The sequence below is a fragment of the Wandonia sp. genome, from assembly GCF_984588085.1.
The window spans coordinates 27,471-85,141 of the sequence record NZ_CFIGVI010000007.1; the positions used below are offsets into that span (position 1 = coordinate 27,471).

The 57,671-nt window shown below is 39.0% G+C and carries 39 protein-coding genes (1 of these 39 only partly in view); 24 read left to right on the forward strand and 15 right to left on the reverse strand.

All coding sequences use genetic code 11. From position 1 onward, the window contains the following. Nucleotides 1-40 precede the first annotated feature (40 nt). From AC4PL9_RS04370 to AC4PL9_RS04380, 3 genes are all read left to right on the forward strand, one after another. A complete protein-coding gene (locus AC4PL9_RS04370) occupies nt 41-1,345 on the forward strand; it encodes a lysophospholipid acyltransferase family protein (protein WP_491603557.1) in 1,305 nt (434 codons plus the stop codon). Between the two features lie 479 nt (nt 1,346-1,824). Then, nucleotides 1,825-4,098, forward strand: coding sequence for a sensor histidine kinase (locus AC4PL9_RS04375; protein WP_491603558.1), 2,274 nt, complete (start codon nt 1,825-1,827; stop codon nt 4,096-4,098). Continuing rightward, on the forward strand, nt 4,085-4,450 hold the full coding sequence (locus AC4PL9_RS04380; protein ID WP_491603559.1) for a response regulator: 366 nt from the start codon (nt 4,085-4,087) through the stop codon (nt 4,448-4,450). The genes AC4PL9_RS04375 and AC4PL9_RS04380 overlap by 14 nt, the downstream gene beginning before the upstream one ends. Here the strand turns inward: AC4PL9_RS04380 and AC4PL9_RS04385 are convergent. Together AC4PL9_RS04385 and pnuC are read right to left on the reverse strand one after the other, a co-directional pair. Beyond that, the gene (locus AC4PL9_RS04385) at nt 4,416-4,940 is read right to left on the reverse strand and encodes an AAA family ATPase (RefSeq protein WP_491603560.1); all 525 of its coding nucleotides are present in this window, start codon (nt 4,938-4,940) and stop codon (nt 4,416-4,418) included. The genes AC4PL9_RS04380 and AC4PL9_RS04385 overlap by 35 nt on opposite strands. Continuing rightward, the gene (gene pnuC / locus AC4PL9_RS04390; protein ID WP_491603561.1) at nt 4,937-5,533 is read right to left on the reverse strand and encodes a nicotinamide riboside transporter PnuC; all 597 of its coding nucleotides are present in this window, start codon (nt 5,531-5,533) and stop codon (nt 4,937-4,939) included. The genes AC4PL9_RS04385 and pnuC overlap by 4 nt, the downstream gene beginning before the upstream one ends. Nucleotides 5,534-5,787: 254 nt before the next feature. On the opposite strand from pnuC, the gene AC4PL9_RS04395 reads away from it, so the two are divergent. From AC4PL9_RS04395 to AC4PL9_RS04410, 4 genes are all read left to right on the forward strand, one after another. Further along, entirely contained in the window at nt 5,788-8,376 is a 2,589-nt protein-coding gene (locus AC4PL9_RS04395; protein WP_491603562.1) for a PAS domain S-box protein, read from the forward strand. Beyond that, the gene (locus AC4PL9_RS04400) at nt 8,373-9,758 is read left to right on the forward strand and encodes a PAS domain-containing sensor histidine kinase (RefSeq protein ID WP_491603563.1); all 1,386 of its coding nucleotides are present in this window, start codon (nt 8,373-8,375) and stop codon (nt 9,756-9,758) included. The genes AC4PL9_RS04395 and AC4PL9_RS04400 overlap by 4 nt, the downstream gene beginning before the upstream one ends. A gap of 260 nt (nt 9,759-10,018) precedes the next feature. Next, a complete protein-coding gene (locus AC4PL9_RS04405) occupies nt 10,019-11,401 on the forward strand; it encodes a PAS domain-containing protein (RefSeq protein ID WP_491603564.1) in 1,383 nt (460 codons plus the stop codon). Between the two features lie 6 nt (nt 11,402-11,407). Next, nucleotides 11,408-14,335, forward strand: coding sequence for a PAS domain-containing protein (locus AC4PL9_RS04410; RefSeq protein ID WP_491603565.1), 2,928 nt, complete (start codon nt 11,408-11,410; stop codon nt 14,333-14,335). A gap of 34 nt (nt 14,336-14,369) precedes the next feature. Here the strand turns inward: AC4PL9_RS04410 and AC4PL9_RS04415 are convergent, their stop codons facing one another. Then, on the reverse strand, nt 14,370-14,594 hold the full coding sequence (locus AC4PL9_RS04415) for a hypothetical protein (protein ID WP_491603566.1): 225 nt from the start codon (nt 14,592-14,594) through the stop codon (nt 14,370-14,372). A 411-nt stretch (nt 14,595-15,005) separates the two neighbouring features. Continuing rightward, entirely contained in the window at nt 15,006-16,445 is a 1,440-nt protein-coding gene (locus AC4PL9_RS04420) for an oligosaccharide flippase family protein (RefSeq protein WP_491603567.1), read from the reverse strand. 151 nt (nt 16,446-16,596) lie between these two features. On the opposite strand from AC4PL9_RS04420, the gene AC4PL9_RS04425 reads away from it, so the two are divergent. The 13 genes from AC4PL9_RS04425 (at nt 16,597) to AC4PL9_RS04485 (ending at nt 31,014) form a co-directional block, all read left to right on the forward strand. After that, entirely contained in the window at nt 16,597-16,959 is a 363-nt protein-coding gene (locus AC4PL9_RS04425) for a hypothetical protein (RefSeq protein WP_491603568.1), read from the forward strand. Further along, complete coding sequence (locus AC4PL9_RS04430; RefSeq protein WP_491603569.1) at nt 16,940-17,458, forward strand: hypothetical protein; 519 nt, start codon at nt 16,940-16,942, stop codon at nt 17,456-17,458. The genes AC4PL9_RS04425 and AC4PL9_RS04430 overlap by 20 nt, the downstream gene beginning before the upstream one ends. After that, nucleotides 17,442-18,530, forward strand: a complete 1,089-nt coding sequence (locus tag AC4PL9_RS04435; RefSeq protein WP_491603570.1) for a type II secretion system F family protein — start codon at nt 17,442-17,444, stop codon at nt 18,528-18,530. Before AC4PL9_RS04430 ends, AC4PL9_RS04435 begins: the two co-directional genes overlap by 17 nt. Next, the gene (locus tag AC4PL9_RS04440) at nt 18,530-18,958 is read left to right on the forward strand and encodes a type IV pilin protein (protein WP_343786268.1); all 429 of its coding nucleotides are present in this window, start codon (nt 18,530-18,532) and stop codon (nt 18,956-18,958) included. The genes AC4PL9_RS04435 and AC4PL9_RS04440 overlap by 1 nt, the downstream gene beginning before the upstream one ends. A gap of 1 nt (nt 18,959) precedes the next feature. After that, the gene (locus AC4PL9_RS04445) at nt 18,960-19,445 is read left to right on the forward strand and encodes a hypothetical protein (RefSeq protein WP_491603571.1); all 486 of its coding nucleotides are present in this window, start codon (nt 18,960-18,962) and stop codon (nt 19,443-19,445) included. Next, the gene (locus AC4PL9_RS04450) at nt 19,438-20,859 is read left to right on the forward strand and encodes a GspE/PulE family protein (protein ID WP_491603572.1); all 1,422 of its coding nucleotides are present in this window, start codon (nt 19,438-19,440) and stop codon (nt 20,857-20,859) included. The genes AC4PL9_RS04445 and AC4PL9_RS04450 overlap by 8 nt, the downstream gene beginning before the upstream one ends. Before the next feature lie 8 nt (nt 20,860-20,867). Next, complete coding sequence (locus AC4PL9_RS04455) at nt 20,868-22,799, forward strand: secretin GspD/PilQ domain-containing protein (RefSeq protein ID WP_491603573.1); 1,932 nt, start codon at nt 20,868-20,870, stop codon at nt 22,797-22,799. Further along, nucleotides 22,799-23,956, forward strand: coding sequence for a hypothetical protein (locus tag AC4PL9_RS04460; RefSeq protein ID WP_491603574.1), 1,158 nt, complete (start codon nt 22,799-22,801; stop codon nt 23,954-23,956). The genes AC4PL9_RS04455 and AC4PL9_RS04460 overlap by 1 nt, the downstream gene beginning before the upstream one ends. Next, entirely contained in the window at nt 23,953-24,489 is a 537-nt protein-coding gene (locus AC4PL9_RS04465) for a hypothetical protein (protein WP_491603575.1), read from the forward strand. Before AC4PL9_RS04460 ends, AC4PL9_RS04465 begins: the two co-directional genes overlap by 4 nt. Before the next feature lie 109 nt (nt 24,490-24,598). Next, nucleotides 24,599-25,033, forward strand: coding sequence for a hypothetical protein (locus AC4PL9_RS04470; protein ID WP_491603576.1), 435 nt, complete (start codon nt 24,599-24,601; stop codon nt 25,031-25,033). A 218-nt stretch (nt 25,034-25,251) separates the two neighbouring features. Next, complete coding sequence (locus AC4PL9_RS04475) at nt 25,252-26,337, forward strand: efflux RND transporter periplasmic adaptor subunit (RefSeq protein ID WP_491603577.1); 1,086 nt, start codon at nt 25,252-25,254, stop codon at nt 26,335-26,337. A 29-nt stretch (nt 26,338-26,366) separates the two neighbouring features. Continuing rightward, nucleotides 26,367-29,606: an efflux RND transporter permease subunit gene (locus AC4PL9_RS04480; protein WP_491603578.1), complete on the forward strand. Its 3,240-nt coding sequence runs from the start codon at nt 26,367-26,369 to the stop codon at nt 29,604-29,606. Next, nucleotides 29,584-31,014: a TolC family protein gene (locus tag AC4PL9_RS04485; RefSeq protein WP_491603579.1), complete on the forward strand. Its 1,431-nt coding sequence runs from the start codon at nt 29,584-29,586 to the stop codon at nt 31,012-31,014. Before AC4PL9_RS04480 ends, AC4PL9_RS04485 begins: the two co-directional genes overlap by 23 nt. A gap of 70 nt (nt 31,015-31,084) precedes the next feature. Here the strand turns inward: AC4PL9_RS04485 and AC4PL9_RS04490 are convergent, their stop codons facing one another. The 5 genes from AC4PL9_RS04490 to AC4PL9_RS04510 form a co-directional block, all read right to left on the reverse strand. Further along, the gene (locus tag AC4PL9_RS04490; protein ID WP_491603580.1) at nt 31,085-32,449 is read right to left on the reverse strand and encodes a UDP-N-acetylmuramate--L-alanine ligase; all 1,365 of its coding nucleotides are present in this window, start codon (nt 32,447-32,449) and stop codon (nt 31,085-31,087) included. A 100-nt stretch (nt 32,450-32,549) separates the two neighbouring features. After that, entirely contained in the window at nt 32,550-33,287 is a 738-nt protein-coding gene (locus AC4PL9_RS04495) for a hypothetical protein (protein ID WP_491603581.1), read from the reverse strand. A 124-nt stretch (nt 33,288-33,411) separates the two neighbouring features. Continuing rightward, complete coding sequence (locus AC4PL9_RS04500; protein ID WP_491603582.1) at nt 33,412-34,932, reverse strand: S41 family peptidase; 1,521 nt, start codon at nt 34,930-34,932, stop codon at nt 33,412-33,414. Nucleotides 34,933-34,968: 36 nt separating this feature from the next. Further along, nucleotides 34,969-36,366: a hypothetical protein gene (locus AC4PL9_RS04505; RefSeq protein WP_491603583.1), complete on the reverse strand. Its 1,398-nt coding sequence runs from the start codon at nt 36,364-36,366 to the stop codon at nt 34,969-34,971. Nucleotides 36,367-36,400: 34 nt separating this feature from the next. Next, nucleotides 36,401-37,381 (reverse strand): alpha/beta hydrolase family protein, encoded by a 981-nt coding sequence (locus AC4PL9_RS04510; protein ID WP_491603584.1) that lies wholly within the window; start codon nt 37,379-37,381, stop codon nt 36,401-36,403. Nucleotides 37,382-37,765: 384 nt separating this feature from the next. Here AC4PL9_RS04510 and AC4PL9_RS04515 point away from each other — a divergent pair, with 384 nt between their 5' ends. The 4 genes from AC4PL9_RS04515 (at nt 37,766) to dnaB (ending at nt 42,922) form a co-directional block, all read left to right on the forward strand. Further along, nucleotides 37,766-40,036 (forward strand): T9SS type A sorting domain-containing protein, encoded by a 2,271-nt coding sequence (locus AC4PL9_RS04515; protein ID WP_491603585.1) that lies wholly within the window; start codon nt 37,766-37,768, stop codon nt 40,034-40,036. Nucleotides 40,037-40,190: 154 nt separating this feature from the next. Then, nucleotides 40,191-40,505, forward strand: a complete 315-nt coding sequence (locus AC4PL9_RS04520) for an HPF/RaiA family ribosome-associated protein (protein ID WP_343786234.1) — start codon at nt 40,191-40,193, stop codon at nt 40,503-40,505. Nucleotides 40,506-40,531: 26 nt separating this feature from the next. After that, nucleotides 40,532-41,272, forward strand: a complete 741-nt coding sequence (locus tag AC4PL9_RS04525; RefSeq protein WP_491603586.1) for a TerC family protein — start codon at nt 40,532-40,534, stop codon at nt 41,270-41,272. A 69-nt stretch (nt 41,273-41,341) separates the two neighbouring features. Continuing rightward, a complete protein-coding gene (dnaB, locus tag AC4PL9_RS04530; protein ID WP_343786230.1) occupies nt 41,342-42,922 on the forward strand; it encodes a replicative DNA helicase in 1,581 nt (526 codons plus the stop codon). Between the two features lie 41 nt (nt 42,923-42,963). Here the strand turns inward: dnaB and AC4PL9_RS04535 are convergent, their stop codons facing one another. The 6 genes from AC4PL9_RS04535 to AC4PL9_RS04560 form a co-directional block, all read right to left on the reverse strand. Further along, nucleotides 42,964-50,082: a hypothetical protein gene (locus AC4PL9_RS04535; protein WP_491603587.1), complete on the reverse strand. Its 7,119-nt coding sequence runs from the start codon at nt 50,080-50,082 to the stop codon at nt 42,964-42,966. A 108-nt stretch (nt 50,083-50,190) separates the two neighbouring features. Then, nucleotides 50,191-50,805, reverse strand: coding sequence for a glycerol-3-phosphate 1-O-acyltransferase PlsY (gene plsY, locus AC4PL9_RS04540; protein ID WP_491603588.1), 615 nt, complete (start codon nt 50,803-50,805; stop codon nt 50,191-50,193). Between the two features lie 5 nt (nt 50,806-50,810). Then, nucleotides 50,811-55,415 (reverse strand): hypothetical protein, encoded by a 4,605-nt coding sequence (locus AC4PL9_RS04545; protein ID WP_491603589.1) that lies wholly within the window; start codon nt 55,413-55,415, stop codon nt 50,811-50,813. Nucleotides 55,416-55,470: 55 nt separating this feature from the next. After that, nucleotides 55,471-56,307, reverse strand: coding sequence for a 50S ribosomal protein L11 methyltransferase (gene prmA / locus AC4PL9_RS04550; RefSeq protein WP_491603590.1), 837 nt, complete (start codon nt 56,305-56,307; stop codon nt 55,471-55,473). An 8-nt stretch (nt 56,308-56,315) separates the two neighbouring features. Next, nucleotides 56,316-57,074 carry a triose-phosphate isomerase gene (tpiA, locus tag AC4PL9_RS04555; protein ID WP_491603591.1) on the reverse strand — a complete coding sequence of 253 codons (759 nt, stop codon included), beginning with the start codon at nt 57,072-57,074 and terminating at the stop codon, nt 56,316-56,318. A 2-nt stretch (nt 57,075-57,076) separates the two neighbouring features. Beyond that, nucleotides 57,077-57,671 carry the 3' portion of a DoxX family protein gene (locus AC4PL9_RS04560; protein ID WP_491603592.1) on the reverse strand. The gene runs 1,289 nt beyond the window's last position, so the window shows 595 of its 1,884 coding nt (coding positions 1,290-1,884); its start codon lies off the right edge, out of view; the stop codon is at nt 57,077-57,079.

Genomic DNA, 57,671 nt, shown 5'->3' on the forward strand with positions numbered 1-57,671 from the left:
TGCAACGTTACAAATTCCAAATTTATATTAACTTCACGCGATGCTTTATCGAATTCTGAAATTTATAGTTGGCATCGGCATACGAATTTACTATAAGGAAATTCGTATGATAGGGCGTGAAAATCTTCCTGAGAAGGGACCGTTATTAATCATTGCAAATCACCCGAACACATTAATGGACGCATGGGTAGTTGGATTTGTGTGCAGACAACCCATTTATTTCATGGCAAAATCGGCATTTTTCAGTTCGGGATTCCGGTTGAAAATTCTCCGTAAGCTTAATATGATTCCAATAAACAGGGCAGGAGAAGGCAAGGCTAAGGGAGTTAGTAACGATCAGTCATTTGAGGAGTGTTATCAGTTGCTGGAAGCAGGTAAAACGATTGTGATTTTTCCGGAAGGGACGAGCTATCAAGAGCGTATTCTAAGGAAATTAAAAACAGGAGCAGCCAGAATCGCATTGGAAGCAGAGAAGAGGAACGGTGGAAAATTAGGGGTCAAAATAGTTCCGTTAGGATTAAACTATTCTCGTCCCGAACGCTTCCGAAGCTCCGTATTAGTTGCAGCTGATGAACCTATAGTTGCGGCAGAGTATTTGGAAGATTATACGAGTGATTTTATTGCGACATCCAGAAGTTTAACAGCTCTTTTCAGAGAGAGAATGGAGCGTGTTTTGGTAACGACGGAGGATAAATTGCATGATTATTTGTTAGAAGAGGTACGGGACATCCTGACATCAAAGTACCTGAAAAGCGAGAAAGATGAATTTGAATTGCTGAAAAAGATCAGGGATGGATTATATGGGGTTTCTATTTATAATCCGGAAAGAATGTTGGAGATAAGACAGTTAGTGGAAGAGATAAAATGGCAGACGGATCATCTTGCCCTGAAGGCAGACTTTTTAGATAGAAGATTTCGGTCAGTGATGTTTTTACGACAATTGTTGTTTTCATTTTTCGGTCTGGTTATCATGGCTCCGGTATTTGCATACGGGGTAATTCATAATGGACTTCAGTTTAAACTAACAGATAAGATAATTCCATTAATGACAAAAGAAGTTGAGTATTATGCTCCTTTGGCTGTTTTGATCGGTTTTATTCTGTATCCACTTTTTTATATAGGGTATATTGCGATTTGGGATCACTTCTTTTTATTTCCCTGGTGGGGAAAACTGATTTATTTTGTTTCATTGCCTGTTTCCGGAATTCTGGCATATTCAATCCATAAGTATTATCGTCATGTAACATTGAAGCTTAGGTTTACAATATTGATGAGAGACAGAAAAGATATGGTACAGGATCTTAGAGAGCAAAAAAAACGGTTACGTTATCTTATAGGAATGTAAGAAAGGATGCTTTTTTTCTATTGGATTCCTGATTAAAGTCATTTTTTTTATTGTAAGATTAATGGATGTTTGTTCGAACAAGCCGGACTTTGATAAAGTTAGTAGACTACAAAAATTACCAGAGTTGATTACGATGCTTCAATTGCTTTCAGTAAACTTGCAATCTAAAAAACGAATTGCATACTGTATTGAAGTAGTCGCAATACAACAATTGTTGGTGTTTTTTGCTACCGGAAATTACTTCTTAAACTACTGGTATTCCTATAAACTAAACAATAGGAGTACGTTTTTTTTCGATGCTGTGTTGCTATGCTGAACTTAAGGAGTTGTAGAGCTGAAACAGAAGTTGTTGATGGTTACAGGAAATACCTGTTAAAAATGAGATGGGGTGAGGCGAGTTCTGATTCGGATCTGTAGAAGATATGGTGCGTGTGACAAAAAAATAGTGAAAGGTAATATGGTTAAGAAAAATGTAGTACATGTCTGTTAGTGGCGAGGAGTTAAAAAGGCTTGTTCAGGAGCATTGTAACTGCTTTTTTGTAAATGGGTTTAGTGGAGAAAATTTTGATTTTCTTCAGGAAGATATTCAACCTGTTTTGCAAAAGAATTTTAGCAAAATTTGCGAACAGAAGAGTCCGTTTAGCTGGCTGGATTACATCCCGGAAGGATATCGGGTAATACGGGACGGAGAGTTACGGGTTGCTCAATCGTTTGGTGAATCCTGGAAAGGTAGTTATCCTGTGTACATTCCTAAAATCGGAGAAGTGGGAGTGTTGGAATTCCATGATTTTAGTAAAGTGAACAGAGGAGGAAATCATCTGGGGTTTTTAATTTTTGAAGAAACCATTGGAGGAAGACACTATTCCGTATCCAGCTTGTTTACGTCACTTCAGAACGCGTTGAATAAATCGGCAATTGTAACGATAACAAATTACACCGGGCAGATTCTGTATGCTAATAATTTATTTTGTGAATTTTCCGGGTATCCTCTGGAGGAACTTTTGGGAAAAACACATTCAATTATTAATTCAGGCTATCACCCTAAGGCTTTCTTTGTTGATTTGTGGAAGACAATTTTAGGAGGAGGGGTTTGGAGAGGTGAAATATGTAATCGGAAAAAGAGCGGAGAACTATATTGGGTGGACACAACAATATCTCCGATTTATAATAGTGAAGGAGGTGTTGAACGTTTTTTATCGGTTCGTTTTGATATAACGGAGAAGAAAAAACAAGAGGAGGAATTAAAAAATAGCGTGAAATTTAATCAGTCCATTTTGTCTACAATGACATCAAGGATTGCTGTGTTGAATCCACAGGGAGTAATCTTGTTTACAAATTCAGCTTGGGACAGTTTGCTTATTATACACGATGGTGAAGAGTTACGGTGTCCGAAAGTAGGAGAGGATTATCTGGAGTGTGTAGGGGAAAAGTGTTTTTCAGGGTTCTTACCGAATGAATTATTGGTTGGGTTAAAGAAAGTGATGGCACACGAAGAACCCTGGTTTGAGACGGAGTACATGATTGTAGATAAAGGAATAACGAATTGGTATAATTTTACAGCTTCATTACTGGATGATGGGTCGAATCGGGTTCTAATAAAACATAATGATACGACGAGAAGGAAGGTTACGGAGAATGAGTTGGCGAAGAGTCGAAGGAAATATTTGGATTTGCTGGATAATATTCAGGATGCTATTTGCACTGATAATAAGAAGGGGGTAATTACGTTCGCTAACAAGAAGTTTTTGGAGTATTTTTCCGTTTCCAGATCTCAGATCGGGAAGATTTCAGTGATGGATATTGTCAGAGAAGATTACCGAAACTATGTAAAAGAAATTTATTCAAGATGTATTGAGGGAGTTAGTATTCCGGAATACATAGAGTTCCCTGCAACCAGTTTTGGCGAAGAAAGGTGGTTTGAATGTCGTACCCGAGGGTTGCAGGAAGATGGAGAAGTGACGGGTACACAGTCTATTATACGAGATATTACAGAGCGAAAGAAGTTATTCGAAGAGATTGAAAGTAAAGAACATCTGCTACGTCTGAAAATTGAAGAATTGCAGGCGAAGAATGAGGAACTGTTGCAGTTTAGTTATATCATTTCTCATCATTTACGCTCTCCTCTGGCTAATGTAATTGGCTTGTCCCGACTTTTGGATAGTGTGGAAGAACGTTCAGAAAAAAGCCGTGATATAACTAAACTTATTGCCACTTCATCAGAACAATTGGATGAAGTAGTGAAGGATTTAACAAAAATATTATCTTTGAATATAAGTCCTGAACTGCTTAAAGATCAGGTAGACCCATTTTCTGCTATAGAAAAAGTTGCAGGTGAAATAGGTGTGAGAAAAGAAGAACTTTCTGTGAGGGATGAACGAGTAAAAAAAGCATGTATAAGGACGAATGAGGCGTACTTTCTGAGTATTATTCAAAATGTATTGTCAAATTCATTTAAGTTTAGGTCAGAAATCCGCCCTTTAAAAGTAAGCGCTGTACTTAAAGACAGACCGGAAGAATCATCATGGGAAGTCCTGATTGAGGATAATGGTATTGGTTTGGATACTAATAAATATAGACAGGATATATTCGGTATGTACAAAAGGTTTCATCCTAGTGTAAGTCAGGGGAAAGGACTTGGGTTGTATATAACGAAAAAGCAAGTTGAATTATTAGGAGGGTCGGTAGAAATAACCGGTATACCTGACTTGGGAACGAATGTAAAACTAACCTTCAGAGAATATGAAAGCGAATAGACCTATAATAATTATAGACGATGATCCGGTATCAATTTTTCTGACCCGGGAAATATTAAATAGTTTAGAAATAGAAATGGAGGTTCTGGCGTTTGAAGATGCTAATCGGGCACTACACTTTTTAAATGAAAAAGGAGATAACTATACGATTCTTCTGGATTTGAATATGCCTCTGATGTCAGGATGGGAGTTTGTCAATTCGTGCGTGGAACAGAAGCTTTCTCCGGAAGTTTATATTTTATCTTCTTCTGTAAACCCTCGGGATATAGAACGTATTGATCAGTATGATTTTGTTCGTTCTTTTTTATCAAAGCCACTCAACCTAGAGATGTTGGAGATTGAACAATCATAGCAACCGCATCAATTGCTTTTTGTAGCCTGATTTCCCCCTCTCCGTCTATTATGCGGACTTTGTTTTTGTGAGGGGCAAGTAAACTCTCGTAAAGTGAAAATAATTCATCCCGCTCATTAGGGTTCTCCCGTAAAGGATCTTCCTCGTACGAAATGTCCGGTTTGCACAAGAGAAAAAGGTCTGTTTTTTGTTGCGAAAATGCCAAATCAATGACCGGATTATTCGTGCCGTACTTGAACTCGTGCCAAATCTTCAACACGCTTGTATCAGTATCGTAAATAACAAGAGGTACTTCTTTTACTTCTTCCCAGGATTTCAGTTGACCTTCCAGAATGATCTCCAGATCTTCCCGAACATATTTTCCATTTTTCTTTAACAAAAACGCACGTGCATACTCAGGAATCCAGGGGCAATTAAAATGCCGGGAAAGTTGTGTCGCAAGAGTCGTTTTTCCTGAAGACTCAGGACCGGTTACCACAATTCGTATCATATGCTTTGTAATTGGTACTGCTTGTACCACCGGAAGAGGCCAAAAGCAGCGAGTATTGTATAGATAAACATTAACATTCCGCTAATCTCCAGTCCTTTTGAGAAATAAAGGTAAGTAGATACGGCATCAATGATGATCCAGTAAATCCAGTTTTCAAGCACTCTTTGAGCTACCATAAAAGTTGCGGCAAGACTAAATGTAGTTGTAAAGGCATCAATATAAGGTGATGACTGATCGGTTAGAGAAGAGAATAAGTAGCCGAGAAATATGGTCGCCAGAAGACTCAAACCGGCATTAATAAGATGGTATTTTGCAGGCCATTTTTTTATTTTCCCGGAAGACTTGTTTGTATTCCAGGATAGGAAACCATATACAGCCATGACAACATAAAAAAGTTGTAAAATGGATTCCAGATACAACTGAACACCAAAGAATAAACTCATATAAATAGCAGAAGATGCAAAGGCAAAGTACCAGCAAAGCCGACTGCCTCTTGCTGCAAGTATTACATAAGTGAGACTCGTAAATACTGCGGTTAATTCGAGAGGAGAAGTTGTTTTTATATACCCGATAAACAATTCCAATAATGCCATGCTGCAAATGTGCTAATAAATTGAATAGTATCGGAAAGCGGTAGGATGTAATTTTCTGGAGAGATAGTGTTTTATAAATTTTCGTACAAAAATGAGAAGTGAAAAATGATAGAAAAAGGGTTTGTGGATTAGGAATTTGATAAAACAGTATCATAATTATCTATAGATAAAGAAGGAGATTTTAAGCATGAAATAGTTTGCAAACAATGAATCAAAGTTGTACTTTCAGCCAGGAAATAGATTCGAAAAAATAAATGAAATTAGCCGAGAAAATAGCTCTGGGATATTTAGTTACAGGTTTGATATGGATATATTTCAGTGATTCTTTGGCTCAAGTTATTTTTGGAGATGAGGATGTCGAGAGTATTACGTATTTCCAAAACATAAAGGGCTTTTTCTTTATTTCTGCGACTACACTTATTTTATATGCAATCATAAAAGGTCAGATACGAAAACAGGAAAGTAAAGATTCTGGTAAAGGAAGGAGAAAGAAAAACAGGAAAATAGAAGAAAATCCAAGTTTTTATCAGGCGCTTCTCAGCAATTCTCATGATGGAATACTTATATATGATGAGCGTAGAATTGTAGAATATGCAAGCCCTTCGGCGGGCAGGGTACTGGGGTATCCGAGAGAAGTTCTGGAAGGACTGGATATCCGGTCGATTATTTTTTATGAAGATGTTACAGAGGGAGACGAGCTGATAAAAAGTATTATCAGGGGAGAAGACGATGCGGCAGTATTTCATATCCGGATGAATTATGGGAAAGGTGGAATAATTTGGGTAGAGGCTCTGATAACAACTTTTCATGATAATCAGGGTAGGTTGTTGTTTATCGCAAATTTCAGAGATGTAACGATTCAACATGAAGCTAAGAAGGAGCTGGAAGAAACTAATAAAAAGCTGAATAGTGAACTTGTTTTCAAGCAAACTGTTTTAGATCAGTCAGTGGATATTATTTGTACCATCTCAAAAGATGGAGATTTTGTCCAGGTGAATAATGCATTCGAGTTTATAGCGGGATATAAACCGGAAGAACTACACGGAAAGTCCTGTTTTTCTATTGTGTATTTGGATGATGTTACCATAACACAGAATCAGTTTGGTGAAACATCAGGAGGTGCGATATATAACTTTGTAAATCGCATTGTAGCAAAGTCGGGAGATCTTATTCATATCGAATGGTCAGGCAGGTGGGTTGAAAGTGAGCAATTGATTTTTGCAATAGGTCGTGATGTGACCCAGGAGGTCGAAAGACAACGTTTAGTTGTGTTTAAGTCGAAAGTATTGGATATGCTTAGAAGTACAGGTACATCTTATGCCTATTCCAGTATATTGAAAATCATTGCGGAAGAGACGAATTCAGAGGCAGCGGAACTTTGGATTCCAACTTTAACTAAAGAGTCTTTTTATCTGAAAAACTACTATACCAGCGGAGAGGTAGACCAGGAATGCTTCAAATCGTTGAAAAAAACGTTTATATCCTCTTCGGACTCTTTTTTCCAGAATATTGGGAATGGTAATACCGAATACGTCCTGGAAGATATTTCGGAGGAAGAAAACTTCGTGAGAAAAGAGGTATTGATGATGTGTGGCATAAGACGTTTGGTTGCCATACCGCTGGTGCATAATGGGGAGTTGGTAGGTATTCTGAACCTTTTGGTAAAAAATGTTACCATGCGGGATAAGAAACTGAAATCCATTCACGAAGTAATTCCTTTGTGGGCCGGAGATATAAAGCGGCGAAATGAAGAGGAAATGTACCAGACGATTTTCTCTATTTCAAAAGATATTTTTTGTGTCATTAAAGAAGATGGTAAACCAATCTGGTTTAACCCGGCATTGGGCAGGGTGCTTAAATATATGCCGGATCAATTGGTGGAAATGAGTATTGTTGATTTTGCGATTGACCAGGATAGGGAGAATACGGAGTTATTCTTGCAATCTCTTAAAGAAGGGTATGGAGGTAATCACTTGATACACCGTGTGAAAACAGCAGAAGGAAGAGTCGTCTGGTTATCCTGGACGGGAGTTAATTTTACGAAAGAGAATGTTATTGTTTTATCCGCCAGAGATATCTCTGAGAGAAAAAGGACAGAGCTTGAATTACAGCAACTGAACAGAAAATTGAAGGATCGTGCAGAAGAATTGGAATTGTCCAATAATGTATTGGAAAAATTTGCCCATATTGTATCCCATGATTTACAGGAACCGCTGAGGATGATTTCAGGGTTCCTGACTTTGTTGGAGAGTAACTATGCAGAAAAGTTGGATGAGAAAGGGGGAAAGTATATCAAGTTTTCTACAGATGCAGCAAAGCGAATGTCCGGATTGTTAAATGATTTATTGGCTTACTCAAGAATTGACAGCAGAGGACTAATAGGAGAGGAAGTTGATCTGAATGAAATTGTGGAGAATGTCAAAGTGTTACTAAGAAATGAAATTCAAACCTCCGGAGCAATAATTATAAATGAACCACTTCCAAAGGTAAAAGGTGGACGTATGTTGCTAAATCAACTGATGCAAAATTTGATTAGTAATTCCATTAAATATAATGATTCGGAGAACCCGGTGATTGAAATAGGCGCTATACAGAAAAAGAAAGAAGGTAAGGTTCAGGTCTACGTGAAAGACAATGGATTAGGAATTAAGGAAAAGGATTTTGAGCGAATTTTTCTGGTTTTCCAGAGGGGTGAAAATGCAATGGGAATTGAGGGGACAGGAATGGGACTTGCAATTTGTAAACGAATTGTTGATATTCACAAAGGTAAAATCTGGGTAGAATCAGATCTGACCGGTACAACAATATGGGCAGAGTTAAATGATAAAAGAGTATTGGAATGATGACGCGGAATAATGAACTGATAACAGTTTGGATTATTGAGGATAATCCGGGAGATGCTTTTCTCTTGCAGGAACTTCTCGTTTTTTCAGGTTTCTCAAGTCGTAATATTGTCGTGTTTGAAAGTTTGCAGAAGGCAGTAGACGGGCTTGCTGATAGTGTTCCCGATATTGTACTATTAGACTTGTTTTTACCGGATTTTTCAGGGTTGGAAACATTTGAGTTTGCATCCGAGAAATTTCACTCGGTTCCCATTATTGTTATGTCAGGGATGAGTGATACGGATGTTGCTTTGCAAACCGTTAAAAAGGGTGCACAGGATTTTATTCTGAAAGGGAATAGTGACACTAATATTTTGGTGAAGTCCATTCATTATTCTATAGAACGAAAAAGAAATGTTCAGCAACTAATCCAGTCCGAAGAAGAATTTCGTTTATTGTTTGAAGCGAGTCCGTTGCCTATTTTATTGGTGAATGATACGCTACAGGTGCTTCGAACGAATAATGCCTTTCTTGACTTGTACAGGTGTTCATTACCAGATGTCAGACAGATGAAGCTGACTGATTTTCTTGCTGATGACGAATCTGATCGAAAAGTAGAATATTCCGTTAAAAATCAGAGGGAAAGTCAATTCAGGCACATCACAGCCGATGGAAGTGTATTGTATGTTTCTCAGTTGGCAGCGCGAACTACATTCAGAGGTGAGGAAGTTTATACGATCATTATAAAAAATGAAACAGAGAAGTATTTATTTGAGCAGGAGAAACTGAAGATCGTTGAAGAAACGCTGGAAGGAGAACGGGAACGATTTTCGCGGGAACTTCACGACGGACTGGCTCAACACCTTGTCGCATTGAATTTTTATGTTTCTCAGCTTTCAGGAATTTCAGAGGGAAGTGATGAGGTAGTAGCCAATGCTCAAGCGATGATCAAAACCAGTCTTGATATGACACGTGCTATGTGTTATAATCTGACACCTCCTGAATTGGAAAAAGGTTTGGTAGCAGGCTTAAAAGCAATGTTTGATCGTTTGGGATCTGTCACGGAAGTAGAAATGAAATTGAATGTTAATGATTTGATTACTGATAAAGCCTGGGAGCAGGTTGACCACTATAGCGTATACAGAATGGTTCAGGAATTCGTAAATAATTCTGTCAAACATAGTGAATGTAAACAGATCGAGTGTAATTTTGATTTGTTAGACGATGACCTTGTTATTTTAGTGGAAGATAACGGCAAAGGATTTCAAAGAGATGAAATTAAACCGGGATTAGGATTGAAAAATCTGGAGCAGCGAGCAATTGCAGCAGAAATCAATCTGGAATTGAAATCCAATCCGGGAGAAGGAACAAAATTGATCATGAGAAAAAAAGTTCGTAATTAGTAGCTGAAAATAAAAATAGCGATACAACAGGAGTTGTTTCGCTATTTTTCCAACACTACTACTATGAAAACACGATATTTATGTGTTTGCACTACCAAAAATACGGGGAGTTTTACGACTTTTTGATTGGAATAACGTTTAATTCCTTAAATTAGGTACTAGTACCTAGTTGATTGGTTATAGTATTTTACAACGCCTAAATTTCTAAAAGTTAGAACCGAAGAGATAAATTTTGTAATTTTCAGGCAACTAAAAATGTGATGGAGAGTAATTTAGAAGCTATTTTAGAACAAATAGAACAGATTGCCGATATCGGATATTGGGAGTTTGATTTGAAAACCGATAATTATTATTGGTCGGATGGCATATATAAAATACTGGGGTATTCGAAAGAAGACTTTGTTCTTGATCATCAGAAAGTTGTGAGTTTAATTCATCCGGATGATAAAGAACAGGGTGAGCAGCACCTGCTTGGAGTTTATTCGGATGAGAGTAGCTCTGGAATCAGAGCTAAATTCATTCATAAATCCGGAAGACTGGTAATTATTGAAAGTAAAGCCCGGTTAGAAGAAGATTCAGAAGGAAAACCGATAAAGGTGTCAGGTGTATTTAGAAATATTACTCCATCAGTAGAAGCGGGTTTGCACTTGACTAATTTGCAGTTGAAATTAAGCGATTTGCTTGATTCGGTAGGAGGATGTTTATGGGAGGCAGATGGAAAAACATTAGAGTTTTCATATATCAGTCCGCAATTGGAAAAACTTTTGGGGTATTCCGCTGATGAATGGATGGCAAATGTGAAATTTTGGGAGAGTATTCTCCATCCGGAAGACAGAGAGTTCGCTGTTAGTTTTTGTCAAAGTGAGATCCGGCAGGACCGGAACCATGTGTTTGACTATAGAATTAGACATAAAGACGGGCACTATTTGTGGGTTCAGGATCGGGTTTCTGTTTTAAGAAATGGAGACAAAATAGACCTGAAAGGAATGTTGATTGATATTACAGAGCAAAAAAATGTAGAGCAAAATCTCCGGGATCAAAAAAATCTGACCAATCAATTGATTCAACAGTTACCGAATGTTTTTTTTCTTTTTAATCAGTCCGGAGAATTTTTGCTGTGGAACCAACGGTTAACAGAAGTGACTGAATACAATGATTCGGAGATGAGTAATCTTTCTCCTCTGGACTTTTTTGAAGGGAAATCAAGGGAGGTTGTGGAAAAAGAAATTAGCCGCGTGTTGGAAAAAGGAAATACTGAAATTGATGTGGAGTTCACTTCTAAATCAGGCGTTCAAAAACCGATTCATTTTATTGCTTCCCGATTTACATTCAATGGAGAGAACTGTATCTATGGATTGGGAATAGATATGTCAGAGAAAAAGGAAATGATTGAGACCCAGAAAAAACTACTGCACACTATAGAGAATATTCTTGAATTTGCTCCGGAAGGTATGCTGGTATTGACGGAAAAACTGGAGTTGTTTAAACAGAATAATTCATTTGATAGGCTGATTAAGGAATACTCGTCTAAATTAAATTATACCGAGAATGAGTTAAGAACCCTTATCATTGATAAAATATTAAATCAATCTGAAACAGCTGAGTCTTTTGAAATAGAAATAGAATCTAACCCTAAAAAATAGTTCGGGATGAATAACACTGAACCAGACAATAATACTGAAAAGCTAATTCTTAAAATAGCAAAATCAAAAATCCCTTTTTTTGATAGTAATCTAGGGGATTCTAGTCATATTTTGTCTGTAAAGGATGTTACTGATTCCTATAAGAAACAACAAATTATTGAGCGGAACCGAAAAGAGATTCAGCGTATTCTGGACTCATCTCTTGACGTAATATGTACCATAAATGGAGATGGTGTTTTTGATCGGGTGAGTAATGCTTCTGTGGATGTTTTTGGCTATCAACCTGATGAATTGTCGGGAAGAAAGTTTATAGAGTTTGTATTCGAAGATGACAGAGAGAAAACAGAAGGTATTACTAAACTTATCCGTGAAGGTCTGGTAGTAAAAAACTTTGAAAACCGATACGTACATCGAAAAGGTCATTTAGTTTCGGTTATATGGTCGGCTCAGTGGGATGATGAAGAACAACGGATGTATTGTGTAGCCCGTGACGGGAAGGAATTAAAGGAAACGCAGGAAAAAATAAAGGAAAGCGAGAAAAGGTTTAAATCAATGGTCCAGGAAGGATCTGATATGATTGCTATTCTTGATCTTAGTGGGGTTTACACATATGTATCTCCGAATTTTAAAACCTTTTTAGGGTATAGGGAGGATGAGTTACTGGGCAAAAAAGTAAAAGAATTTATTCATCCAAGAGATCAGGAGGTATTGTCAGCGGAGTTTGCAAAATTAGAGACAAGTCGCCGTCTGAATGCCACACCGTATCGGTTTAGGAGAAAAGATGGTACATGGTGTTGGGTGCAATCGGTCGGAACGAATTTATCCGAAGACAATGCTATCCGTGGTGTTGTGGTAAATAGTGTGGAAATAACAGATCTTATAGAAACACAAAGAGCACTCAATAAAAGTAATGAGCGCTTCTCTATGCTAATGAGGGCAGGTTCTGAAAGCATTTGGGATTATGACCTGATCAAAGAAGAATTATTTCTGGGAGATGGATTCATACGATTCTTTAACATTGAACCATTGGATTTACGAAATAATAACGACTTGATTAACTCTAAGATTCATCCGGACGATCTGGATAGGGTATTAGATTCTTTTCATTCTGCAATTCGTGAAGAGGGGAAAAAAGAATGGGCAGCTGAATACCGAATCTTTAATGGTAACAGCTATTCTTATGTGAAAGACAAAGCAATCATACTTAGGAATGATCAGGATAAAGCATATCGCGTTATTGGAGCAATTAAAGATGTAACTTCTGAGCGACTGGTTTCGGAAGTGGAACAGTTGGAAAAAGAGGTGATGGAGCTGGGTATGGGGATGTCCGGTTATGTTCCCCTCGAACAGGTACTCCATTATTATATGTCAGGATTGGAACGATTATTTCCGGGAATGAAAACTTCAATACTTAGGGTTGAGTCGGGGCATTTATATAATCTGGCTTCTCCTTCGCTAGATAAAGAATATCTTGAGAAGATCCACGGGTTAAAGATAGGACCTAATGTCGGATCGTGTGGATCGGCAGCTTACACTAGAAAACGGGTAATCGTGAGTGATGCATTTGCTGATGAAAGATGGGCCAACTATTTGGATCTGGCAACCAGGTTTTCGATTGGTGCCTGTTGGTCACAACCCGTTTTTGATGGAGAATCTAATGTTATTGCCACTTTTGCCAACTATTACGAAGAACCCAAGCACCCAACGGATGAAGAAACCCGAATATTTGAACGTTCGAGCAGGTTTTCTGCTTTGATTATCACACGTTTTCAACATATCGATTCTATTCAGCGAAGTAATGACCTCTACCAGTCGGTAAATCTGGTTACAAATGACGCGATATACGAATGGGACGTAGAGCGGGATGTTTTTTACTGGGGAGAGGGATTCTATCGGATATTTGGTCACGAAAGCTCAGATCAGGATCCGGATATTCGGCTTTGGATAGAAAATGTTCATGAGGATGACAGGGAGAGAATTCTCAATGACAGAAAGCGAATAATAGAATCTGCTGATGAGAAAAATGCCTGGTCGCATGAATACCGCTTTAAGAAAGCAGACGGGACGTATGTATATGTTGTTGACAAGGGGACAGTAATCAGAGATGAAATAGGGCGTCCTATCCGCATGATTGGTGCTGTTTCTGATATTTCGTACCGAAAAGCTACTGAGATAGCGCTTCGTCATCTGAACGAAGAGTTGGGTAAAAAAGTCAGAGAATTGGCTTCGACTAATAATGAACTCGAACAGTTTGCTTTCATCGCTTCACATGATTTACAGGAACCTCTGCGGATGGTAACCGGATTTTTACAGCAGATAGAAAGGAAATACAATGATCTTCTGGACGATAAGGGAAAAATGTATATTCAGTATGCGGTAGACGGAGCTGAAAGGATGAAAACAATTATTCTCGACTTGCTGGAGTTTTCCAGAGCCGGAAGAATCAAAAAAGAAGATTATGAGTTAATTGATCTGAACGCAGTCATAGAAGACGTCAAGATTCTATTGAAAAGTAGTATTGAAGAGAATGAAGTTAAGCTAAAAGTCGGAGAACTTCCTTCGTTAATGGGGACTTCATCAGCATATAGACAAGTGTTCCAGAATATTATCAGTAATTCGATTAAGTACAGAAAAAAAGACGAGGCTCCGATTATCAATATTTATGCGAAAGAAGAGGAAGAAGGGTGGATTTTGTATTTTGAGGATAATGGAATAGGGATTAATTCGAAATACCACGATAAAATATTTGAAATTTTCCAACGTCTTCATTCCAGAGAGAGTTATTCCGGAACAGGGATTGGGCTGGCAATATGTAAGAAGATTGTAGAGAATCTTGATGGATTCCTTGAGATTGATTCTGAAGAAGAGAGAGGAAGTACTTTTATGATGCGGCTACCTAAACTAAAAAGCCATGAAATTCCTGTAGAAAATTAGACATAACAGATTGTATGGTCTGTGAACAAACCCACTAGTTTGATTTGTTAGAACGAGTTGAGTTATAGTCCATTGAGTATGAGCTACCGTCTTCTGTTATCATTTGAAAATGTGATGAATCAATTAATGTACCGTGACCGGATTGAAAAGATAAGGGGTGTACACTCTTTTTGAGGTTGTGGTGCGAGTCATGATCCATATTTACAGTACTGCTAAGTAGTGCGGAGCTGGCAATCATGAGATACAATAGACTTTTCATGTTTTTACTTCTTTTTCATCAAATTTACTTCGGAGATAACCGCTTTTTCGAAGAAAGTGGGAGCTATAAAAGAGAAATAAAATAATCTGTTTACGGGAAAGTGATATATTTTTGATAGCAGATACGTATATGTACGTAGTTTATAACAAAACAGCATATACTCGTCGGAATTATGATGTTTGTCATTTTTAGTTACAAAACGTAAAAAAAGGGCATAAAAAAAGACTGCCCTACCACCCCGGAGACAGTCTTTTTTACCAAAAACTACTACTGCTATGTTGAACATATTCCTTTAATAAGGAAGTATGAATCAAATATATAGGCTTTATACTTAGAAAGAAAAAAAATGGAAATTGAGATATGTAAAATAAGTATTTATACCTATAGTTTACTGTGTTGTTTAATAAGTGGTTAGCTTCTTTTTTTTACTAATTTAAGTGTGTCTTTTACCGGGATAGCTCCCGTTAACATAGCAATTAAGAAAAGCAAGAAAGACAAGAGTAAAAAACCATTGAAAGAAGGAAGGTAGGGAGTGGCTAGAAGAAAAGTGCCAAAACAGATTACCGTAAAAATAAAGAAGCGTGTTACGGCCGGAAGATTAAGTTGGAGATGTAATTTTTTAAAGGCTAGAATGAGTTGAGCAAAGGCGGTTGCTGTTTGAGTGAAAAGTGTTGCAATTGCTGCCCCAAAAGCTCCTGTGTCGGGAATAAGGAAATAATTCAATAGAAAATTGAGGACAAGTCCGCCCATCGCCAGTTGATTCAATCTTTTCAGATCTCCGTTAGCTGTTAGAAGGGTTCCGTATATGTAGGTAGCTGATACCGGAATGAAGCTTAAAATCAGAATACTGAAAGCAAAAGCAGAGGGTTGGATTTCGTCTATATAGCGGGCGCTGATAATAGCTTCGGAATAAAAAAGTCCGCCGATACCTACAATCGTTGCGACACTCATCAATACGAGCGAAGAACTGGTCAGAAGAGGGGATAAGTTTTCTCTTTTTTTGAGCATTCGGGAAAAAATTGGAAGTAAAAGTCCGGCAAAGAGTAGGGCAAACATATTAACGGCATCAAGTAGTCTGTACCCCTGTGCGTATACACCTGCTTCGACAGAGCCATTCGTATGAATACGTTCGAGCATAACAGAATCCATCCGGTTGTAGATCATCATGAGTAAAATCAATAATGCATAAGGAAAGGACTGCCGAAGTATTACTACTGAAAATAAAGGCTTGATACGTAATCGACTAACACCAATCCGTGAGAAAGTAATGAGGAGCGCCAAAATAGCTGAAATTCCGTAGGAAAAAGTCTGAGCCCATACAAACCATTCAATCTGTATCTGCGAATCGGTAGCTCGCCCCCAAAGTAACCAGGAGCAGATCAGGATCAGGAGTAGTCGATCCAAAACAGAAAAGAGCGCGTCAATTCTGAACAAATGTAATCCCGTAAAATTACTCCTGAGATATTGAAGAACTGCTACAAAAAACTGGTTAAGAATAAGAATTGAAAGAAGATACAACTGTTTATCCGAATAACCGATAAACAATCCCAACGCTAATGTAAAAACAATATATAGTATGAAGAGAAGTACCCGTAAACTAATAATTGGTCCCAGGTAGCCTTTCAATACATGCGGAGTTTGTGCGATAGTCCGCGTATTATAATTTGTAATCCCAAAATCAAGGAGAATATTAAACAGAAAGCTGAAGTTAAGCAGAGCAAAGTAGTCTCCGTATGCTGCTGATCCGACCTGATTTTGTATCTCCGCATCAATCCCGAGAATGTAAAAAGGTTTGACCAGTAGATTCAGAAGAACCAGTAAAAACAAATTTGTGAAAAAAGTCTTTCTCATAGCTTTCCGGTTGCTGTAAAAGTAATCTTTTTTTACTTCCGAATAGGGATAGAATGATTTGTATTCGGTAGCTGGGGGCATATCTTCCCGTTACAGGTTTTGCTGTATGTTTTTTAATAACTAGTTTAGCATCATTGTTTGTCTCAGGGAAATGATGCAGAGTACATGCTGGAATAAAAAGATACAGGCTTCTTCTATTGTAGAAGTAGTAATTGCTATTAGTTTGATAGCTACCTCTGTTGCCATCGGGACAATGATTTATGTTAACACACTACAGTCACAGCAAACACTCCAGGAAATACGTGAAGAGGGAGAGCAGAAAGCCGAAATATTGGGGAAGCTACTGCAATCGCTCTATGAAAACGGAAATGTGGATATGGAGGAAGGGACAGAACCGGTCTACCTGAAGAGAGAGGTGGAAGAGCTAGAGACAGGACAAGTTGTTTTGTTGAAGAATGCAAAAGGAAACGAAATCTGGAGTTTGAGAAAATACGATGTTCAGGAAGTCCGGTAACCAAAATAAGAAAGAACATCTTCCTGCGTTTACAGTCATGGAGATAACCATTGCTATAGTTGTAACTTCAATAGTTATAGCAATGGTGTACAATTCAATTACTTTTTTTAACAGACAGATGCAATATGAGGTTGCCGTAAAAGCTCGGATCACAACCTGGTACACGGAAAGAGCAAGACTGTTTGAAGATTTCTTTTTAGCGACGGATCATCAAATTACCGAAGAGGGTATAGTCCTCCTTACTTTTTCTGATCAGTCGGTGATAGCCTATCACGTAGGAGAAGGGATCCTTATTCGTGAAAGTGCAGGGAGGGAAATACCATTTATGACCGGCTGTATCGGAATGGAAGTTGTTGACGATAAAAAAGGAAAATTTATTACGTTCCACTTTCAGATTGAACAAGAACCACTTTCTTTGTACTTCCCGGTAAAACAGACCCCGGCTGAAAAAATGAACGAATGGTTTCAGGAATACACTACTGATGGAACAATCAACTAGTCTTTGGGAGAAATTAAATACGGATATTCGTTTAGGACCTGTCCTGAATGACAAGGCGAAAGAGTATTTTTATTCGGAATTTGCTTCATTGTTGGATGCAGGAATGGATATAAAACGCTCCCTTGATATTCTGATTGAAGAGCAGGATAAAAAAGCGAAGAAAGAAGCTTTTCTTTTTATCAAGGAATCCATCGTTAAAGGAGATAACCTTTCTGAAGCCATGCGGAAGAGCGGAAATTTTTCTCCGTATGAATACCAAAGTATCCGGATTGGTGAAGAAGCAGGTAAGCTGAAAATTGTGCTCCACCAATTGGGGAAATACTTTGAAGAAAAAGTGAAGTTGAGAAAGCAAATGGTGAGTGTATTTACGTATCCGGCATTTGTCCTGATGATTACTTTTGGGGTTCTTTATTTTATGCTCAGTACAGTAGTTCCGATGTTTCAGGAAGTTTTTCAGCAATTCGGGAAAGAGTTACCCTGGTTAACACAGAAAATAATCGCCTTTTCGGAGAACTTTTCTTACATCCTATTGGGAATATTAGGGGTGATTGTAACCATTGTATTACTTCACGTTACACAAAGAAAAGAAGTGTGGTACCGCGACCTGACAGGTAAGCTATTACTAAATGCACCTATTTTCGGAAAATTATTTAGAAAAATTTATCTGGCTCGTTTTGCCCAGAGCATGAGCTTGTTGATGGTTTCCAGAACTCCGCTCGTGAAGTCCTTGGATTTGGTCTCGGAAATGATAGGTTTTTATCCGATTGAAGTAGCACTGACAAACGCCCGAAAAGAAATTCTCAGGGGGAATAGTTTACATGCGGGTTTGTCTAATTTTCCTATCTTTGACCGGAGATTTATCTCCTTAGTTAAAATAGCAGAAGAGATTAACCAGTTGGATACTACATTTGAAAGAGTTACTATACAATTAAACAGTGATATTGAATACCAGACAAAATTGATAGGAACCCTGATCGAACCCATTATTATTATCCTGATAGGGGGTATTGTGGGAGTTATTATGATCGCAATGTATCTGCCAATGTTTAATCTAAGTGAAGTGATTCAGTAATGAAGCGACAAATGAAACATACCACCCGAAAGAAAGGACATGTTAAAGCCTTTTCACTTGCCGAAATTCTTATTGTTCTGGCAGTGATCGGAATTTTGATAATGCTTGTTGTTCCTAACCAGACGGCCGTGGCTTCAAGGGCAAAATCTATTGAAGCACAAAGTGCACTGAATAATGTGTATACCTTGCAGTATAGTTATTTCCTACAATATTCGAAATACGCCTCGGAGCTAAGTGATATTGATTATGTGCCGAATAAATTGGTGACAGAGGGAGGACGGGCAAATTACAGAGTAGAGTTAATCGAATCATCTACTACGGGATTCCGGGCCAAGGCCGAAGCCGTAGTCGATTTCAACGGAGATGGAAAATTCAATATCTGGGAAGTTGATGAGACAGGGACGGTAAAAGAGGTGCAAAAAGATTGATATGCAATTGATGTTTTTGGGAATTATCGTTTCACTACTTTCAGTATTGGTGTATCAGGACTTGAAGTACAGGTCTGTGCATTGGTTATTATTGCCGATGCTTTTCGTTTCAATCACTTTCTTTCATTTTCCTCAGGGGTTACAAGTTATTGTCTTTAATGGTTTATTTGTAGTTGCCCTTCTTTTTTTTCTGACACTATATGTCTCCCTTCGAAATAAAAAACTGACGAACCTTACTCGGGACTATTTTGGTTGGGGAGATATACTGTTCTTATTAGCGATCACTCCCGTTGCAGACAATATTGAGTTTATGCTTCTTGTTATTTTCGGAACCTTATTTACGTTGATCCTTACTTTGGTGATAAGTAGATTCCGCCAGATAGGAACGGTTCCGTATGCAGGTTTTTTTGCACTATTTCTGTTAGCATATATTCCACTGAACTATTTTTTAATTCTTCCGGACTTTAATTCTTTTCTGATTGGATAAACAAGAGAAAATAGAACTTACGCAGGAAATGCAACAATCTCTCAAGTCGGAGTTGGCATGGCATTTCCGGATTGTTCCGAAGGATAAATCGGGAGACGTACACCACTTCTACCTGGATGAGGAAATGGATGAACAGTTGGTTCGCGAAGAGCTGGAAGTGATTCTGGGAACACGGGTTGTGTTGGAGAAGAAAGACTCTTTAACTGTCCGTCAGGCACTCGGGACATATTATCGCCAGGCAGATGCGGGGCATAGGGGTACTTCTGAATTGAAAATTAATGCAGACACGGATTTTGTAGATCGGATCATTATGGAGGCGGATGCCTTAGGAAGTAGTGATATTCATATTGAAATTTATGAGGATAGGGGTAGGGTCAGAATCCGGATAGACGGTCATTTGATAGAGCGTTATTCAATCCCGTTGGAAAATTATCCTGAACTGGTGAATAAAGTAAAGATTCGCTCCAATCTGGATATATCGGAAAAGAGATTACCTCAGGACGGACGTATCCAATACGGTGATTTTGACATTCGGGTTTCTATACTTCCTACATTACATGGAGAAAAAATTGTTTTGAGGATTTTGGGACATGATGCTTCCTCCATTAGTATAGATTCCGTAGGAATGTCAGAAAAAGAATTAAAGGACTATCAGGAAGGGATCAAGAAACCAAACGGAATTATACTTATATCAGGTCCTACGGGATCGGGAAAGACAACAACCCTTTATGCCACGTTAAAATTGCTCAACGAGGAAAAAAGAAATATTGTTACTGTCGAGGACCCTATTGAATATACGCTGGAAGGAATCAATCAGGTGCAGCTAAAAGAAGATATTGGGTTGACGTTTACAGCGGCTTTGAGATCCTTTCTGCGTCAGGATCCGGATGTCATTATGTTGGGGGAGATTCGGGATAGTGAAACAGCGCAGATGGCTATCAGAGCGGCTTTGACAGGACACCTTGTTCTGTCTACTATCCATACAAATTCTGCCTGGGGAACCATCTCACGATTGATTGATATGGGAGTACCTCCATTTCTTCTATCCAACACAATTAACTGCTCGGTGGCTCAGCGATTGGTGCGAAAACTTTGCAATGATTGTAAAATGTTGGCGCCTGTTTCGGAAGCCGATTTACCATTGCAGTATGACAGAGCACATGCTCCTGAAGAACATTTTGTAGCAGTAGGATGTGAAAGCTGCCATTATACTGGGTACAAAGGACGACAAGCTATTTATGAGATCATACCCATTGATAACGAATTAAGTAACTGCATCAAAGAACAGAACATGAGAGTAGAAGACTTGCTTACTACCAGAGGAATAAAAAGCATTGGTGAGCGGGCAGACTCTTTGTGGAAATCAGGTGTAACGACACTAGAGGAAGTATATCCGTTTCTGTTGAATCAATAAAACTGATAATGAATACCAAACGAAATATATATCATTTGTTGCTAACAGCCCTGCTGGTAGTTACCATTCATGTTTCATCGTTCTCACAGATGACTTCTGTACAACTGGAGCAGAAACTGGATTCACTTTCTTATGTCCAGTTAGGGTTGAATAATCAGGTACAGTTGAATGTTTCCAATATTTCTCTTGCAGATCTGTTGAATTCAATAGGGCTTGAGAATAATCTGAATCTGAGTGTAGATCCTGCTTTGACGGACTTGGTCTCGTATAACTTTTTTGATGCAAGAGTTAAAGATGTTTTTGTCTTCCTGTACAATAATTATGAGTTGAACATTAATTTTATAGGATCAATTCTGGCTTTTAAAAAGAAGCCGGCACCTCAGAAAGTTGTTCCCATATACCAACCGAAAGATCCTGAAATTGCTTATAATAACTCCAATAAATTCCTGACAGTAGATTTATCGAATGATACTTTATTGCGGGTTGCCGAAAAAATTACACGACTTTCGGGGGAAAATGTCGTAGTAGCTTCTTCCATAAAAAACAAAGCGGTTTCCGGTTACTTTGCAAACCGTCCTTTTGAACAGGTTATGGAGATGATTGCAAAAGCTAATGATCTGAATTATACTACGGATGAAAATAATATTCATTACTTGTCCCCTGCAGAGAAAGATAATGCGGCTCAAAATACAGCAAGAAATGCCAGAAATTTTACCGGAGGTAAAGGAATGCCGGATTTCAGTTTGTCAGAAGGAGTTGAGTTGGTTACTACTCCTGAAGGGTTAATTACTGTAAAAGCGGAAAATGCAAATATCGGAGAACTGATACAGTACATTGCACAGGAATTGAACGAACATTATTTCCTGTATGCAGTTCCGGAAGGAAAAGCGACATTAAATGTGGAAAATATTTCTTTTGAAGATTTATTGCGGAAACTTTTGAATGGAACAAAGTACTCCTATAAGCTTGAAAACAGAACATTTATTATCGGAGAGCAGAAATCCGAAGGACTGCGTTCTACGCAATTAATAAAGTTGGAAAACAGAACCGTTGAGAATGTAAAAGCTTCCATACCAAAGGACCTGATCACAGACTTGGAGCTGTTCGAGTTTATTGAATTAAATGCATTTGTCGTATCGGGATCCTCCCGTAGAATTGAAGAGCTGAAAACATTTTTGTATTCTATAGATCAGGTTGTCCCGATGGTTCAGATAGATATTATTATTATGTATTCGCAACGAGGAAGCACGGTTTCTACCGGAATTAAGGCTGCATTGGATGCGAATAATCAGGAAACTTCCGGTGAAATATTTCCGAATTTTGATATGAATCTGAACTCAACTTCTGTTAATGCCATTATTGATGCGATTAATGGATTTGGGATTTTAAATCTGGGGAAAGTGACTTCGGACTTTTTCCTTTCTCTTCAGGCTCTGGAGTCAAACAACGTTATTGAGATGGAGTCAACGCCGAAGATATCTACATTGAACGGACACGAAGCATCTATTGCAATAGGAGAAGAGAGATACTACCAACAGGAACGGGTGCAGGTATCCAATGTAGTTGGCAATGCTAATGTCCAAAGCTCGAAAGTATGGACACCCATTCAGGCAAAGCTTGAAGTGAAAATTAAACCTTTTGTATCAGCTGACGAGCATGTCACGCTGGAGATATCAGTTGGGCAAAACGATTTTGGAGAGCAGTCTGATCCGACCGCACCACCCAATAAATCTACGCAAACCTTTGAATCCCTGGTTCGTGTAAAAAACGGTGAGGTAATTTTGATGGGAGGTTTGGAGAAAAAATCCAAACGGGATACAGGATCAGGAGTTCCCGTTTTGTCCCGCATTCCGATTATCAAGTGGTTACTTAGTAGTCGTTCGAAAACACGCGATAAATCAAAACTTCACATTCTAATTCGTCCGACAGTTACGTATTAATGGCACAGCTTTTCAGACATAAAAGAACTGGTGTACAGGTGATTTCCGTAGAATTTACGGAGAAAGTACCGGTATATCATTTTACTGTACTGAAAAAAAAGGGTAAGACAATAACAGTCGAAGTGGATACTCATCGAGAGGAGGATGCTTTACAAAAACAGGTAAATAGAAAATTACCTGTTTTGGTTCACTTCTTTGGAAAAGGAGTACTTAACAGGACAGTAACTCCTCAGGACAATTATTTGGACAACCTGATCGTCAATGCTAGTAAAAGCGACTTCATAAGTGCTTTTCAGGATGCGGCAAATCTTCGTTTGGTTTCTTTTATGCGGAAAGAACCGGCTGATGAGGTGATCGAAAAGCTTGACTTTTGTAAAGATCAGGTTGTAGATATCCTTTTAGGTCCGTTTGTAGCTTTCCGTCCGGATTTGGAAACCATTCCTGTAAAGGTCCCCGGATTTGAATTTAATTATGTTCAAACCGGGTTCTCTGCTACGGATACGAAAGACAGGAAGGTGGAATTTCTGGGGAATATCTTGGGGCAGGAAGTTTTTGGTGCAATTGCAGGGTGGAATTACCTAAACGAAAAAGACCGTTGTTCCATTCTGGATGAGCAGGAAAAAGAAAAGCGAAGAGCAAACTTTTCGGATAAACGTCAGTTTGAAAAACTGGGGTTATTTATGTTAGTTTTCTTTTTAGCGGCATTGTTGGCAAACTATTTCTATCAGGGAAATCTATTGAAAAAGAATGCGACAATAGAAGACGAAATAATGATCTATTCGGATAACCTCAATAAAATAGATTTGTTGGATCAGGAAATAAAGAGGAAATATCAGTTGATTTCAACAAGTGGAATTTTGAAGCATAATTATCTATCCTTTTATCTGGACAGAATAGGTAAGTCACTTCCAACTACAATAAATCTGGTGGAGATCAGAACCTTTCCACTTGACAAGAAACTGAAACAAAAAGTAAAGACAGAGTTTGAGCAGTCTTCGGTGTATGTGAGTGGCACTACCAATAATACCGCTTCTATTGATGAATGGATAGCCAGGCTCAACGAACAAAACTGGGTAGCCAAAACCGAGATTTTGAACTTTGAACGGAATCCGGAAAAACAGAATGCTTCATTTACGTTAAGAATACGAATCCGATGAATTTGTTTGCGAAATACTCCTTTAAACAAAAGAAATTTGCATTGGCAGTTGTATTTGTGCTACTTGCAGCGGCAGCCTATAAACGTTCATTTAGCGTAACACTAGATTTGATCGGTTTAAATAACGAGTTGGAGGAAAAGAAAATTGAGGCCTCAACATCCGTAGAACGCTTAAAGACGAAACAGAACGAATTGAATCTGATTAACCGGATGGTGGGAAAAGAAAACGTTCCCAATGAACAGGTACAACAGAAGTTCCTTTCCTTTTTTGAGCAGGAGAGTGCCGGTCTTTCGATCGAAAAAATAGAAGAAGTTTATACGTTTGATCATCCCGACTTTACTATAAACACCAATGCGATTACACTGAAAGGAGGGTTTGTTCAAACAACACGGTTTCTATATAAACTGGAAAAAAGTTTTCCATACGCCCGGCTTGTTTCATCTACTCTGCGGCTAACAACTAATCGAATACTTCAAAAGAACGAACTGCATACAACCATACTTCTTCAGAACTTTTGGCGTCCCGTAAAGTAATAGTTGACGTATATCAGGAATTTAAATGCAAAAAAATGATAAATGATTGCATGGAACTTCCAATTTGTAATACCTTTGCCTTAGAAAAAGACAAGTGATAGAAAAAGGTATGCGAAAATTGTCTGAGTATAAGGTGAGTACATTAGTTCTTGTTTCCCTGTACTTTGTTTTTTCTTTTTTTTCAACAGGGTATTCTTCTGGTACTGTTGTTTCAACTGAGCATTCTGATGTTTTGCTTTCCGCATCTATAAATGGAACGGAGGACGATCATTATTCAGAGAATTTGTATCAGGATCAATACGCGTCTTACCCTTTAGGCTATCCCTGGGACTCTTCTTCTGACTCCGGTGAGTCGGAAGAGAAAAATGAGAATGAAGGTTTTGATAAAAAACTGGATCGTCATCCGGGGCTTGATTTATTTCGTTTAGAACCTGTCGTTGTCTTGTCAGAATATACGGCAGTACATTTTGAGCAAAACCTACTTAACCGATCACAGGTATCCAGAATTATTCTTTTCCACTGCTGGCGTAGCTTTCTTGTTTAATTGATTGAAGACTTGTTATTACAGGTCCTTATTGGAGGTAACTTACTTCCCTGTATTTTGGTTTCATGTATTTAAAAATCAGAAGTGAAATCCGAATGCATCAGGTAGGAGAGCGGAGACTTTCTACCGAATAAAATGATTCTCAATTATAAAATGTGTTGTGCGATAAGTTGCAGACACGAGAGAACAAAAAATAATCAATTTAAACAAAGAAATTTATGAAGAGGATTTCAATTCTCATGTATCTGACCACCGCGTTACTTTATACAAGCTGTGAACACGAAGAACACGAAAAACATGAAGAGGCTAAATTCGTAGTTACGAGCCCGGTTAAAAGCGATACGCTAATTTACCACGAATATGTTTGTCAGATTCACTCCATTCAGCACATCGATATACGTGCGCTTGAGAAAGGGTATCTACAAAATATTTATGTCGATGAAGGTCAATTTGTAAAAAAAGGGCAGCTGATGTTTCAGATCATGCCATTGATCTATCAGGCAGAAATGCAGAAAGCACAGGCTGAAGCTAGTTTTGCAGAAATAGAGTTCGGAAATACAAAAAGTCTGGCAGACAGTAATATCGTTTCAAAGAATGAACTGGCGCTGTCGAAGGCAAACCTGGACAAAGCGAAAGCTGAATTGGCATTAGCGAAAGCACATCTTGGCTTTACTGAAATCAGAGCCCCTTTTGATGGAATAATGAACCGGTTTCATGTACGTTTGGGAAGTTTGATTGACGAAGGAGAATTACTGACCGAGTTATCAGATAATAGTAATATGTGGGTATATTTTAATGTGCCTGAAGCTGAATACCTGGACTATATAACTCAAGTAAAATCAGATAGTCTTTTGAAAGTGAAACTTCAGATGGCAAATAATCAGCTTTTTAAACAGGACGGGGTCGTAGAGACGATCGAGGCTGATTTCAATAATGAAACGGGAAATATTGCTTTCCGTGCAACGTTCCCCAATCCGGATAAGATTCTCAGACACGGTGAAACGGGAAATATATTAATGCCCGTTTTTCTGAAAGATGTCCTTCTGATTCCTCAAAAAGCGACGTATGAGGTTCTGGATAAAAAATACGTCTATGTAGTAGATGCGAATAACGTAGTGAAATCAAGACATATTACGGTCGGGACAGAAATGCCGCATTTGTATGTGGTTACAGAAGGTTTGAAGGAGGGAGATAAAATACTGGTTGAGGGGCTTCGTAAAGTGAAGAACAATCAGAAGATTCATTTCGAGTTCGAAGATCAGCAGAAAGTGTTATCTGATCTGAATGATCTGCACGCCGAGTAAGTAGAGTAAGAACCTAAAAAATCAGTAAGATGTTTAGTAAATTCATTCAACGTCCGGTTCTTGCAATAGCCATCTCATTAGCCATTATTTTTCTTGGTATCCTGGCTATTAATACAAGACCGGTCTCACAATTCCCGGAGATTGCACCGCCCCGGGTAAATATTTTCATTGCATTTCCGGGATCAAGTGCGGAAGTACTTGTTAACTCAACCCTAATTCCTTTGGAGAGAGCGATCAACGGTGTACAGGGAATGCAGTACATTATATCAGACGCAACCAGTGCGGGAGAAGCTACGATTCAGATCGTATTTGAACCGGGAACAGATCCCAATGCTGCGGTTGTTAACGTAAAAACAAGGGTTGACCAGGTGATGAATAACCTGCCTCCTTTGGTACAACGTGAAGGGGTAATCATTACGCCTATTCAGCCGAGTATGTTGATGTACGTTAACCTGTACAGTAAAGATGAAAATGCAGACGAAAAATTCCTGTATAACTATGCTAACGTACATATACTCCCCGAACTTCAGCGTATTAGCGGTATGGGACGTGCCCAGATTCTGGGGAGTCGTCAGTACGCTATGCGTATCTGGTTGAAACCTGACCGAATGCGGGCTTATAATATCTCGACAGAAGAGGTTATGGAAGCTATCGATGAACAAAGTGTGATCGGTAGACCCGGACGTCTGGGGCAAAGTTCCGGTAAGACAGCACAATCGCTTGAGTATGTATTGACTTATAAAGGAAGATACAATAAACCAGAGGAGTACGGAGACATCATTATTCGTGCTAATGCAGAAGGGGAAGTCCTGAAGCTGAAAGATGTTGCCGAAGTCGAATTGGGGAGTGAGTTCTTCGATATTTATTCGAATAAAGACGGATACCCGGCAGCTTCTATTGTCTTGAAACAAAACTTCGGGAGTAATGCCAGTAAAGTAATAGATGGAGTAAAGGAAAAACTAAAAGAACTGGAAGCAGATTTTCCTCCGGGAATGGATTACGAGATCAACTATGACGTTTCTAAATTTGTAGGTGCTTCCATTGATAAAGTACTACATACACTTGTAGAAGCCTTTATTCTGGTTGCATTAGTGGTCTTTTTATTCCTGGGGGATTTGCGATCGACTCTGATCCCGACAATTGCGGTTCCTGTGTCACTGATTGGAGCTTTTGTGTTCATGCAATTATTCGGTTTAACGATAAACCTGATTACGCTTTTTGCTCTTGTACTGGCCATTGGTATTGTTGTGGATGATGCCATTGTGGTGGTGGAGGCTGTGCACGCCAAAATGGAAGAAGAACATCTTTCTCCCTATAAAGCCGTAAAGAAAGTGTTGGGAGAAATTAGTGGAGCTATTATCGCCATTACTCTGATTATGACTGCAGTATTCGTTCCGGTAGCATTCATGACGGGACCGGTAGGAATTTTCTACAGACAGTTTTCCATCACGATGGCAAGTGCGATTGTACTTTCCGGAGTTGTTGCGCTTACGCTAACACCTGTACTTTGTGCGATGATTCTTAAAAATAATCATGGTAAACCAAAGAGACGAACACCTGTTACGATGTTTATCGACTGGTTCAACCGAAAATTTGATAAAGTAACAGGTCGATATACCAGTTTACTGAGAGTGATCGTAAACCGGAGAGTGATTACTTACGGAATGTTGATTGCCTTTGCCTTTGGGATTTTTGCGGTGAATGAAAATCTTCCGGCAGGATTTATTCCTAATGAGGATCAGGGGATGATCTATGCTATTATTCAGACACCTCCCGGAAGTACACTGGAAAGAACCAACGACATTTCAAGAAAATTACAGAACATTGCGGAAGAGGTGGAAGGAATTCAATCTGTTTCCTCACTTGCCGGATATGAAATTCTAACTGAAGGTCGGGGATCGAATGCCGGGACCTGTATTATTAACCTGAAAGACTGGTCGGAACGAGAGCACTCTGTTACCGAAATCATTGAGGAATTGGAAGAGAAAACCAAGGATCTCGGAGCGGTAATTGAATATTTTGAACCTCCGGCAGTACCGGGATATGGATCTTCTGACGGATTCTCATTACGACTTTTGGACAAGAGTAGTACGGTTGATTACCAGGATTTTGATAAGATAAACGCAGAGTTTATGGAAGCACTTGGTAAAAGAAAAGAGCTGTCCGGATTGTTTACCTTTTTCGCTGCAAACTATCCTCAGTATGAACTGATCATAGATAATGAGTTAGCGATGCAAAAAGGTGTGTCGATTGGAAAAGCGATGGATAACCTGGATATCCTGATAGGAAGTACATATGAGCAGGGATTTATTCGGTTTAACACCTTCTTTAAAGTGTATACCCAGTCTTCTCCCGAATACAGAAAACTACCCTCGGATATTCTTAATCTGTTTATTAAGAACGATCATGGAGAAATGGTTCCGTACTCTGCTTTTATGAAGATGAAGAAAACACAGGGACCGAATGAGATTACACGGTTCAACTTGTATACATCTTCATCGATCAGAGGTGTTCCTGCTCCAGGTTATACCAGTGGGGATGCGATCAATGCGGTACGTGAAGTAGCCGATGAAGTCTTGCCGAAAGGATACGATATTGCCTGGGAGGGATTGTCGTATGATGAAGCACGAAGAGGGAATGAAGCATTGTACATTTTTATTGTTGTATTGATTTTCGTTTACCTTGTTCTTGCGGCACAATATGAAAGTTTCATTATACCACTGGCTGTTGTGTTTTCTTTGCCGGCAGGGGTATTCGGATCCTTCTTGCTACTGGAAGTTATGGGGCTGGCAAACGATATCTACGCACAGATCGGTCTGATTATGTTGGTTGGACTTCTGGGGAAAAATGCTGTGTTGATAGTAGAGTTTGCGGTTCAAAAACACCAACAGGGCTCAACGGTACTGGAAGCGGCCATCGAAGGAGCTAAGGTTCGTTTTCGTCCTATCCTGATGACTTCTTTTGCATTTATTGCGGGATTGATTCCTCTTGTTGTTGCAACAGGACCAGGAGCCATAGGTAACCGTACAATCGGATCTTCAGCTCTGGGCGGTATGTTATTCGGAACAATTTTCGGTGTAATTATCGTTCCGGGATTGTATTACATATTCGGAAAACTGGCTGAAGGGAAAAAACTCATTAAGGATGAAGATATAACACCTTTGAGTGAAGATTTTGCAGAAAGTATGTCTGAGAGATCTTTCGCGAATAGGGTAAATAGAATTATTAAAAAAATACGTAAAAAAGATGTTGATAAGAATAATTCATAAATCAGGAATCATTGCTTTTCTGCTGCTTTCACTTTGGAGTTGTAAAACGATGAAAGTAGATTTTCGCGATGAGAATAAATATATTCCTGAAAGTTATGCCGCGTCGGGAGATACAACGAATATCGCTGATCTCAACTGGCGGGATTATTTTTCAGATTCCAACCTGATTGCATTGATAGATACAGCTCTTGTGAATAATCAGGAGTTGAATATCATAATGCAGGAGATTGCTGTCAGTCAGAGTGAGATAAAAGCCCGTAAAGGAGAATATCTTCCTTTTGTCGGATTGAAGGCAGGAGCAGGTCTGGAAAAAGAGGGGGAGTTTACCCGGCACGGAGCAGTTGATGAGCAACTGGAGATTGAACCCGGAAAATCATTCCCGAACCCTTTCTCCGATTTTGGAATCGGAGTGTACGCTTCCTGGGAGATAGATGTTTGGAAGAAGCTTCGAAATGCTAAGAAGGCAGCTGTATCCCGCTATCTGTCAAGTGTAGAAGGAAGGAATTTTATGGTGACTAATTTGATTTCTGAAATTGCAGAGTCTTACTATGAGCTAATGGCGCTGGATAACTTGTTAGATATTGTAGAGCGTAATATTGATATTCAGGGAAGCGCACTGCAAACTGTAAAGCAACAAAAAGAGGCTGCAAAAGTAACACAGTTAGCTGTAAATCGGTTTGAAGCACAGTTGTTGAATACAAAAAATCTTCAGTACGAAATTCGCCAGAAAATTATAGAAACGGAAAACAAGATTAATTTTCTTGTAGGTAGATTTCCTCAACCGATTGTGAGAGATTCAGAGTCCTTTGAAAATCTGCCAATCGGACCCATTCAGGAAGGTATTCCCTCACAATTACTGGAGAACCGCCCTGATATACGACAGGCAGAGTTAGAATTGATGGCAGCAAAGCTGGATGTGAAAGTGGCACGTGCTAATTTCTATCCTTCTTTCAAGATTTCCGGAGGAGTAGGATTGCAGGCTTTCAATCCTGCACATCTCATAAAGCCGGAGTCAATATTCTATAACCTGCTAGGGGATTTGATCGCACCTTTAATCAACAGAAATGCACTTAAAGCGCAATATGCAAGTGCAAGTGCCAAACAGATTCAGGCAATTTATGAATATGAACAGACAATTTTGAGTGGGTACATTGACGTGTTGAATCAACTGGCTAAGATTGATAACTTTTCCAAAAGTTACGAGACGAAAGCAAAAGAAGTTCAGTTGTTGAACCAGTCAGTTACAATTGCCAATAACTTGTTTACATCAGCGCGAGCAGACTATGCGGAAGTATTATTTACACAACGTGAGGCTGTAGAATCCAGAATTGAGTTGATTGAGATTAAGTTGCAACAAATGAATGCAAAAATCAACATTTACCGTGCTCTTGGTGGAGGTTGGGAGTAAAAATTTAGAAGAGCGTTTTTGATGAGTCCGCAGGATATTGTACGTAATGTCATATCCTGCGGATCTTTTTTTATGTAAGATTCTCTGTTAATTCCGCACCTAATACATTGAAGTCTATTCCGTCAAAGTTTCCTGAACTCATCATCAAGAGACAGGTGTTTTTCCAGTTTTGCGACCGAATATGAGATAAAACTTCTTCGGTTTTATTCATAACGATTACGTTCCCTCCAAAAGCCTTTTGTACTTCTTCAATCGATAATTCGGGTAATTTTTTATGCGCAACGACATCCGGGTTAAAGTAAACAATAGCGGAATCGGCTTTTTCCATGGCATTTTTATATAAGGGAAGAAAAGCTTTGTTCAGACTACTAAAGGTGTGTAGTTCCATATAGGCGAATAACTTTCTTCCCGGGTACTGCTCTTTTACAGCAGAAGTTGTTGCTTTCAGTTTGGACGGAGAGTGAGCAAAATCTTTGAAGAAAACGAAGTGATCCGTTTCCGTAACTTTTTCCAGACGTTTTCCGGCACCTGAAAAGCTTTGCATGGCGATCAGAAAATTGTCCGGTTGAATCCCCATAGACTGACATACATATAATGCGCCCATCATATTTTGAAGGTTATGTTTTCCGAATACTTCCAACCGGTATTCTTTTCCTGCGTAGGTCATAACACAAGTTTCGTCCTGTATCGTGTAATCCGGTGTCGAGTAAGGAAGCGTCCGGATATGTGAAGACCATTTTTCTCCCAGTTTTCGGACCTCTTCGTCTTCCGAATTGTAAATAAGGATTCCTTCGGGGTCTATTTTACCGCAAAAGATATCAAATTGCTCTACATAGTTTTCAAATGTCGGAAACACATTAATGTGATCCCAGGCAATTCCTGATAACAGGGCTATATTCGGATGATACAGATGAAATTTCGGTCTTTTGTCCATAGGTGAGGAGAGGTATTCATCCCCTTCAAGAATGGCAAATTCGGGTCCTTCATCTAATTTTACCATACAGTCGTACCCCTCTAATTGAGCGCCTACCATATAGTTAATAGGCACATTATTTTCTTTACAAACATGAAGGATCATACTGGTTATCGTCGTTTTACCGTGACTTCCTCCAATGACAATCCGTGTCTGTTTTTTCGTTTGTTCGTAAATATACTCGGGGTATGAAAAAACAGGAATCCCTAACTCCAAAGCACGCTTTAGTTCGGGGTTATCTTCCCGGGCATGCATACCCAGAATCACGGCACCTGTCTGTTGGGTTATACGGTCAGGAAACCAACCGTCTGCCGGAGGAAGAATGCCTTCTTTTTCAAGGCGTGACCGGGAAGGCTCAAAAATCTGATCGTCCGATCCCGTAACCTGTTCTCCTTTACGTTTTAGAGCAATAGCAAGATTGTGCATGGCACTACCTCCTATGGCTATGAAGTGAATATGCATAAGTTCCGTGTTTTTACGAAAATCGCAATTCTATTTCAACTTTGGGAAAGTCGCAATGAGTAGTTTTTCACATCAGTAGTTGAATAACAAATCGCTTTTATTAACTGTTTGTTTCAGATTCCAGCCGATTTTTTACGTTGGGATTATTCATTAGTTCTTTTTTGAATTCCTCAAAATTTCCTTCGTAATTATTGGGTGAATCTTTAACTTGTTCATAGAAAAATGACTGTCCCGCCTGAGGAAAGATGAGGATTGTTTCTCCAAATCTTAAATCAAAAAGTTTCATGTTCACTAATAAAGTTGAAAAACCATCCGGACTAGCAGAAAACACCCAGTCATATTCGTGGTCTTTCCCATTAAATGTTCCTTGAGCCGTTAAATAGGGATAATTTCGGGATTCCACTAATGAGTTTTCTTCTGAATTTTTGTCATTTGTCAGAATCAATAAAGTTAATTTGTCGATTATTTTGTCGCTTTCTGGGCTTTCATATTCTCCGATTCGAATACCTTTAAATAGTGCGGTTTCAGTCTCTATTACGAAAGGTCTGCTGGATACAGCATAGTCGTATCCGGCTACAGGAAAAGGTGATTTGTTTAATGGGTAGTTCTGAAAAATGTCAGCATATTTGGCATACGTTTCAATGTCTTGTTTGAATAGCTCCAGGTCCCAATGGTTACTATCCAGGTGTTGAGCTGCTTTATCACTTAATTTTTCGAGGGTCCATTTATTGGAGACGATTTTACTTTCTGTACGTGTATCCGTGTGTGCTTGCTCCCGGCATGAAGGAAAAAGAAATCCGATTATTAATGATATGAGAATGGCTTGGTTTATTTTCATAGTATATAACTTCCTGTCCACCAAATATATCTAAAAAACACGTATTTAGCTTGATGAGTTCTGATGTATTAGGTGCTACAACAGAGCTTAGTCTTTGCCAGTTCTGATTTGGTTATAGAGAGAATCAGGTGTTTTTAGTGGTGATCAATTGGATGGTAAACTCTTTTTTTGAGTTCTGGCCGGTCATATAATCTTTCCAGGATTGAGGTACATTATAATCGGGAATAACTCCCCGCCCTTTTATTTCGGGAGAAACATTAATTTGAAAATGTACAGTAGGGATTCTTACCTCAATTTTTGAATGGGGTAACTGTATATATTCCGAATATCCGCTTACATTACCTTCGTAGGCTCCTCCGGTTTCTTCTCCAATAAATAGTCCTCTGTCAGTCATTTTTATCAGGCTGGCAAATTCGGCTCCTCCGGAAAACGTTTTTCCACTTGTTAATACATAGACTTTGCCGTTGTAAACCAGTTCTTGTTGTGGGGTTTTATATCCCAGATCCGAATAGTAATCGCTATACAAAGTATAATCTCCTCTTTTGGCAATGGTGTCTTCAAATGTCCATTTATCCTCAATATATCCTTCTTTGTTTTTGTTTTTTTGATAGGGCTGGGGGAGCATAGTTACCTGTTTGTATTTCTGCACGACTTCGTCAGATAAGTAACTGAAGAGTAGGTTTTCATTTCCTTCGGTTCCACCGCCATTTGCCTGAATGTCTATAATCAGGTGTTTTATCTGTAGAGAGTCTATTTTTTTGAAGTTGGATTGATAAAATTCTTCATAATCAAGATTGTCATTACCAAAGCTGGGCACACTTAAATAGGCAGTCGAGTCATTAATTTGTTCAAATTTGAACTTATTATAGTCAAAGGAGTTTGCTGTAAATCGGGCATTTTTAGTTTTAAATTTTGTGAGTCGAATAGGAGGAATGGTTATCGTTTGGATTGTATCACTTCCGAACTCCTGGATCTGTAGTTGAAATTCCTGCTCTTTACCATAAACCAGTCGGTATAACAATGAAAAATTTAAACCGCCAATCCACTCCTGTTTTGAAGTTTCATTAAATCCATCTGTTGTGATGAAAGGATATATTCTATCCAGTATCTCATTTATTTTTTTAGCATTAACAGAAATGATTTTAGCCCCTTGTTCGAATTTGTTACTATTCACACCATAATTCTGGGTAATAATCAGGTTTCCCTCATGGAATCTAACGGTCAATGGTAAAAATGACTTGGAAAGCCCTACTTTACGCAGGGTTCGTTTAGGGAGATTTACAGAGGTATGCCCTTCATTGGTTAAGCCGATTACAAGACTCAATTTTTCGTAGAACTCTAATTGGGTTTGGGGTGTTCGTAGGGTGTTCCGAATACTATCAATTAATAGATCCGTTTGCTTCTGATCTATATATTCATAGAGACCTTGATGTTGTAACTTTAATTCAGCGATTAAGTAATCAAAGTCCTCATGCAATTTTTCAGGGTGTAATAGGTTTTGAGTATTCCCATGTGAAAGAAAAAAGATTGAAATTACGAGTAAAAATAGTCGCATTTGTGACGTGGTGTTTTCCGTTTTATTGAAATTCTGTTTACGTTCTGCGTTATACATTGAAAACACTTCTCTATAAGTTAGTACTTTCATCTGTTGGATATATGAGTGATATTGTGATCAGTGTATTTAGTGAATCCGCTTGTTGTTATATGTTTCTTCAAATAACTTTTCGAAGTTATCATTTGTATTATTTACAATAATCAATTTTGTTTTGTCAGTTAAAGTACTTGTGTAAATAAACTCATCTTTAGCGTTGTATGACCATTCTATTAATTCAGGAAATACGTTTTTAATGAGTTCTAGTTTCTCATTATGGTTATCAGACAGTATTATTACTTTCGTAATAGGAGACTGTTTTAAACTTTCTAAGTTGGTTTGATTGATTTCTGTATGATATACACTTTTACTGGCGTACCGATACTTTTTCCTAAAATATCTGAAATCATCTCGATTTTCAGAAAGTATATATCGGTAGGTCAGAATATGGTCCAATTCATTTGTCCAATCTGAGAAATGATCGTCATAGGCCTCAATGTACTGGTCAATAAAATACTGGTCCATAGTTTTTTTGTTGTTGATATAATCCTTAACTAAAGGATATATTTTTTGAGCCATAAGATTGATGTATTTTACATTATACCAGTCCTCTTTATCCGTTTCATTATTAAACCCTTCAAAAACAAACCCATTTCCTAAAGCTGTCGCTAAGGCTTCGTCTAACAATAAATAGGCATACTGACTGTTGACAGATGGATTTTGAGTAAACCACCTTTCGATCTCCTGTTTTAGTTTCAGTGATTGACCATCATAGAGCAAGTGAAAAATTTCATGCATCAAAACACAAAATAGTATATCATTATGTTTGAAATTTAATGGAACTTCGCTAATTGCATTGTTTAAAAATGCTGTGGCTGTAAATCCTCCTTCTCCAAGTATTGGAATAATAGCTATATCAATAGGGACTAAACTATCCCATTCCGTGCCGTAAAAACGAAGACCTGTTTCAAAGTATTGGTGTAAGTCTACTGTCTCTACAAATAAGGCCAGTTCTTCAACTTTTTTATCAAAAACTGTTTTGTTCGGAAGATAAATTAGTTCTTGATAGACAGGGACAAAAGTGGAAAGAATATTTGTAAATGCAAAGAATTGATCATTAGGGATGATACCAAAGGTTTGACTGATAAAATGGTCTATTGTATTAGAGTTAATTAGGTTTTTTTCAATGAGAGATATTGTTTGAAAAGGTTGTTTTTGTCCGTAGGGGTAGCCCTGAAAGGGTAATGATTCTTGTAGACTTAACGTATCCAGTTGTGCGATTAAACGTAAATAGTGAGGTGTATTATAAGGTGAGTTTTTGAATATTTGTTTGTATTCGTTATCCGGGTAGTAATCTGATAATTTTTGAATAAAGTTATAAGTGGCGGATAGTTTTGAGTATTTTATATTAGCCTTAAATGTTTGCCCATTGACAGAATTAAATACACTGAATAGTGAGATAAAGAGAATTACAGCTTTACTTTTCATTTGAAAAAGATTTACTAAAATGAAGGATCTATTTTTATTGTGGCATAAACCAGTTAAGGGTTTTTTCGATGATCATTTTCCAACCATCTATTTCCGGTTTACCAGAAATAGCAAAAGAATGGTCAGCGTTTTCAATCATCTTCAGACTGATATTTCGCCCTTTTGATAACAAAGATGTATATGAAACAATAGCAGATTCAGGATGTACTGCCTTATCATCTGTTCCCTGAAGAATTAAAATTTTTCCATTAAAGTCAGCTAATTCATCAATTACGGAAGTTTTTAAAAGACTAGACCAACGTAGGTAAGTAAATCCCCAAAATTTCTTGTCAGTACTGGTTGGGTTGGCTAAAATATCTTCCCATTTATCAGTTAAATACGTTAATCGCTGTTCAGGGGTAGGCATATTATGTTCAACTGTATTGAAAAATGTTCCGTCATCAGCAAATTTATATAGACTATAAAGTTGAGACGGTCCTTCTCCTGCCAGTATTGCAATATGCGATATTTTGTCTTTCATGGTATTCGCTACACTTGATGCGACAATACCGCCTTCTGAATGTCCGGCTAGTAAAACTTTGGTTGGATCTATTTTTTCATTTAGTAGTACATAATTGATAGCATGTATAATCGTAGTACTCCAACTAGAAAGCGAAAACTTTTTGTCAAAGGCTATTGACGGTCCTTTTTGTAAGTAGTTAACTCCTGGTTTTTCAATAATTAGGATTCTGCATTTTTCTTGTCCAACATTAAACCAGGTCATATGTCCGGAAGCTGAAATGATTTGTTCGTTTCTTTTTTCAAATAGAGAATTCATCCCGGAGCCCTGAACATAAACAACTAAGGGCAAATTTCCTTTATGAGAAGTTACTGAAAGATAAAAGGTTATTGTATCCTCGTCCGTTTTTAGCTCATATTTATCATAGGGTTGATTGGGTAAAAAGTCAATTTTTGCTTCTTGTGCAAATAGCATATTCGCAACAAGCATAAAGAAAATAACGGTCCTGATTTTCATTTATATGTATTGATTTCTATGACGCTATTACTGATATTCATATACTTTGAGTTTTATACACCCTCTGAAATTATAAGAAATAAGCAGAACCAGTTAGTCATTTCAAATGTAACGAAAAAACGAAAAGAAAATTATAACCAGAATAATTTCAGGCCGTTTTTTATTCGATCCGTTTGCGTAATCAGTCCCTTTATATAGTACAATTTCCCGTTCAATCAAACAGAACTAAAAAACTGTGTTTATCTATTCCTTTTAGAGGTTACTTATTGTTGGTGGCTTCTATTGGGGATGTACCAATAGATTGATAAGTACTCCTATTGGAAGTTTGTAGATATTCAGTTACCTTTATTGAAAATCTTTTGTTAAGTGACAAACGTCCGGATAATGAAAAAATACCTGTTTGTTTTTTGTTTGTTTATAGTTGCCCATGAGGTAAAAGCTCAGTTTAGTTTTGAAAGAAACCGATATCTGGAGGTTCGAATGGGAGGTCAGTCAATGCGAATGCCCTGGGCCGGTGGAATTAATTACGGACAATTCTCGGAGATAGATATGGATTTTGACGGACGAACAGATCTGTTTGTCTTTGACAGAAGTGATAATCAAATTCGAATCTTTCTGTCAAAAAGTGACGGAACAGGGGACTATTATGTGGAAGCTCCTGAATATCGTTTTTCCTTTCCGGAGGATGTGCGTTACCGGGCTGCGCTGGTTGATTATAATCAGGACGGTCTCCCGGATATCTTTACCTATGGAATCGGGGGAATAAAAGTCTACAAAAATACAGGAGATGCGTTGGGAGGACATCAGTGGGAGTTGTTCAAATCCTTGTTGTATTCGGAGTACCCGGGAGCGAATGGAGGAATGGGAAACCTCTATGTTAGCTCAAGTGATATTCCTGCAATTGTTGATGTGGACGGAGACGGAGATACGGATATTTTAACCTTTCATATCGGTGGTGAACGTATGGAGTACCACAAGAATATGAGTATGGAAAACTATGGAATTCCGGATTCTCTGGAATTCGTAGTGATGAATGAATGTTGGGGGAATTTCAGAGAAGATGAAAACACCAACTCCATTATCCTGAATAGTAATCTTTTCCCGTGTGGTTCGGGAGGAAGTAATGTCGATAATCCTGAATTATCAGAAGGAGGGTCTACGACCTTGCTGTTTGAAGAAAAGGACAGTCGGCATGCAGGATCTACTATTCTTGCACTGGATATAAATAATTCAGGGGTGATGGACTTGATCATCGGAGATATTTCATTTCCTAATCTGGTTATGCTGACAAATGGAGGAACAAGTGTCAATACAAATTCCCCGATCGTTTCAATTGATTATAACTTTCCCTCAAATTCAACACCTTCAAGTTTGAGCTTGTTCCCGGCAGGTTTTTTTGTTGACGGTGATCATGACGGTGTTAAAGATCTGATTGTGGCACCGAATGCCAAAATAGTTTCTGAAAATCAGAGAAGCGTATGGAGGTATAGAAATATAGGAACCAATAACAACCCTACGTTTGTATTCCAGGAGCGGGATTTTCTGCAAAAAGAAATGATCGAAGCAGGATCAGGAAGTATTCCCGTAGTCCTGGATGTGAACGGTGATGGGCTGAAAGATCTTATCGTTGCTAATTTTTTTAATTACAAACCAACGATTGATAAAGAATCGGGATTTATGTACTTCCAGAATACAGGGAGCATGGCAGCGCCTGTTCTTACGTATGTGGATTCTGACAAATTCGGAATCAAGTCTCTGGGGATTGGATTGCGCGCCATACCAACATTTGGAGATCTGGACGGAGATGGAGATCTGGATATGTTAGTAGGAGAAGAAAGTGGCAAAATTCACCTTTTTATAAATGAAGCGGGAGCAGGTAATCCGATCAGCTTTAGTTCTCCGGTTTACAATATTCAGGACAATACAGGGACTGTTATTTCTACCGGGTCGTATAGTGCGCCTACTTTGGTGGATCTGGACAGAGATGGGCTGTTGGATTTAGTAATTGGTACGAAAAACGGAACCTTATCGTATTACAAAAACACAGGATCTTCCGCAGCCTTTCAATTTACACTGAAGAACGATATGCTGGGGAATATTGATGTAGCTCCATCATCCCCTGACGGGTATGCAGTTCCTCATTTTTTGGATCATGAAGGAGAATGGCATTTATTTCTAGGTGGCAGAAGCGGAAGGTTGGATTACTATACAGGTATTGAAGGAAACTTAACCCCCGGGTTTGATTTCGGTTTTTCCAGTATCGGGTATGCAAATATCAATATGGAAGGGTATAGTGCTTTTGCCATCAGTGATCTGGACAATGATGGGAATTATGATTTATTTGCCGGGGGAGATCTGGGAGGAGTCGACCTTTTTGAGTCCGACCCGAATTCTTCCGTCGGATTTGAACCTGTTGAAGTCCCGCAGGATAATATAGCTGTTTATCCGAATCCTTTCACAGAGGAGTTTATTGTAGAAGGAGCGTCGAAAGGAAGTTTACTTCGCGTATATAATATGCAGGGAGTAATTGTCTTTGAGCAGAATGTTACCGAAGAAAAAGAGGTCGTGGGACTCCAGTTTGTTTCAAAAGGAATGTATTTTATTGAACTACAGGCAGGGGGGCAAAGCTATCACACAAAAGTATTGAAAAAGTAAGTTTTTGTCAAAGGGCGGTGCATGCTTGAGAAGTAAAAATGACATCCGTAACAAAGACCTCTGGATTTAATAAAATTTAAGAAAAGAGACCTGTTTTCACTTGCTTTTATTCGCCGAATTTAGTAGCTTTCACAAAACATTAAAAGCTACAGATATGCAAGTATTATTTAACACCAATAACACCGTTAATGGCCACCAGCGAATGGAGGCGTATGTTTCATCTCGTGTAAATGAGGTTTTCAAGCGTTTTGATGAAATGATTACACGTGTAGAAGTACATCTTTCCGATCAGAATGGGGATAAACCGGGAAAAGGAGATCAGCAGTGTCGTATCGAAGTTCGCTTGAGAGGGATGAATCCGATTACCGTTACTTCGCGGGAAGATGAAATGGAGCAGGCAATTAACAACGGATTGAAAAAGGCACTGGGTACCATTGACAAGGCTGTGGATAAAGCCAGAGCTCATTAATTAGACTCTCTGATTAGTAAACGATAATGGAGTTTTTTCATGCGCTGCTCACCTTGGATGGTTGGATCGCTCTTCTGACACTTACTTTGTTAGAAATTGTTCTGGGGGTAGATAATATTATTTTTATCAGTATTCTGGCAGCAAAGGTCAGGAAAGAAGAACAGCGTAAAACTAGAAATACAGGGTTACTACTTGCGTTAGTGGCCCGTATTTTATTACTGTTAGGAATCGGATGGATTGTCTCGTTGAAAAGCGATGTGTTCGTTCTTTTTGGAAATGGATACAGTTGGAGAGATATTATTCTGATTCTCGGTGGTCTGTTCCTGATGTATAAAAGTGTAACAGAGATTCATTCCAAGGTGTCCGGTGTTGATGAAGAGGTTGAACAAACAACCAAAGCTTCTGTGCGGGGTGTTATTTTACAAATTATCCTGATTGATGTCGTATTTTCTTTTGACTCGATACTTACCGCAGTAGGAATTGTCGATGAATTGGTTGTTATGATTCTGGCAGTTATCATTGCTATGATTGTGATGATTTTATTTGCCAAAGCAATTTCCGACTTTATCAACGAGCGCCCAACAATAAAAATGATCGCTCTGGCTTTTCTTTTAACCATTGGTCTTATGTTGGTTTTGGAAGGATATGGAGAAGAAGTGCCAAAAGGATATATCTATTTCGCTATGGTTTATGCATTGCTGGTTGAGTTTCTTAATATCCGGATGCGAAAAAACCAGGAGAAAAAGAAAAAAGGAACGGAAGTCTGAGCCCATTTGTTTAAAAATATTTAGCTGTCAGGATTTCTCAGAGGCATTCACTTTGTCTATATTTGCGTTATGGATAATCCGCAGGAAAGAACAACCAATGACAGATTACGGGCTAAAGCTCCGGTTAATAACCTGCTTACCGAAATAGGGAAAATGCCTCCTCAGGCTTTGGACCTTGAGGAAGCGGTGTTAGGAGCAATGATGCTGGAGAATGATGCTGTCAATGATGTAATTGATATTCTTGGTCCGGATAGTTTCTATAAAGAGGCACATAAAAAAATCTATCGTGCTATTCAGGATCTGTTCGGAGCATCCGAACCCATCGATATTCTGACCGTAACCAACAATCTCAGAAAAAAAGGCGAGTTGGAAATGGTTGGGGGAGCGTTTTATGTGTCTAATCTAACCAATCGTGTCGTATCCTCAGCGCACGTTGAATACCATGCACGGATTATTGCACAGAAATATATTCAACGTGAGGTCATTCGTCTGTGTTCCGAATCCTTGAAAATGGCATACGATGATACAACGGATGTTTTTGAGTTGTTGAATAAGGTAGAGGGAGATCTTTTCCAGATTGCGGAAGGAAATATAAAGAAAAACTACGATCGCCTGGATGATGTATTGAAACAGGCGATTCTTCAGATAGAAGAGGCTGCTAAAAATAATGATGGTGTCAGCGGAGTTCCGACCGGTTTCAAAGATCTGGACCGTATCACCTCCGGTTGGCAAAAATCAGATATGATTGTTTTGGCAGCTCGTCCCGGTATGGGGAAAACAGCATTCGTCCTATCGATGGCGCGAAACACTTCTGTAGATTACAATATGGGAGTAGCCGTGTTCTCGCTAGAGATGGCATCTGTACAGTTGGTAAATCGTCTTATTTCTTCCGAAACCGGGATCTCATCAGAGAAACTTAGAAAAGGAAATCTGGCGGATCATGAGTTTAAACAACTGCACGAGCGAATCGGTAAATTATCCAAAGCACCTCTGTTTATAGATGATACACCTGCACTTTCTATTTTTGATTTACGTGCCAAGTGTCGTCGTCTGAAACGCCAGCATGATATTCAACTGGTCATCATTGACTACCTCCAGTTGATGACAGCAGGAGGTTCCGGTAAAGGAAACCGGGAACAGGAAATTTCGACGATTTCACGATCGATTAAAGAGATAGCGAAAGAAATTAATGTACCGATTATAGCCCTGTCCCAGTTGAGCCGTTCGGTAGAGACCAGAGGTGGAGATAAGAAGCCTATGCTTTCTGACCTTCGTGAATCCGGAGCGATTGAACAGGATGCGGATATTGTTACATTTATCTATCGTCCGGAGTATTACGGATTGATGGAAGACGAAAATGGTATGCCGACACAGGACAGGGGAGATATTATTATCGCTAAAAACCGTCACGGATCATTGGATACGGTAAACCTGAAGTTTGTGAAGCATCTCGTTAAGTTTGCGAACCTGGATGATTTTACAGATGATCCGATGGCGCAATACAATCCTACGTTGTCGCCCAACAGAGGGTTTGAAGAAGACAATACACCTCCTGTAAATACATACACGGTAAAAAGTCGGATGGATTCACTGGACGATGATGATGACTTCAATCTGAATACAAACGATCTGGAAGACACCCCATTTTAAGTAGGGAGAGAATTTTTTAATCTTACTTTTATCTGAGGGATTTATTCCCAATCCAGTAATTTTTCTTCGGTTGTGATCAAAGGAACCATTTTGAGTTCTTTTTTCAACTCTTCTTTGGTGCTAAAGTCCAGGGGACCGAAAACAATTGTCTTCTCATCTGGATTCCATTCCAGTATCGTATACGTGTTTTTAGTAAGGAAAGTCCCCAGTAACTGTGTAGCTTCGCCTTCCCAGGTTATTCTGAGGCTGTGGTAACTCTTTTCCGGATTTACATCATTCAAGGATTCGTAGAAGAGTCCGTTTTCTTCGTCAACAATAAATCCTTTATAAGTCGTTTTTTCTTCCAGATTAATGGATTGAGACGTGAAGCTTTTTAATGATGCATCTGAACCGGAAGAAGGAATCGTTTTAATTCGCTGAGACTGTAGGTCGTAATACGTCCAGATTCCGGATTTGCGAAGTACATCCAGTTCTCTGGATGGATAGTATGTATAGGATTCTTTAGAAATACCTGTTTTTCGGATGAATGAAGGATTAAGTTTTTTACGATTATCTTCTTGTGGCTTCCGTACTATAGTTGTTTCTCCTTCTTCCGTATCCACTTCCTGTTGTACCGTATTACTGTACAAAACTGACTCTCCTTTTTCATCGATCAACTTTTTCGCTTCAGAAATTGTAATTCGAGTCCCATTATAATAAGCAGTAACAAAGGCATCGGAGATTCCAATTTTTCGAATTTCATTACGTCGGTTGACAGCAGAGGGGATGTCATCAAACTTTCCGGTCGAATAGCGGATTTGCCCCTTATCGGATAAATTTGTGTTGAGAGGCGTAATATTGTACAATTTTGATGAGGGGATCGGATAATTGTATACGCCTACCTGTACAGTAAAGAACAATCCTTTTACGTCCTCTACTGCATCTGCCGCAGCAGCGTCAGGAGCCAGGTGATAGGTGCTCTTTACGCGGGGAGAAGCAGAAGTTGATGAACTTTCAGTTACATGGACTGCCAGCAATTCTTCTCCTTCGGTGTTGTCCGTATTTACAGAAGGTTTGCACTTTCCTTCTTTAATCAGACGATCAGCCTGAGCTACAGTCATACGTTCACCGTTACAATAGGCTACGACAAAAGCGTCTGAGTATCCCAGACTTCTGACACGGTTCTGAGCGAGATAAGCTTCTCCTTTGGAAGGGAAAATACCTACTGTATAACGAATTAGTCCTTTATTGATTTGTTCTCCGGTAACCGGATTAAATTCTTTGAAAGTATCTTCCGGAACCGGTTTGGAGAAGGCACCCACCTGTACTTTGTATACAAGTCCTCCCGGCATTTCAGGATTCATCGGAATGGGGTTGGAAGGACTGTAGACGCTGTTACCTGAATTGTAATTTAACCCGACATAGACTTTTTCAACCGGTCGTAAACGAATGGGCTGGATGCCTTCTAATGCCATCGAGACAAGTACATCCTTTTCTTCGTTGATCAGAAGGGGATTTTCTTCAATTCTCCGGTTAAGTTCTTCAATTTCCTGAATGGTTGTTATCAATTGATTATTGGTGTCATTTGCTTTTTGGGAAAGGAGCTTACCTTTTGCCAACAGTTGTTCTTTCTCTGAATCGTCAACTGATTGAGCGGCTTGCTGAATGACTTCAGAGAGTTGACTTTTTAGTCCTGCTAATTCGAGAATCAGATTTTCCCGTCGACGTTCGAGTAATTGAAGTGTATTGATATCATTGCTTAATTCTCTGTATCCTTTTTTCTGAGCAATACGTATTATTTCTTTGTCTTCTTGTAGAGCAGTTGTTTCAGTAGAAGAAGCCGTCAAATTGTCGAGAAGCGTGGGTGGTTTTGAGTGAATAGATTGTTTTTTACCGATCGTTTCTTCCAGTTTTGTAATTTCCTCTGTTAGACGATCGTATTCGGCAGTCATATTACCGATTTCAACTTCAATACTTGGTCTTCGTTTTTTAGAAGCCGTATCGAATTCTTTTTTCAGGTGAAATAACTCCAGTTGAATTCGTTTTTGTTCTTCTTTCAATTGAAGAAGGAGGTATTCTTCCTCTTCCGTACCATATAGGTTCTGACGTTCTTCGTTTGTGAACAATGTTTGTTCTATCTCGGTTTCGTTTATGCGTGTTTGTTGCTGTTGTTGAAGTTCTTCTAACTGATCACGTTGCTCAATAGTGTGTTTAACCAGTGATATTTTTTCTTTTTTAGAAGAAGAATTTTTCACTTGTTCAATATCCTGTAGCGTCTCTCTTGTTTTTATATCCAATAAAACAGACGAGGCGTTCACCACTGCGTCGGATGACTCGTTTTCTGATAATTCCCGGGAGGTTGAAGCCAATTCCTCTTTCTGGCTGAAAAGTAGTTCCTGCTCCAGTTCAAGGTTCTTCTTTTCTGCTTTTTCAAGTTGTTTAACCAGTTGCTTTCTTTCTTTGTTTGTAGCAGCCTGTTCAAGTTGTGTAGTAAGTGAGGTAATTTCTGCACGGGAAGTTGCCACTTTTTCCTGATTGTTTCGAATTTCAGGATCTACTGATACGTTGGTTGTGTTGGGCTGATAAGTAACCTGCATTTCAGAAAGCAATCGGTCAATTGTTTTTATTTGCGTTTCAGTAATTGAAACTTCTTTTTGGATATTGTCTTGCTGAACCGGATCACTGACCTTTTGTTTTTTCTCTTGTAGAGTTTCAAGGTAGGCTTCCAGACGGATTTTCCTGTCGGTCAATTGATCTTCAGAAGGATCTGAATCGGAAGTTTCGAATAAATCAGTAACGCCAGCCTGATTTCTTGACAGGTCCGCACTAAAGTTTTCTGGCGTACCGGGAGTTGAATTTTCAGAAAGCCGTATTTGCTCCAGCTCATTGATTTCATTTTCCGTTTTGCTTTTGAGAGTGATTAATCCGTTGATTTGTTCCTGAAGGGAGTTGTTTTCCACTTCATCACTGCGTTTTTTTTCTGCTCTTTCAATAGCTTCCTCGATAGCAGCCAGCAGTTCTTTTTTTGTACTGAGCAAAAGATCTGTATCCTCAGGGTTTTGCGTACTTTCAATTTGCTGTATTCTTTGCTGAAGTTTAACCACTCTTTTGTCTGTAGTTCCTCCCTGATTATTGGATGGAGTGTTTGTGTCGGTTGATGTAGCAAGTTGATTTTCATGTTCACGAATGCGTGTTTCAACCTGAGTGTGTAAGTCTGAAAGAGTAGATTTTTGTTGTAGAAGCTGTTCGTTATCCGGGTGTATGGCAATATTTGTCGAGTTTTCGTCAAGTGCTTTTTCCAGAAGAGAAACCAGTTCTTTTTCTTTTTGAAGACGTTGTTCAATCGTCGCTGAATTACTCATGCGCTCTAACTCTTCTCTGGTATTGGCAATTTCAGTACTGTAGGCATCCGAAACCGGAACAGAAGTTTGTTGCGACACCTGATTTTCCGTTTGATAAGCAACTACTTTTGCTTTGTTGAGCGTTTTAATCTCTTCTTCCAGGTCAGCTTGTAAAGCGGATATTTCATTTCGTTTTGCAAGGATGCGGCTGTTTTCCGGTTCATCACGCAATTCGTTGTCAATTACTGTGAGTAGTTTCCGAACTTTGTTTGAAAGAATAGTTCGCTCTTCAATTTGTTGGTCCAGTTCCTTTTCTGTAGTAATATTTTCTGACAGTCGGCTGAAGTCATCAGAAAGTGTTTGAATCTCAGCACTGAACTGATTCACCTTTTTTTCACGGGCTGCAATAGACTCCTGTTGTTCCGTTTCGCGGAGTTTCTTGATTTCAGTTTCTACCTTCGCAATCGTTTGTTGAAGCCCTTGCAGCTCATTTTGTACTTGTTGATTAGCAGGATTGTTTTGAATTTCTGATGCAAGATTCTGAGCTAATTCTTCTGCTTCCTGAATAAATTGTTCTCGCTGGTCAATTGACTCACGCACAGAAGTATCTGATCGATAAGAAATATTTGTGTAGCGTTCTTTCAGGGTTTCCGAACCGCCGAAAGGGATTAATTCGCTGGAGTTATTTTCCGGTTGATTAACAGATGCTTCGGGTTCAGGTTCACCAAGTAGTACGAGCATATTTTCCCGGTCTTTAATGGATTGCTCTAACTCACTTATTTTTTCTTCCAGAACTTTTTTCTTTATAATAGCTTCTTCTGAGGATGTATCGTTAAGTGATTGCAAATGCTCTTCCAGTTTTTCTGCTAAATTCCGGTCATTTTCGTTTAAAGCTTTAAGTTTTTTGGGTACATCATTGATCTTTTGAGAAGTCGAATTTTTAGTTGTATAATCAGGGGAAACTGTTGCAATGAGAGCCTCAGCAATAACTTCTTCTTCACCCGGAGGATCACCGATAGGTTTCAGCTCTTCTATGTACTGTTTTTTAGCAGCTAATTCTTCTTTAAGTTGCGTTATTTCTGCCGTTATAGTTTTTTGTTGTTCAGGGGAAGAGGTATTTTGACGTTCTGTCTCTTTCTGATTGATCTCTTTTGAAAGTTCAAAAACCCATTGCTTTTCAATAGCAAGACGTTCTTTGGCTTTCTCTTCTGGTGTTTTGTCAGAAGAAATAAGTTTATTCTCTTGTTCCTTTAAGCGTGGGTTGATAGCCGCGACCTGTTTACTGGTCGGAGATTGAGCAGAAAGATCGGAGTTATTTTCCTGTGTGGTTGAATTAGTAGTTGTCGAATTATTGGTTGTAGGAGTCGTTTTTGTTCCGGTGTTGGTGGTTGTTGATGTATTTTCTGAAAGGTTAGCAGACTGCTCAATACGCTGTTTGAGTTCCGATTGAACGGTTGTTGAGGTTTCTACAAAAGAATCTATTCTTTCCTGATCAGCAAGGTGTGAAGATGCGGCAATACGATTACTGATTTGATCGTGAGAGATTGTATTGGAAACTTCACTATTGGTAATATCCCGGGTTTTATCAATAGCCGATTTTTTTGCAATCAGTTCATTTTCTTTTGTACTTTCTTTTGCTATCTCCCGTTGTTTGGAAGAAATAAGTTCTTCATCCGCACGATTATCTGTTTGGAGACGTTCAATTTCACGGTCAATAATTTCAATATCTTTTTTCTTCGAAACTTCTTTTGTTTTTTCAAGGGTTTGGATTTCTTCGTTTCGTTTTCGAATGGTCTCTTCTAACTTTTGTACTTCGTTGCGGAGTTGATTCACTTCCGAAATTCCGCTTTTTTCTTCCGTTTTACTGTAAAGTAGTTGTGCGGCAGATTGTTTATTGGATGTATTGAAGTTCTTTTTAATGTATTCTCCGTTGTTGCGGGCGAGTTGGTTAACTTTCTCTTTCAGATTGTCGGAGGTTACATCAGAAAGCACATTTGCCACTTCTTTTGATTGATCAAGGTACTGCTCATTGAATTTTTGCTCTTTGCGCATTTCTTCGTAAACGATCATGGCTTGTTCCGCTTTCCTTATTTCCCGCTGAACTGTATTTTTTTCGGCAATTGCCTGCTCAATGAGCGTTTCTCCTTTGTTCAGGTTTTCAGAAGTTGCAGCTTGCTTTAGCAACTGGTCTGCTAGTGAATCAGAAGTTGCAGCTTGTTGTAACGCCTGTTCCGCAACCATAAGTAGTTTATTTAACTCCTGATCAATCTCTTTGGCCTCCAATTCGAGACGTTCGACATCTTCCTGAGCAATATCTTTCAGTTCTGTTGAATTATACCGATCCAGGTTTAGCTGGGATAATAGTTTCTTCTCGTCTTCCAGTTTATCTAAGGCATCCAGATCGAAAGCATCGCTGTTGGGCTTCAGTTGGGCTTTATTTTTAAGAATCTCAGCAACGATAGAAGCTGCATCTTCAATCTCTTCATCAAAAAGATTATCTACGCGAACCAGAGCGTCTCCATTTTCTTCGTACTCAACAATACTCTGTTTTAAAGGTTTTAGTTCGGTCATAAAAGGAGCCTGGAATTCAGCTGTATGTTGATCGGGTTCCCCTTCCACTTGTATGATGTATTCATAACGACCTCCTTTGGGAAGTGTTACGACATATCCACCATCTGATTTATTGGATGTGTACGAACCGATTTTTCTTCCGCTGGCGACATCTCTGACCTGAATCGAAGCAGATTTATTCTCCGGATTTATCGCTGATGCAAATTGTCCTTTGAGAATAACCATCTGGTCAGGGGAGCGCTGTACCCGCATTTTGTAGACGTGAATTTTACCATCCTGACTTTGGCGAGCTGAAGCAAAAAAAGCATTTTTATCCAGAGAGTCAATAACGTAAAAAAGATCATCGTCCGGAGAAGATATGGCAAAATCCATGTTTTCTGCATCACCAAAACTATCATCATCAGGAAAGTATGGAGCACGAAAAACGTCATATCCTCCCATACTATTATGTCCTTTTGATGAGAAGTACAGAAAGCGACCGTTCGGGTGCATATATGGGAAATCTTCATCATAGTTGGTATTCACACCTCCCCGGACTTTTTGCGGAAGACCCCAGGAACCATCCGGAAGTTTTCGGCGGACATAAATATCTTTTCCATTTTTTCCGTCCTCTCCATAACTGGAGTAGTAAATTTGTGTCGGGTTGGCCGGAAAATGGATTAAAGGCGTATGATCGTTCTTTTTATCCTGTTTGGTTTGAAATTCTTCTGTAACCAACAGGGTTCCCCCGATGTTAGATAAATCGTAGAGTCGGAAAAAATCCTGAAATGCTGTTAATCTTCGACTTTCAATAATCAGTTCACTCAGTCTGCTTAACAATTTTTTCCCGTTTTGAGCCATCTCAATCTGCCTGTCGACATCCAGATGCATAGCAGCTCTGCTTCCCGCTACTTCTTTATATCTTTTATAAAATTCAATGGCTTTATTAAATTCGAAGGTCAGATGGAAAGCCTTTCCAAGGTAATAAAAAGCTTCTTGTTCAACAGCTTCACCTTTTACAGCATAATTGAGATACTTGAATGCATCCTGTTTTTTATCTGAGTTAAAAAGAAGACAGGTTCCGTATCTGTAATTGTAATTATGATCCCTGGGTTTTAAGGAGAGTAATCTTAGGTATAGGGGAGTAGCCTCAACAAATTCCTCTTTTGCAAAGAACGCATCAGCCTTCTCTTTTAGTTCATCTTCTGTCTGGGAAAATGCGAATTGAGATAACAGCAGAACTATTACCCATAAGGTGAATTTTTTATATGGTTGACATCGTTTTAGCACATTAATTGCGTCCGTTTTTACTTTAAGTAAGACGGATAAAATACTTAATTTGCACTAAGTTACTTCAAAAATTGAGCCTAAGAATCAATTTCTATTGAAATGGTACGATTATTTTCGGAAAAGGTTCATTTTATTTTCATTGCCTTTGAGCAGTCTTCCGATGTTTTTGTGATGTGTAATAATGACTGCAAATGCCAGTAAAATGGAAAAGGCACGTAACCAGATAAAATTGTTTTTGAAAATAAACTCCAGTGCCAGTGGAAAACAGAGTGCAGCCAGAATGGCTCCGAGAGATACGTATTTCGAAAGGATAAAAGTAATCAGAAATACTCCCAGGCATATTGCTGCGGCAGGGGGGTGTATACCAATAATTACTCCGAGTGAAGTTGCAACACCTTTCCCTCCTTTAAATCCGGCAAATAAGGGGAATACATGTCCCAGAACGGCAGAAAGTGCAGCGACCAGTTGATAGTTTGTAGTTTGTTCTACGCCATCGGAGGAAAAAAAGAAGGGGATGCTTACAGCGAGAACTCCTTTCAGAATATCAACTGCCAAAACGATACTACCCGGTTTTTTTCCCAGGACACGAAATGTATTGGTTGCACCTGCATTTTTACTGCCGTGTTCTCTGACATCCGTTCCGTAAAAAACTTTGCCTACCCACACGGCAGTTGGAATTGAACCGAGTAGGTAAGCAATTATTCCGAAGATGATAAACTCCATAGTTATTATTCCATTAATCGTTTAAATGAACTTTGGTACGTAGGATTTCCGGTAACATCGTATTCAAAGTTCTTTGACTTACGTTTTTCCGGTTTGATCGTTGTAATTTGTTCTTCAAACTCTTTGTCAGAAGAGTAAATCAATAGTTTACCTTCTTTCTTACGCACTTCGTAATTGTAATAATATAGTTTTCCTCCGGGAACTTCAATATTTAAACCAAAGCGATCTCCGGTAGGAGTTTTATAGAAGGCAGCCTGTACTGGCATTGCTTTCATAACAGGTTCTCCGTAAATACTAACTAAAGCGGCTTCGTTTTGAGAAGATACGAGCCCTCTGAACTCCTGATCTCTTGAAATGGATTTAAGTTTAACTCCCGAGATAATGAATGTAGATTCAAGTTCGGAAGGCATCTTTTTAACCTCTCCTTTTAGTGTATAATCGGACTTCAATTTATCGGCTGTTTTTACATCTGCCCAGTTAGCAGCAGCTGACTCCAGAGTAGACAAATCAAAATTCATTGGTTTGAGTTCCGGCATAGCGAGAATAGACTCTGCTGTCTTTTCAAAAATACTTTTATCTACATCCATACTGATACGGATCGTAAGATTGGCTGTCGTTTCTCCTTTTTGTTGATTGTAGTTCATTGTTCCGACAGCATCAACCTTTACTTCCGAATAGTCCAGTCCGAGGTCTACATTTCCATCTCCGTTCATAGAGCAAGTTTCCGTATGCAGGGAAACATAGTTTCCGATTTCCCCGATATTTAATAATTTTTCAGGTGAAGCAATCTGGAATTCTTTACTGTCTCTGTTATACTGCAACAAACCTGTTGCTGTCAGGACTTTCTTATCCTCTTTATTTTTAAGGGAAGAGAGGAAAGTAGGGTAGAGCTCCGTACTGTCCAAATCCTGAGAGAAATGCCAGACAATTCCGGCTGAGAGTGATTCGCCTTCAAGAGACTTCATGTCCTCGGTAACCGGGATTTGAATATTCTTCGGATTCAGACGTGCTTTGAAGCTCATCCAGTTTTTCGCAAAAGCATCGCAGTTGTGCTCAATTTTTGTAGCTCCTTCAAATAACATTTCCGGATCAGCAGCATTCATGCGTACATTTCCGTAGAAATAAAATTCAGGACTTAGTTTGAACTCTGCTGTTTCTGCTATTTTTCCTTCTGCAATGGTTTGATAAGAAGTGTCCAAGTATACTTTACTGATTGGAATCAGGAAGAGGTTACTGTCAATATCATAGTACGGATAATCTCCTTTCGCTGTATAGGCACGACGTGCGGTGATAGAAGTCGTTGCATTTACGATCTGATGATATTTAGTAATATAATTCGCTACAATGCGTGAGTTCTCAAAATCATCCAATTTTGCCTTTTTCCGGATAATAACCTTCATACTATCCGGGAAGATACGTGCATCTGCGATGTCAATATGATTCACTTTTTCACAGAAAATAGTTTTTGACTTCATCTCAAAACGGGCTTTGGGAGCGAGGAAGTTGAGAGAATCCTGATCTTTGTGAGTAGAGAAGAAGTTCGATCCGGCTAAGTCAAGATCGGTATTAATATCGATTCGCGAATCTTTCTCTTTGTACAATTCCATTTCATCACTATCCATAAACCAGTTGAACATATCCATGTGGCAGACATACTGGTTGATAGGGAATTCTACTTTCGATTCGCCGGCATTGGACTTAAATTCTCCTTTCCTGTCTTTAAAACTGACATGACATTGTACGTTATCGGTTTTAAATGCAAGCGCATCATCCGGGTGAAGTCCTTCCTCCTGATCTGAAAGTTTGAAAGCGGATGTATCAGCATCTATATCCCAACGTTTGAATGAGAAGTTGGTTGAGTTGAGATTTGCGGATTTAAAGTCAAATGCTCCCCGACCTTTTACACCGGAAGGACGAACATAAGCGATCCCGTTGAAATTAGCTTCTTTTTCAAAGAAAAGCATAGGTTTTTGAGTCGTTCGTGCCTTTAATACGTTTCCTTTTGGAACATAGGTTATCAGGACATCTTCTCCTGAAATGTCTGGTGTCTGTACGCCTGTTTCCTGACCTTTATTAGTGAAAAGGGCATATCCGATGGTAGAGTCAGGCATGAAGGTGAATGCTTTAGAGACAGATAGGGACGTAACATATTCAATTTCCCCACTCCCCTGTAATCCATTATTACTAAGTACAATTTTATTTTTATAGCGGGATCCCGTACCATAAAAGTCATATCCTTTTTCCGGTACCTGCTGAACAAAGCCCAGTGAGTAGTCGGGCATTATTTTTAGGTCTTCACGGAATTTCGGAAAAATACCTCCGGATGTCATTTCTCCTTTAAACCGGGCTGCTTTTTCGACAAAATTGTCCAATGAATCGAACTCAAAAGGATCCAGCGTGAAGTAAAAGCGTAAGCTGTCATAAGCTCCCCGGTGGATTTTTCGATCATTGTAGAATACCTTAGACGGTGCTTTGGAAACAAGTTTCGGATAGTCGGTAAATTCTTCGGTTTTCATTCCGGAGCGGTTTTCGGGATTGTCAACAAGAATTTCTCCTTTTATTCCCGTTATACTGGAAAAAGTACGGATAGGTCTGTTTCCATCAGTTTTCTGAAGAGGACGCACACGCATATACGCCATGTCCGATTCAAAAATGTTGATTTTGTTATTTGTATAGTCAAATGCGCCGTCGTTAAGATGCACTTCCCATCTTCCGGCATTTACCCAACCTTTGAAAAGAAAATTACGGTTTTCTTTGATGGTCACCTTATCATCTTCCGGGAATACCTGTGTGTTTTGAAGATCGGAGATATTGACCCGGTTTATTGCCTGTAAAGTCAAATCCAGAGTTCCCAAATTCAAACGTCCGAATTCCTGCATCAGTTTACGGGCGTAATTTTCCTCTTCATATTTCTCCTTCATTTGTTTCAGGAACGGATCCCGCTCAATCTCTTCGCTGCTGTAACCGTCCAGACTTTTTGGGCGCATATCTGAAACAAAAATAATATTGTCATAATCAATTTTTGAGGCTTTCGCTTTTACAAATTGTTCCGTTTTGGGAAGTACGGTAACAATTCCTCCATCAATGTCATACGAAAGGAAGCCGTAATTGGCAAGTTCAAGCAAAAGCGGTTTCACTTGTTCAATTGTTTTACCAAGTGCAGAGGCTGCTTTTCCTTCCGGCAGAATATATTCATCGTACTTGTACGTATAGCGATTTAAAGAGACCAGTGGGTGTGCGGCTATATTCCCCTGTAATTTATCGTAAAGCTCGCCGTTGTAATAAGCGAGTGATTCGTAACGCGAAATACGTTGTTCCTGGGAGATCCCTTCACTCCATTTAAAGATAAGATCAGTACCTTTTCTCTCCCAGATAATACGGTCAACATACGCTTCCAGTTTATGATAACTCATGATGAATGGAGCCATGGAAATACCTGTTTTCCCCCGGTTCATTTCCACAGCGTCCCGATCTCTGAAAAAGGTAACATTTACTCCCGGATGAAAAACACTGTCTTTAAGACCTGTCTGGATTTTTATGGACGCATTATTGGCGATCATTGATTTATCATCAATATAGACTTCCTGACTACTGGTTTTTAAAAATGGGGAACCATTCCGGTAGAAAATCATGGATGCTTTTTCGGATTGTGTACCTACACCAACAAACGAAGATCCTTTGAGAGCAAACCCACCTTCGTAGTCTACTTCAGGCATAATGTTTTTTATTTTCAATCTTTTCTCAAACGAGTTAAATTGCGGGTAAACTTTGTCTATTTCCCGTGCAAAATTCATGGTTCGTTCCGACAGTGTTCCCTGGATTGGCTGAGAAAAATAAGGTGTTTTTAATGTTACTGTATCACAGTTATAATTGGTGGTTTTTAATGAGATTCGATACCCGGTGAGTGTTGCGTAGGTTTCCTCTGGAGACAGGCCTACTTTTTCCCAGGTTACTTTTCCTCCTGTACCATTCCATCTTTCTTTCAACACTTCGTAAGCACCGGTTGTCTGATAAATAACAGCACTGTCTTTAAAAGGAACCTTGTCATTCGTTCTGTTGTCATTATTGATAATATAACAAGCAAGAGTGGCGTCTGTAAAATGGATTTCAGGTCCATCTTTTTCATAGATAAACGTATAGCTACCACCTCTGATTTTCCATTGATAATTGCGGGTTTCGTTCAGGACTCCATTGGAAAAGAAATTGGCCGATGCTCCGATAAAATCTTTAAAACGGGATACATTTCGACTATCGAGCATTTTATCAACGGATTCGTGCCAGGCTTTGTAACTGGCAGCGGGCTGTCCGGTCTTTACAAAGGAGTAAATAGAAAATGTATAATTATAAAATTCGGGATAGGCTTTGAACCGTTTTGTTTCCATCGTGTTACAAGTAGTAACCATTTGGCTGAAGTAATTATCGGATAATTCTCCGCCGAGAATCATCGGTTCAAAATCCTTCATAAAATCACGGGAAAGCTGCGGGTCATGAGTAGCTAAAAATTTAGCGAGTTCCTTGACAAACTTTTCACGATTGTTCGAAAAAGACTGACCGAATAACTGTGAGGTGGTTAAAGAAAGGAGTAAGAATAAAATGCTAATTTTTTTCATAACCTGCAATTTTTTTATAATTCAATTGTCCGTCAGAAATGGATATCCGACCAACTTATTTTATAAATTCAAGACATGCCCAATTATCTCTGGAGAGCATCCCTTTATATGTAAGCCCGTTTTCTGTAGCACATTGCTTTAAATCTTCAGCGTCAGAAACAAAGAATCCGCTGAGAAAAAGCTTTCCACCTTCGTTCAGGCTTTCGGCATAGTGCTGCATATGAGCAGTTAGTACATTTTTATTGATGTTGGCAAGGATGAGGTTAAAGCGTTTTCCGTCAATCAGATCAATATCTCCTTTCAGAGGCGTTATCTCATGACAATTATTTCGTGAGCAATTGTCAATAGCATTTTCGTATGCCCAGTCTTCAATGTCAATAGCGAGAATTTTTTTTCCTCCCAGTTTTTCAGCTACTATAGCTAAAACACCGGTCCCTGACCCCATGTCGAGTATTTCAGCAGGAACCGATTCCATGTCCATCAAAGCTTTACACATCATCCAGGTTGTTTGATGATGGCCGGTACCGAATGACATTTTAGGTTCGATATATACCGTAAGTTTTTTTTCCAGTGATACATCATGAAAAGGAGCGAGGATGGCCAGTTGTTCTTCCACAAAAACCGGTTCAAAATCCGATTCCCAGGCTGCGTTCCAGTTTTGTTCTTCAATTGTGTTGATCAGGAGTTCTGCCCTGACTTCTTCAACTTCATTTTGAAAAACAGCTAATTGCCGGACCTCTTCTACATGAATTTGATCTTCCGGAGCATATGCTTTAACGCCATACTCGGTATCCACAAAACTGTCACATCCCAGTTCTGCTAACTCGGCTACAATAATTTCTGACCAGGGAGTTTTTGGGGTCAACCGGATGTCGAATTCAATATAATTCATTTGTCTGTTTATCGTTTACGGGCAATTTGAAGAAAGTCCTCTGCTTTAAGAGAAGCACCGCCAATTAATCCGCCATCAACATTGGGCATCGAAAATAGCTCTTCGGCATTTGATGGATTACAACTTCCGCCATAAAGAATAGTCGTTCTATCGGAAGTATCCTGACGATACTTCAGCTGAACTAACGAGCGAATAAAACTGTGCATATCTTCCGCCTGTTCTTTTGTCGCCGTTTTTCCTGTTCCAATAGCCCATATCGGCTCATAAGCTATAACGACTTTTGCAAAATCCGTTACAGATAAATGAAACAAACTTTCTTCCAGCTGTTGCTGGACATATTCTTCCTGTTTTCCTTTTTCTCTGATCTCCAAAGGTTCTCCACAGCAGAATACAGGAATAAGATCATGAGAAATAGCTGCATTTACTTTCTCTTTCAGAAAAGCGTGGGTTTCACCAAAATACTCTCTTCTTTCAGAGTGTCCTATCAAAACAGCATCGACGCCAAGTTGTTTTAATTGCGCGACAGAACTTTCACCTGTATAAGCACCTTTCTCTGCCGGATGGAAGTTTTGAGCTCCAATAAGAATACGGGAACTGTAACTACGGGCAGTCAAAAGTGCGTCCAAATAAATATGTCCGGGAAAGACCATCAGGTTTACTTCATCCTGAACATCTTCACTACGCAATTCAATTTCTCCGAACAGACGAACAGCTTCGTCTTTGTTCAGGTTCATTTTCCAGTTTCCGGCTACTGTTTTTTTTCTCATAATTACTTCAAGTAGTTTTTCTTAATTGTTTCAAATGACGGAAGTCCTCTGTGTGGGTATTTGGCTTTAACAACAGCGTTTTGAATCAGTAATAATCCCGGATTTGAACGACAAACCGCTTTTAATTCGATGCGGTCGTTTGTAAATGCTGCCACATCAAATGCGTTTGTTTTTCGGAATTCATCAATCTCTGATTTTACCGAACCGCAAATCATAATGAAAGGAATGTTGTTTTCTTTTGCTTTTTCAGCAATTTTCTTGATCTCGTCCAAAGAACTCCAATCGGCATTCTTAATATCTTCAACAGATAAAATAAAAATTGAAGGAGCGTTGAGAATCAGATCAATTACTTTTACCTCATCAAGTTCCGGGTCAATTACAACTGCTGAAGATTGAACAAACGTAGAGTCGTATTCCTCGGCAAAGAACTCTGTTTCAGGTATTGTATCTGAAATACCATAAACATCGCTTGTCATGACAACCGCATTTATGTAACTGTCTTTAAGTAATTCTGAAATGACAGGTAATTGTTTGTCGTATTCGGAAAGCTGGGAAACGTCAAGAGTGGGACCAAATTGTTCCGTAATGGAAGGTAGT

Bases quoted from the DNA above. Each gene is read 5' to 3' on its own strand.
- AC4PL9_RS04370 (WP_491603557.1), top strand. From the start codon at position 41: ATGCTTTATCGAATTCTGAAATTTATAGTTGGCATCGGCATACGAATT.
- AC4PL9_RS04375 (WP_491603558.1), top strand. From the start codon at position 1,825: ATGTCTGTTAGTGGCGAGGAGTTAAAAAGGCTTGTTCAGGAGCATTGT.
- AC4PL9_RS04380 (WP_491603559.1), top strand. From the start codon at position 4,085: ATGAAAGCGAATAGACCTATAATAATTATAGACGATGATCCGGTATCA.
- AC4PL9_RS04385 (WP_491603560.1), bottom strand. From the start codon at position 4,940: ATGATACGAATTGTGGTAACCGGTCCTGAGTCTTCAGGAAAAACGACT.
- pnuC (WP_491603561.1), bottom strand. From the start codon at position 5,533: ATGGCATTATTGGAATTGTTTATCGGGTATATAAAAACAACTTCTCCT.
- AC4PL9_RS04395 (WP_491603562.1), top strand. From the start codon at position 5,788: ATGAAATTAGCCGAGAAAATAGCTCTGGGATATTTAGTTACAGGTTTG.
- AC4PL9_RS04400 (WP_491603563.1), top strand. From the start codon at position 8,373: ATGATGACGCGGAATAATGAACTGATAACAGTTTGGATTATTGAGGAT.
- AC4PL9_RS04405 (WP_491603564.1), top strand. From the start codon at position 10,019: ATGGAGAGTAATTTAGAAGCTATTTTAGAACAAATAGAACAGATTGCC.
- AC4PL9_RS04410 (WP_491603565.1), top strand. From the start codon at position 11,408: ATGAATAACACTGAACCAGACAATAATACTGAAAAGCTAATTCTTAAA.
- AC4PL9_RS04415 (WP_491603566.1), bottom strand. From the start codon at position 14,594: ATGAAAAGTCTATTGTATCTCATGATTGCCAGCTCCGCACTACTTAGC.
- AC4PL9_RS04420 (WP_491603567.1), bottom strand. From the start codon at position 16,445: ATGAGAAAGACTTTTTTCACAAATTTGTTTTTACTGGTTCTTCTGAAT.
- AC4PL9_RS04425 (WP_491603568.1), top strand. From the start codon at position 16,597: ATGATGCAGAGTACATGCTGGAATAAAAAGATACAGGCTTCTTCTATT.
- AC4PL9_RS04430 (WP_491603569.1), top strand. From the start codon at position 16,940: ATGTTCAGGAAGTCCGGTAACCAAAATAAGAAAGAACATCTTCCTGCG.
- AC4PL9_RS04435 (WP_491603570.1), top strand. From the start codon at position 17,442: ATGGAACAATCAACTAGTCTTTGGGAGAAATTAAATACGGATATTCGT.
- AC4PL9_RS04440 (WP_343786268.1), top strand. From the start codon at position 18,530: ATGAAGCGACAAATGAAACATACCACCCGAAAGAAAGGACATGTTAAA.
- AC4PL9_RS04445 (WP_491603571.1), top strand. From the start codon at position 18,960: ATGCAATTGATGTTTTTGGGAATTATCGTTTCACTACTTTCAGTATTG.
- AC4PL9_RS04455 (WP_491603573.1), top strand. From the start codon at position 20,868: ATGAATACCAAACGAAATATATATCATTTGTTGCTAACAGCCCTGCTG.
- AC4PL9_RS04460 (WP_491603574.1), top strand. From the start codon at position 22,799: ATGGCACAGCTTTTCAGACATAAAAGAACTGGTGTACAGGTGATTTCC.
- AC4PL9_RS04465 (WP_491603575.1), top strand. From the start codon at position 23,953: ATGAATTTGTTTGCGAAATACTCCTTTAAACAAAAGAAATTTGCATTG.
- AC4PL9_RS04470 (WP_491603576.1), top strand. From the start codon at position 24,599: ATGCGAAAATTGTCTGAGTATAAGGTGAGTACATTAGTTCTTGTTTCC.
- AC4PL9_RS04475 (WP_491603577.1), top strand. From the start codon at position 25,252: ATGAAGAGGATTTCAATTCTCATGTATCTGACCACCGCGTTACTTTAT.
- AC4PL9_RS04480 (WP_491603578.1), top strand. From the start codon at position 26,367: ATGTTTAGTAAATTCATTCAACGTCCGGTTCTTGCAATAGCCATCTCA.
- AC4PL9_RS04485 (WP_491603579.1), top strand. From the start codon at position 29,584: ATGTTGATAAGAATAATTCATAAATCAGGAATCATTGCTTTTCTGCTG.
- AC4PL9_RS04490 (WP_491603580.1), bottom strand. From the start codon at position 32,449: ATGCATATTCACTTCATAGCCATAGGAGGTAGTGCCATGCACAATCTT.
- AC4PL9_RS04495 (WP_491603581.1), bottom strand. From the start codon at position 33,287: ATGAAAATAAACCAAGCCATTCTCATATCATTAATAATCGGATTTCTT.
- AC4PL9_RS04500 (WP_491603582.1), bottom strand. From the start codon at position 34,932: ATGAAAGTACTAACTTATAGAGAAGTGTTTTCAATGTATAACGCAGAA.
- AC4PL9_RS04505 (WP_491603583.1), bottom strand. From the start codon at position 36,366: ATGAAAAGTAAAGCTGTAATTCTCTTTATCTCACTATTCAGTGTATTT.
- AC4PL9_RS04510 (WP_491603584.1), bottom strand. From the start codon at position 37,381: ATGAAAATCAGGACCGTTATTTTCTTTATGCTTGTTGCGAATATGCTA.
- AC4PL9_RS04515 (WP_491603585.1), top strand. From the start codon at position 37,766: ATGAAAAAATACCTGTTTGTTTTTTGTTTGTTTATAGTTGCCCATGAG.
- AC4PL9_RS04520 (WP_343786234.1), top strand. From the start codon at position 40,191: ATGCAAGTATTATTTAACACCAATAACACCGTTAATGGCCACCAGCGA.
- AC4PL9_RS04525 (WP_491603586.1), top strand. From the start codon at position 40,532: ATGGAGTTTTTTCATGCGCTGCTCACCTTGGATGGTTGGATCGCTCTT.
- dnaB (WP_343786230.1), top strand. From the start codon at position 41,342: ATGGATAATCCGCAGGAAAGAACAACCAATGACAGATTACGGGCTAAA.
- plsY (WP_491603588.1), bottom strand. From the start codon at position 50,805: ATGGAGTTTATCATCTTCGGAATAATTGCTTACCTACTCGGTTCAATT.
- AC4PL9_RS04545 (WP_491603589.1), bottom strand. From the start codon at position 55,415: ATGAAAAAAATTAGCATTTTATTCTTACTCCTTTCTTTAACCACCTCA.
- prmA (WP_491603590.1), bottom strand. From the start codon at position 56,307: ATGAATTATATTGAATTCGACATCCGGTTGACCCCAAAAACTCCCTGG.
- tpiA (WP_491603591.1), bottom strand. From the start codon at position 57,074: ATGAGAAAAAAAACAGTAGCCGGAAACTGGAAAATGAACCTGAACAAA.